This window comes from Nitrospirota bacterium, from assembly GCA_030684575.1.
GTDB lineage: Bacteria > Nitrospirota > Nitrospiria > Nitrospirales > Nitrospiraceae > Palsa-1315.
In genome coordinates, this window is record JAUXVD010000011.1 from 57,407 (window position 1) to 115,077 (window position 57,671).

The window sequence follows — 57,671 nt, forward strand, 5'->3', positions numbered from 1 at the left end:
GCGTCGTTTTATCGCCAGATCGGAAGAACGATACGAGCAGAACATGTCCAAGATCGTCAATCTCCTGTAAACTGGGCCATGCCCACATTCCGCCGCCAGGCCCAACGTGCATCCGCTCCTCGTACCGTTCGCACCACGTCCTATCGGAACCCCGATAAGAAGATCCCAGTGCCACGAACCTTTTCAAAGACGGCTCCCAGCGCTCCCATGCCTGCACCTCCGTCACCGCAACCAACGACGAGCCATAATGCGATCATGCTCACACTCCCTGTGCCTCCCAGCATCAATCATCAATATGCCACGGTAAACGGCCGACGATTGCTCTCCTCAGTCGGTCGCGCCTACAAGGCCCAAGTCGGGCAACTCGTCTGGCTGAAGTTGGCGCAGTCTGCAGATCGAGCCTCCTTGCTCTCACGATTCCAGTCTGAGTGGCTCGCCCTATCCATCCGGTTCTATTTCACCTCAGCCTTGCGTCGAGACGTCGATGGTGGACTCAAGATTGCGCAGGATGCTCTCTGTGAGGGACTCGGGATCAACGACAATCGCATCGTTGAAACGCACCTCTATAAACACATCGATAGAGACAACCCTCGCATCGAAGTATCCCTGGCCCCTGCCTGCAACTCCTAGCACCATTCGATCCTTCCAGACCCACAGAACTCCTCGTTTTCACAAGAAAATACGACCCCCACTCTGCCTCCCTGAATTCAAGATTCATGCATGGCGAACCGATAAAGAGCTGTTGGATTTTGTCCAATACCTCTCTTTCATGGATAGATACGGCATGCGCAAGCAGATTCCTCTTCGTCAACTTCGGGTTGGAATGTATGTGGCAGGTATCGACTGTTCCTGGTTCCGGAGCCCATTCCTGACACACCGGTTTCTGGTTCAAACGGTCGAACAGATCGAGCGCTTGCGGCGATCCAAGATCCAGTCCGTGGACATCGACACCTCAAAAGGGCTCGACGTCACGTCCCTACCGATTGAGGAAGCAACCCTTCACACGATTGGCCTGCTGACCTCCACCCAAGCACCCCCAAGCCACGACACACCCCGCTCAGTGAGTTCACTGAACCAGGAACTGACGATGGCTCGAGAGGCGCACCAGAAACTGGCTCAATCGGTTAAAACCGTCTTCGACGACATCAGCAAAGCAGGCACCGCAAACCCAGGACTGATCAACGACGCGATTCAGGAAATCACCATCGTCGCACGGACCCTCAGCACCCACGCTGCATTTATGGCGATGAGCCAGGGGCGACAGCTCGATGCCTCTTTCAACAACCATAGTCTCGCCGTCTGCACCCTGTCGATGATACTCGGCCAATCACTGGGCTATGACCTGATGCAACTCCACGAGTTGGCGACCGGCGCACTCATCCATGACATCGGTCTGTTACAACTTCCCCGACACCTATTCCAAACCTCTGCGCCCCTTTCCGGTGAGGACCTCGCAACCTTTCGTCATCATCCAAGACTCGGCGCCATTGCCATCGAGGCACAACGCGGGTTTTCCCAGACCGTTCGCCAAATAGCGGCCGAACACCATGTCGCCCCGGATGGGCACGGCTATCCCTCCGAAGCTTCGGCTGGCTCCACGGCAGAAGCGAGTCGCATCGTGATGATTACAGATCGATACGATGAACTACTGACCGGATTCGGAGGCCTCCGACCGCTGCCGTCCCACGCAGCAGTTCAACAGCTATTCCAAGAAGGAGAATTCGGACGCCTCGACCTGAGGCTTGTATCCGTCTTCATCAAGTTAGTTGGCATCTACCCCGTCTACAGTTTTGTGGAACTCAATACGAAAGAACAGGGAATGATCACCACCGTTAATCCTGCCAGGCTCCATCAACCGATCGTCGCGTTAACCTACGACCAGACGGGCAGCCCCTACCGAAGTCCGATCACGGTTGACCTCTCCAGTCAGGAGCAGTTCCCTCTACGCTCTATTACACGTGTGGTGACATCAGAGTCGAGCGAGACAAGTCGCGCGGCCTAGTGCTGCAGGGCAGGAATCACCGGACTCCAAGCCCCTGCATGACTATTCATACCGAAGCGCTTCGATGGGGTTGAGACGAGCAGCCTTATTCGCAGGGTACAGGCCGAAGAAAAGACCGACCACGAGTGAAAAGAAGAACGAAATCACGATGACGTTACCCGAGATAATGGTTGGCCAGCCGGCGATCAGCGTCGTCAACTTCGCCCCGGCAACCCCGAGTACGATGCCCAACACCCCGCCGACCAGGCTCAACGTCATGGCCTCGATCAGGAACTGCATCACGATGTGATACCGTTTGGCGCCAACCGCCATACGGACCCCGATCTCTCTCGTTCGTTCCGTCACGGATACGAGCAAAATATTCATGATGCCGATCCCCCCGACCAAGAGAGACACGGAGGCAATCGCGAAGAGCATCATCGTCAAGGTCTCACTGGTCCCTTCCTGCACCTTTCCGATATCGACCTGCGTCCTGATCGTGAAATCGTCGAGTTGCTCCGCCTGAAGGCGATGCCGCGCGCGCAAGACCTCTCGAATTTGCGCAGCTGCCATCGGCAAATCATCGACTTGATCGGTCGAGCCGAACATCGCCGCGACAGACCCGATAAACGACGTGCCGAACACCTTACGCTCCGCCGTGCTGAAGGGGATGAAAATCACATCGTCTTGGTCGGAGCCTTGCGATGATTGGCCTTTGGGCGCAAGCACGCCGATGACACGAAACGGGACGTTCTTGATGCGGATCATCGCACCCACCGGCTCTTCGCCTGGGTCAAACAGATTCTCCACAATCGTTTGGCCAACGAGCGCAACGCGGGCGGCACTATCTAAATCCGTCTGGGTAAAGGGGCCGCCGCTCGTAAAGGACCAGTCTCGAATGGTGAGATAGCTGGGAGAGACGCCGTTAATCGTTCCGTTCCAGTTTCGGTTTCCGTACACGATTTGCATGACATCCCGCCTGGACCATCCGGTATCGACCAGCAGCGGGATGCGTTTTTTCAGCTCCAGGGCGTCGGACACGGTAAGCGTGATGGCGCTCCCCTGGCCTCCCCGGACTCCACTCGCAGAGGTGACCCCGGGGAAAATGATAATCACATTCGTCCCCATCGTCGCGATTTGCGCCTGCACGGCCCGCTTGGCTCCCTCACCGATGCTCACCATCGCAATGACCGCCGCCACGCCGATGACAATCCCCAGCATCGTGAGACCGGCACGCATCCGATTTCGGCCCAGGATGCGCAAGGCCGTCATGATCGTGAGCCACACAAATACCGCCATCTAGCCCCCCACCGAGCTGGATATTGGACCGGCCTTCGTTTTACGGTCGCTCAAGATTTGCCCGTCTTTGATCACGATCTCGCGCGCAGCATAGGCGGCGACATCCACTTCATGCGTCACTAGGATAATCGTAATCCCCTCATCCCGGTTGAGTGTTTCCAGGATTCGCATAATCTCCTGACTCGACTGGGTATCGAGATTACCCGTCGGCTCATCGGCCAGAAGCAATGAAGGCGACGTGACCAACGCCCGGGCAATAGCCACACGCTGCTGCTGTCCTCCCGACAACTGCGTCGGGTAATGGTCTTCCCTGCCATGCAGCCCTACCCGTGCCAATGCCTCCGCCGCCTTCGCCCGTTGCTCCTTGAGCGAGAGCCCTCGATAGAACAACGGAAGCTGCGCGTTTTCGAGCGCGCTGGTTCGAGGAATGAGGTTGAAGCTCTGAAAAACGAACCCAATCTGTTGATTGCGAATTCCGGCCAGTTGATCAGCCGTAAGCTGGCCGACCTCGATCCCGTTCAGCCGATAGCACCCCTTCGTGGGTTGGTCGAGGCAACCCAGCATGTTCATCAAGGTCGACTTACCGGAGCCGGACGACCCCATGATGGCCACGAACTCCCCCTGCTCAATCGTGAGGCTCAGACCGCGCAAGGCCTGGACATCCACGTCGCCGACTCGATAGATCTTCCACACATCGTCGCATTCGATCAGCGAGGCCATCAGCGTTTCCCGTGGAGCGTGAAACGTGAAACGGGCGAGAAAAACAAAATATTCATCACGAAGGATGCGGCTGGAAGTGCGAGTTCCTGTAACGAACGACGCTTCACGAGATACGCTTCACGCATCTTACATCCCTCTGGTACGAGAGGAGCCCTTCTGTCCGCCGCTCCCGAATCCAGGAGGTAAATCGCTACCACCCTTTTCGCCTTTAGACCGCTCGATCCCGACAATGACCTGCGTGCTTTCAGCCAACACCTCCGACATGATCTCCGTGGCCACCCCGTCAGAAATACCGGTCTGCACGACAATGGATTCGAGCTCCCCCGCAGGCCCCTGCGTCCACACCTTGCGAGTCGGCGGCATCCCCCCTCTGCCGGCTCCGACTGAGAACTCTGCGCCTTTCGCCTTCGCAGGCTTACCCCCCTGCCCTGGACGATCTGCCTGGCCCACAGTCGGAGGGGTGAATCTCAACGCGGCATTAGGCACTTTGAGCACAGAGTCTCTTTGTGCGACCACGATGGAGACATTCGCAGTCATCCCCGGTTTCAGACGGAGATCTTGATTGTCCACCGCCACGACCACGTTGTAGGTCACGACATTCTGCACATTGATCGGGGCAAGGCGAACCTGACGAATCGTGCCGGAAAATTGATACCCCGGATAGGCATCGACCGTGAAAGTCGCCTCTTTCCCTTCGGCAATCCCTCCGATATCCGACTCGCTGACGTTGGTATCGACTTGCATCTTCGTGAGGTCCAGCGCGATTAAGAACAGATTGGGTGTAGCAAAACTCGCCGCAATCGTTTGACCGACTTCCACATTTCTGGCCACCACGATCCCGTTTACCGGCGACCGGATCACGGTATATTTCAATTCCAACTCAGCTGAATTCAGCACCGCCTCAGCCTGTTTTACTTGCGCCCCTGCCACATTGACCTGCGCTTCAGCCCCCTGGAAATTTGTTGCCGCAACGTCGACGTCGTTCTCAGAGACGAACTGTTGTGCCACCAAAGATTTCACCCGATCGAGTTCTCGCTTGCGTTGCGCCAAATCGGTCTTAGCTCTTGCGACATTCGCTTTCGACATCTCAAGATTGCTAGAGGCCTGATCGCGACGGGCTCTGAAGGGCTCCGGATCGATCAGTGCGACGATGTCGCCCGCTTTGACCACCGAATTGAAGTCGGCATGCAGGCTCTTGATCATGCCGGAGACCTGCGTCCCGACCTGAACAGAGACGACCGGATTGATCGTTCCCGTTGCGGTTACCAGGGAAATCACCGGTCCTCGCTCAACCATGGCGGTCCGGTAGCGAACCGGGACTTTGCGCTCCCCGTTGAAGAAGACATACCCTCCGATGACTAAGCCGATAGCCAGAACCCCAATAATCAGTACAGCACGACGCATCGACTTCTTCTCCAATTCCCTCACCTATGTAGATGGCATTGTATCAACAAGACGAGGGGGAATCACCTGCCAGAACGGTCCCTCTCCGTGCAGAAAAAGAAACAGGCCGTCCACCAATGAGGCGGACGGCCTGGCAATTTGAGTCGCAAGGACTCCGATTAAGGACTGACGCTGATGCGATCCTTGATCATATCGAACGTTTCCTTGGGCATGACGTTTTTCGCGACTAACTCACCCTTCACCCGATACGGACGATTCGTCACAATCCTGTCCGCCACATCTTTGGAGAGACCAAGTACAAGCACCATGTCGCCGACAGATGCCTTATTGACGTTCATGGAAGAAGCCATGGCCTGCGGCGCGTTCACCGCCGGGGGAACAGGGGAGGCTACGGAAGGGGCGCTCGGGGACGGCACGGCATGCGAGAGGCCTCCCGCCACAGAACGGGACTGATCTTTGAGCTCTTTCTGATAGCGGGCCACCAGAGCCTTGAGCGTATCGTTGTGCCGCTTCACATCCTCGTATTCATGACGCACCGCCTTGTTCTGCAAGGCCAGTTGCTTCGCGCGATCTTCAAGTTCTTTGGTCCGGCCCTCGACACTTCCACGCTCCTTGTCACGGCCATGCTGAATTCGCTCAAGCTCATCATGCGCAACCTGCGCTTCGTTCCCGAACTTCACATTGAGATCCTTGAGCGTCTTGACCTGCTGTTCCAACGCATTCTTCTGCGACCTAGTCCGCTCCAACTCCGACTTCGCCGTATCAACATCGACCATCGCCTCTTCATATTTCTTTTGACTGACACAGCCGACCATTGCGACTGCGCCGACCATCACCACCACCGTCATCCATCCTGACTTCATACGAACCTCCCCTTCCACTGAGCATGGTATCGATAACAGATGTCGGCCAGCGCGCCTTATCCCTCAGACCTGTGGCATATGCAGCGCGCGATGCCTCAACTACGTACAATGTCTGTGTATGCCAAGCCTCTCACTTTGTCAACAGATTAACGGATCCACCGTCACGGCACCTCATCGAGAACCATCTGCGACGATTCATCGACCTGCTTGACGGACCGGCGCCACTTTGTGAATATGCCTAAGGTTCACCGTCAATCCCGTAACCTGTCTCAGAAAGACGATTCATGAACGAATGGGGTCCTGGGCTCGCGACGATTTTGGGTATCGTGGAAGGGCTGACTGAGTTTCTACCCGTCTCTTCGACCGGCCACTTAATTCTTGTCGGCCATGTCCTTGGCTTTGAGGGAGATCTCGCGTCCAGCGCCGAGATCTCGATCCAACTTGGCGCCATCCTGGCCGTCATCGCCTACGAACGACACAAACTCGCCTCCATGGTCGGACAGGCCGGCCGGGAGCAACAAGATGCCGCCGCCATGATCCGAACGCGTGGTACAACTCCGTGGACAACCGTACTGAAGAAATCCTGGGAGGTTCACCGGAATCTCTGGTTTCTGCTTGGACTCGGCCTCGCCTTCTTACCGGCAGCCGCCATCGGCTTCCTGACCCATAGCTGGATCAAGAGCCATCTCTTTACCCCTCAAACCGTGGCGGCCTCCTCCATCGTTGGAGGGCTGATCATTCTCGCCGTCGAAGCGCGCCGCAGCCACATACGGGTTCAACAGCTCGAACAGGTCGATCTGCCGTCGGCATTCTGGATCGGTGTGGCGCAGTGCGCCTCATTGCTCCCTGGCATGTCCCGATCGGGATCCACGATCATTGGAGGACTCTTGGTGGGACTGGACCGGAAAGTCGCCACGGAATATTCGTTCTTTCTCGCGCTTCCGACCCTGATCGCCGCAACCTGCTATCAAATGTGGAAATCGCGGGACATCTTCCGGCAGGAAGACTATCTGGCACTCGGGGTCGGGATGTTCGTGTCGTTCATCGTCGCCTGGGTTGTGATCGCAGCCTTCCTCACCTTCGTGAAGCGCCATACCCTCCGACCGTTTGCCTACTACCGTATTTTGATGGGCATTGCCGTCTTCTACATCTTCGGGTTCTAGCCGGCTGCTGAAAAAGTCCGCCAGCTTCGTTCTCGGCTTATCGAAATCCTCAACGTACCCCTGAGGGTACGCTTCCGGTTTCGACTCGCCTGCGGCCTTGCTGGACGGACTTTTTGAGCAGCCTACCCGCCACAATGCGCAGACGATCGAACGACCATTCCATTTAATGTGATTTTCCCGAAAAGCGTCTGTCTAGGAAGCAGGAGGGAGCTGTTGTGGCAACAACGGCGCGTCTTGCTTCTCGAAAGCAAAGTGGATGATCAAGAAGACGACTCCCACGCTGATCGCCGAATCGGCGACATTGAACGCCGGCCAATGGTAGGAGCCCACATAGACATCGAGAAAATCGATCACCTCGCCATACCGTAATCGGTCGATCAGGTTCCCGATTGCCCCGCCAAGAATCCCGGCAATACTCAGCTGCCCCATCCAATCCTTCTCCGGCAACCGGTAGAGGATCGTTCCCAGGAGGCCCAGTGCGAAGAGCGACGTGACCCCGAAAAAAACCATACGAAACGCATTGCTACTGCCGGCCAGTAACCCGAACGCCGCACCGGGATTGCGAATATAGGTCAGGCTGAAAAAGTCAGGAACGATCGGAATGGATTCATGCAGCCGCATCGACTCGACGATGGAAAGCTTCGTCGCCTGATCGGTCACGATAATTGTGCCGGCGAGCAAGGCCAGGAGGAGATAACGAAGGGGCCGCGACATTACTGTACCGCCTCCACACAACGTTCACACAGGGTTGGGTGGCTCAGGTCTTTACCCACCGCATCGCGATAATTCCAGCACCGTTCGCATTTTCCGAAAGAGGACTTCGTCGCGGTAATCGCCAGCGAGCCTTTGGCCTCCCCGCCGGAGATCAATTTGACCTGCGAGACAATGAAGACCGTGGTCAAATCATTGTGATAGGACTGAAGAAACTCGTAGGCGTCAGCATCGGCTCGAAGCTCCACCGCTGCCTCTAGTGAAGAGCCAATCACTTTATCCCGCCGACTTCCCTCCAGCACGCCCTGCACCTGCGTACGATAGCCCAACAGCCGCTCCCATCGCTGGGCCAACTCGGCATCCTGCCAGTGAGGCTGAACCTCCGGGAATGTACTCAAATGGACACTGCTCACTCCAACAGGGCTTCCCTGCTGCGTGGCCAACGTCCGCCAGATTTCTTCTGCCGTAAAGCTCAACACCGGCGCCATCAGCTTCGTCATGGCGATGAGGATCTCGAACAGTACCGTCTGCGATCCTCGACGCAAAGGCGAATCTGCCCGGAACGTATACAGACGATCTTTCAGAATATCGAGATAGACAGAACTCAGATCCACCGAGCAGAAGTTGTTGAGCGCATGGAAGATCGTATGAAACTCGAAATCGTCATAGGATTTCCGGACACGCGGGATCAGCTCACTGAGCCGATGCAGGGCCCAACGATCCAACTCTGGCAACTGCTCGTAGGGGATGCGGTCCTTCTCCGGATCGAAGTCGTACAGATTGCTCAATAGAAAGCGGCAGGTATTTCTGATCTTTCGATAGGCCTCGACCATATGGGTCAGGATTTCTGGAGAAATCCGGAGATCGTCTCGATAATCCTGCGCCGACACCCACAGACGCAGGATCTCTGCGCCCGATTGCTTGATCACATCCTGCGGCGCGACGACGTTGCCCGCCGACTTGGACATCTTCTTACCCTGCCCATCTAGGACAAATCCGTGGGTCAGAACAGCCTTGTAGGGCGCGCGACGATCGGTGACGACCCCGGCCAGCAAGGCGCTGTGGAACCAGCCCCGATGCTGATCCGATCCTTCGAGATAGAGATCGGCCGGCCACCACTTGCGTGGTTTCAAGACCGCGGCGTAACTGACGCCAGACTCGAACCAGACGTCGAGGATATCCCGTTCCTTCTCAAAATCCGCCCCGCCGCACTTCGGACAGGCCGTGCCCTTGGGCAATAGATCGGCCGCCGATTGTTCGAACCAGACATCGGCCCCTTTGGATTCCATCAAGGTCGCCAGATGCTCGATCACGGTCGGATCGGCCAGCACAAACCGGCAGCCTGTACAGGTAAAACCGGGAATCGGCACGCCCCAGACCCGCTGCCGCGACAAACACCAATCGGGACGGTTCTGAATCATCCCGTTGATTCGATCGCGGCCGTAAGCTGGAATCCAACGGACCCGCTCAATCTCCGCCAACGTCTCCTTCCGAAGGTCGTTCGTCTCCATCGACACGAACCACTGTTCGGTGGCGCGAAAGATGACGGGATTTTTGCAACGCCAACAATGCGGATAGGAATGGTTCAACGTCCCATGGCCCAGCAACCGCCCGTTGGCCTGGAGAAATTCCACAATCTTCGGATTGGCCTTCAACACATGCTGGCCGGCAAATTCCTTCACGATCTCGGTAAAGCGCCCGCCATTGTCGACCGGCGCCAGGATCTCTAACTTTTCCCCCGCTGACGCCTTGGCATTGTGTTCCAGGACGAGGATGTAGTCTTCCATGCCGTGGCCGGGCGCAATATGGACGCAACCGGTCCCCTGATCGAGCGTCACGAAGTCGCCGAGCAGAATCGGTGAAAGACCAGTCGTCAGGGGCCGTTGCGTCTCAAGACCTTCGAACCCCTCTTTCCCCTTCTTCACCCCGAAGACTCGTACCCCTTCGAGCTTGCAGCCCTTCGCCATACTTTCAACAAGCTTCTCCGCCACGATCAGCACTTCGTCGCCGACCTGGACGAAGGCATAGTCGATATCGCCATGGAGGCAGACCGCTTGATTGGCTGGAAGGGTCCAGGGGGTGGTCGTCCAGATGACGACGGAGACGAGCTTGATGCCGGCGGGGAAAGAGATATCGGGGAACGTCTTGCTGAGGGCCGTGGGCGACGTGACCACAGGAAACTTCACATAGATCGAGGAAGACGTATGGTCTTCGTATTCCACTTCCGCCTCGGCCAAGGCAGTTTGGTCCGCCGTGCACCAGAGCACCGGCTTCAGTCCCTTGTAGACGCCGCCCCGCTCCACGAATTTTCCGAACTCACGAATGATCGTGGCCTCATAGCCGGAATTCATCGTCAAATAAGGACGCTGCCAATCACCCAAGATCCCGAGCCGCTGAAACTCCTCACGCTGAATCGTATAAAACTTCTCCGCATATTCACGGCAAAGCTTACGAATGGCCGGCGTATCGAGCGTCTTTTTCTTATCCCCGAGTTCCTTGAGGACCTGATGTTCGATCGGCAGGCCATGACAGTCCCAGCCCGGTACATACGGCACTTGATAGCCGGCCATCGTCTTCGATTTGATAATGATATCTTTGAGGATCTTGTTCAGCGCGTGACCGATATGAATCCGGCCATTGGCGTACGGTGGTCCATCGTGCAAGACATACAGCGGCCGGCCTTTCCCCGCCTCCTGAATCTGTTCATACAGACGTTCCTGTTCCCACGAAGCCAACAACTCAGGCTCCCGCTGCGGCAGGTTCGCCTTCATAGGGAAATCGGTCTTAGGGAGATTGAGCGTTGCTTTGTAATCCATAACCTATTCTATTCTCTCTCGAAAATCTTAGGCGCGGGTGGAGTCAGGGGTAGGAATATACCGGAATGGCGACCGGGGCACCAGCCCATAGCTGTGATGCGGGAGCGTCAAAAACGTCTTCCAGCAAGGCCGCAGCGAGCGAACATGCGAGGCGTACCCTTGCGGTACGTTGAGCCTGTGAGCGATGCGAGAACGACGCTGGAGGCGTTTTTCACGCTCCCGCTAGCTAGCTGACGGCCATCATCCGGTCTAGCGCAATCTTCGCCCAATGCTTCTCATCATCCGGCACCACAATATGGTTTACCACGTGGCCCTCGGCAAGGTTCTCCATCGCCCAGCAGAGATGCGCGCCATCGATCCGGAACATCGTCGCGCATTGACAGACCGTGGAGGAGAGAAAGAACACCTTCTTATCGGTCAGGTCGCGCTTCAATCGATTGACCAGGTTCAATTCGGTTCCCACCGCCCAGGCCGTCCCGGCAGGCGCATCCGTCACCGTGCGGATAATCAATTCCGTGGACCCGGACAGGTCCGCTTTATTAACCACATCCTCGTGACATTCCGGATGGACGATCACCTTTCCATCCGGATACTGTTTGCGGAAATTGTCGATGTGCACAGGCTGAAACATCTGGTGCACGCTGCAATGGCCTTTCCAGAGAATCAGCTTGGCTCGCTTGATCGCCTCGCGTGTGTTGCCCCCGTTAGGTTGAAAGGGATCCCAGACGATCATCTCTTCTCGCGGCAGCCCCATTTTGTTGGCCGTGTTGCGGCCTAGATGCTCGTCCGGGAAAAAGAGAATCTTCTCACGCCTGGCCCAGGACCATTCCATCACCGCCCTCGCGTTAGAGGAGGTACAGGTAATCCCGCCATGTTCGCCGCAAAAAGCTTTCAGGACGGCAGCAGAGTTCACATAGACCGCCGGCATGACCATCTCTTCCACAGAAAGAATTCGTCCCAGCTCCTCCCAACATTGATCGACCTGTTCGATGGCCGCCATATCCGCCATGGAACAGCCTGCTGCCATGTCAGGAAGGATCACGGTTTGTTTGGAACGGCTCAGGATGTCAGCGGTCTCGGCCATGAAGTGCACGCCGCAGAAAACGATATAGGGCCGCTCGGACCGCTCGGCTGACAGCTTTGACAATAACAGCGAATCCCCGCGAAAGTCGGCATGCTCGATGACTTCGTCCCGTTGATAATTATGGCCCAGGATCATGACCCGGTCACCGAGCACACGTTTCGCCTCAACCGTCCGGCGGAACAGTTCCTCCGCAGACAATTGCTGATACTCTGTGATCGGCCTGGGAATCGTTGATAATGTTGGCATAGTTTCCTCAGCTCAAGAACGTGGAGAATGATTCTACGTTAGGGCTCCCCCACAATCAATGAACCAGCCATTGCGAGGAAGTCCTAGGCCCTCAATGGTCCACTCGGTTGGGCCACGGTAGGCCTAATACCCCGTTGACAACGAAGGGGGCCGGCGATACGATTCTCCTTCGAAGCTAGGGGAGCCATACGGCTGAGAGTCCGCCCGAACGGACGACCCTCAGAACCTGAACTGGGTAATACCAGCGTAGGGAAGCGAGAACAACCTGGTATCGTTGATCTCTGCCGCACCCCTTAGCCTCAGGTGCGGTTTTTTTATTTTTGACCATCGAACACAGTTCACGTTTTGGAGAAAGGATCTCCGCATGAGCAACCAACCAATCGGCAATGGATCGGCAAAGAACAACGAACACACGTCTACCGGATCAGCCTTGACGACCACGCCATTCCCTGCCTCGCGCAAAGTCTACGTGCAGGGAACACAGGCCGGCGTAAAGGTCCCGATGAGAGAGATCAGCCTGACCCCCACCAAGGCGATGAACGGGGGCCTGCCCATCGCCAATGAACCGATCACGATCTACGATACCTCCGGCCCCTATACGGACCCGAACGTCACCATCGATGCAAAGGCAGGTTTGGCGCCGTACCGCAGAAACTGGGTACTCGGCCGGAACGATGTGGACGAGCTCCCGGATATCTCCTCACAGTATGGCCGCCTGCGGGCTGCCGATCCCAAGCTGGACGAACTCCGGTTTCAGCATATTCGCAAGCCGTTGAAAGCCAAACCCGGCATGAACGTGACCCAAATCCACTACGCCAGAAAAGGCATCATCACACCGGAAATGGAGTTCATTGCGATCCGGGAGAACCAATCCCGCGAAGTGGCACGTGAGCTCGCCTCACGAAACGGGCACGGCGGCGGGGTCACCCAGCACCCGGGCCAATCATGGGGCGCCAGTATTCCCTCTGCCATTACTCCGGAATTTGTCCGCGATGAAATCGCCCGTGGCCGCGCGATCATCCCGGCCAATATCAACCATCCGGAAAGCGAACCGATGATCATCGGCCGCAACTTCCTGGTGAAAATCAATTCCAACATTGGCAACTCTGCGGTCGCCTCCTCCATCGAAGAAGAAGTCGAAAAGATGATCTGGTCCATTCGATGGGGCGCCGACACGGTGATGGACCTTTCTACCGGCAAGAACATCCACGAAACCCGCGAATGGATCATTCGCAATTCACCGGTCCCCATCGGCACCGTGCCGATCTATCAAGCGCTCGAAAAAGTCGGCGGCAAAGCCGAAGACCTGACCTGGGAACTGTTTCGCGACACCTTGATCGAACAGGCGGAACAAGGCGTCGACTACTTCACCATCCATGCTGGCGTGCGCTTGGCCTACGTGCCGATGACAGCCAAACGCATGACCGGCATCGTCTCACGCGGTGGAGCGATCCACGCGAAGTGGTGCCTCGCGCATCACGAGGAAAACTTCACGTATACCCACTTCGAAGAAATCTGCGAGATCATGAAGGCCTACGACGTCTCGTTCAGCTTAGGCGACGGGTTGCGCCCCGGCTCCATTGCGGATGCCAACGACGACGCACAATTCGCCGAGCTGGAGACCTTGGGAGAATTGACCAAGATTGCCTGGAAGCATGATGTCCAAGTCATGATCGAAGGCCCTGGCCATGTGCCCATGCACATGATTCAGGTCAACATGGAAAAACAACTGAAGGCCTGCCAGGAAGCGCCCTTCTATACGCTGGGACCGCTCACGACCGACATTGCCCCGGGCTACGACCACATCACCTCCGGCATCGGGGCCGCCATGATCGGCTGGTTCGGCTGTGCCATGCTCTGTTATGTGACGCCCAAAGAACACCTGGGTCTCCCGGACCGCGAGGATGTGAAGACCGGCGTCATCACGTATAAGATTGCCGCCCATGCAGCGGATCTGGCCAAGGGCCATCCAGGCGCGCAGATCAGAGATAACGCGCTCTCCAAGGCCCGCTTCGAATTCCGCTGGGAAGACCAGTTCAATCTGTCGCTCGATCCGGATACGGCCAAACTCTTCCACGACGAAACCTTGCCGGACAATGCCGCAAAGGTCTCGCACTTCTGCTCGATGTGCGGACCGCATTTCTGCTCGATGAAGATCACGCAGGATGTCCGGGACTATGCCGCGCAACTGCAAGTCGATGAGCACAAAGCGATTCAAATCGGCATGAAAGAAAAAGCAGAAGAATTTAAAAAAACCGGCTCCGAGATTTATCGATAGAACAAGCGAGGATGCTCAAAACGGTCATCCAACGAGGCCCGAGGTGATTCGAAACCGGAGGCGTACCCTCAAGGTACGTTGAGGATTTCGATGAGCCGAGAACGAAGTTGGTGATCGTTTTCAGCATCCGTTGAACGGAGAACACAGAATGGCAAAGCCCCCAACACCAGCCCCACTGCGCGAACGAGACATCACGCGCCAAATCGCGCGTGAGTACTACAAAGAGTTCGATCAGCTCATCGAAAGCGATGTGATCATCGTCGGCGCCGGCCCTTCCGGCTTGATCTGCGCCCATGACCTGGCCGAAATGGGATTCAAGACCGTCATCGTCGAGCAGAGCCTCGCCCTGGGAGGCGGTTTTTGGTCCGGTGGATATCTGATGAACAAAGCCACCATCTGCGAACCGGCCAATAAAATCCTCGAAGAAATCGGCGTGCCTTGCAAGAAGATCACGGAATGCGAAGGCATGTACATGGTCGATCCCCCGCATGCCACCGGCGCGCTGATCGCCGCAGCCTACAGGGGCGGGGCCAAGATCATGAACCTCACGCGAGTGGTCGACCTGATTATTCGGCGCGATGCGGTCCTGGAAGGGGTGGTGGTCAATAGCACGACGGCAGAAATGGCCGGCCATGACATCATCCACGTAGACCCCATCGCCCTCGAAAGCAAGATCGTCGTGGATGCCACAGGCCACGATGCCATCGTCGTGGAGCTCCTGCACAAGCGGAACCTTCACAAGGCCATCCCCGGCAACGGGGCCATGTGGGTCGCGCAGTCTGAGCAAGAAATCATGGACCGCACCGGCGAAGTCTATCCCAACTGTTTCGTCATCGGATTGGCCGTGGCAGCCGTATACGGGACACCCCGCATGGGCCCGGCATTCGGCTCGATGTTGCTCTCAGGTCGCTATGGCGCAGAGTTGATTAAGAAGAAGCTAAAGAACGAATAGTCAAACCCGTCTCCCGCGGCTTCTCAAAAAGGTCTCCAGCAAGGCCGCAGGGAGTGAAATCGACGAGGCGTACTATTTCAGTACGCCGAGTTGATTGAACGATCGAGAACGCAGCTGGAGGCGTTTTTCAGAAGCCGCACTATGGATGTACAAGACTTTTTAATACAAGGCGAAGGCCACGAAGAAGATAAACGCGAAGCCTGGCAGCTGTTTCAGCAGGCCTATGAACGCCAGATGAAGGGCGAACTGGAAGAGGCTGTCACGCTCTATAAAAAATCGATTCAGACCCATCCCACGGCCGAGGCCTATACCTTTCTCGGCTGGACGTACAGCTTCATGGGGCGGCTCGATGATGCGATCGAGGAATGTCACCACGCGATCGCGCAGGACCCTGAATTCGGCAACCCCTACAATGACATCGGGGCGTACCTGATCGAAAAGGGTGAACTGACCGAAGCGATCGCCTGGTTCCAGAAAGCCTTACAGGCCAGACGGTATGAGAGCCCCGCCTTCCCCCATCTCAACCTGGGTCGCGTCTACGAGAAGAAGGGCCAATGGACCGAGGCCATCGACTCCTACAAGAAAGCCCTGGCCCTCAATCCTAATTATGCGTTGGCCAAGAAAGCGCTGGGGCGGTTGATCAGTTCATTGAACTGAACGGACTTGTTTGGTTTATTGCATGTAGCTGGTTTCTCTCGACTCGGACTATGCAGTTGAACCGTATGCCTCCCCTCTTCAACCCAAGAAACTAGAAAAACCAAACAAACCACATGGACCAGACAAACCCAAAAGCCATCCTCGTCGGCGTCACCGACATCTTCTTTTACACCAAAGTCCGTGACGCCTTGATGGCGAAAGGCTACAAGATCGAACGGGCTCGAACGCAGCAGGACATCGCCGACAAGGCTTCGGCCATGGCCCCGGTCGCCTTCATCTTGAACATGAATGACGAAACGTTGAACGCCTTCCAAGCCTTGGAGACGCTCAAAGCCGATGCGAGTTTGAAGTCCATTCCCATCCTGGCCTTCGCCAATCACGAAGAAGTCGATACGTTCAACCGGGCCAGAACGTTGGGCGTGACCAAGATTGTCTCGCGCAATGAGTTCTCCGCTCGATTGAAAGACTTGGTTGAGGAAGTCACAGGGAGTCACGCATGAAACAGTCACGCATCCACGATCTCCACGTAAAGCTTGGCGCCACCTTTGAAGAGGTCGCCGGGTGGGACATGCCTGCTCATTATGGGGCATGGACTGCCGAGTATCAGGCGGTCCGTCAGGCCGTCGGACTCTCCGATCTCTCCCACCGGGGCAAGATCCGCGTCACCGGCGACGACCGCGTGAAATGGCTGCAGGGACTCATCAGCAACGACATTCTTCCGCTCCAGCCTGGCCAGGGCCGCTATTCGAGCTTCCTCACACACAAGGGCAAGATGCTCGGCTACTTTCGAGTCTATGCAACGGCTGACAGCCTCTGGGTGGAGGATGTCGGAGAGGTCGGCGAGGCCACCATTCTCGCGCTCAAAAAATTTCTGCTCTACGGTATCAAAGCGAAGATGGAGAATTGTGCAGAATCCTGGGGGCTCTTGCTGGTCAGCGGGCCCAAGGCCTGTGCAACCGTCAGCGCCGCGTTCGGTGTCGAGATGAGCGATCTCAAGCCGGTCAGCGCCGTCGCAGCCCAGATCGGCGGCCAGGCCTCGTTCGTCCTACGGACAGAAGAGACGGGAGAGACGGACCTCGAAATATTACTGCCCGTTGAGGCCCTCAGCACGGCCTGGGAGCGACTCATGGAAGCAGGCGCGACCTACGGAATCAAAGCCGTTGGCGGCCAGGCTCGTGAAGCGCTCCGGATCGAAGCGGGCCTGCCCAAAGCGGGGCCGGACCTCAATGAAGAAATCGTTCCGCCAGAAGCGAACCTGGAAGGAAAAGCGTTCAGTTTGAGCAAGGGCTGCTATCCTGGGCAGGAAGTCGTTGCGCGGATGGATACCTATGGAAACGTCCGGCGGCACTTAGTCGGGTTGGTCATGAAAGGATCGATCATCCCGCCAAAGGGAGCCAAGCTCTTCATTGGAGACCGGGAAATCGGTTGGGTCAGCAGCGCGACACAATCCCCACAGCTCAAGGCCCCGATCGCCCTGGCCTTCCCACTCCGGGACTTTTCAGCCCCCGACACCACCATCGCGGTTGAAATCGAAGGCGTTCGGCACGACGCGACGGTTCAGACACTCCCCTTCTACCGTCACGCATAGTTCCGCAGGATAGCCAATCTCGCTCGGCTATCCTGCGGATGGATCGCTACTTTTCTGGGTTTCTGACTGCCGCCACCGCGCTGGCAAAGGCCAACAAGCTCGTTCGCTCGTCATCTTCCAGCGCCAACAAGAGGTGGGCCTCTTCAGCATGCATCAGGCGGAGGCTCAGGAACGGCTCTTCCTTGCGCTTTTCCTTGTTGTCCCACATCGCATCGATGACCTGGACCTTGTCCAACTGCCCGACCGACACGACATCGTAACGAAAGTACGAATCCCCGATGACCATGTCGAAGACGACATTGCCGGCGGTGAGGAGCAACAAGTTGAATCGCCCCTGATCTTCGTAGCCCTCCGGCAAAAACTTGTTGATATGGCAGCGCGCCACTTTGCGATCGCCCAAGGCCGCACGGATTTTTTCTTTGAGTGCCGGGTAATCGATCTGCATGGCCTTTTCATCGGGGTTCGTGGCCGCCGCCGCTGCATTTTGCGCCTTCTCGAAAATTTCATCCGCTGACATCAATCCCGCCATCTGTATAGTCCTTTCATTCGAACCCTGTTAATTCGTAGTACGCCTGGCCTTGACGGCCCTGACGACACCGACCAATCCAAGGCCGGCCCACGCAAACTCTAAGAAAATGAATCCCACCCGCTGATCCGCAATCGCAACAATCCCTAAAAGCAGCGACCCGACGATGTTCAACGCCAGATAGCCTGCGTCCAGCTCACGCCAGACACCACCCTGAATCAGACCATAGGCCGACAGCACCATCAGGGCACCCAGCATAGAAATCAGCTGCAACAGCACCAATCACCTCATCAAACCTCAAACCGGCACGCAAGAGAACATGTACCGTAACTGGCAACCTGCCCCCATTTCAAGAGGATTTTCGCAGAAGACAGCGGTTACTTGGTCGCTAGATGGTGGGAAAACCGCATGGCGCCGGCCTCGTCAAGGATCGTGACGTCGAAGAAGGACCGGGTGACCCGAATGAGACCGAAATTCATGTACCCGGTTTCGTTAATCAAAGTCGTCGGCCGTAATCCCACCGTAGGTGGCATCAGCCAGCCGGGCGCAGCAGACAATGGACCTGCGACAAATTCATGGAAGTCGGGAACCCCATCCCCGTTCGGATCGTACGCATTCGCCTGCACCAAATGGACATCGCCGGACAGAAACACCACGTTCTTCATCTGTTGTCCGAGAATGGCCTCCACGATCACCTGCCGTTCCCGCTCAAACCCTGAACCGCCAGGCCCCCCGGCCCAGCCATCGTACCCCGAGGCACCTCCGCCTCTGCTCTTCGGAACCGAGAGAGGCACGCTGGACACAATCACTTTCCATGTCGCGGTCGACTCGGTCAGCCCCTTCAGCAACCACTGAAGCTGAGGCGCGCCCAGCATTGTCTTCGCCGGACCGTCCTGATCGGCGTTGCGGCTCCGATACTGCCGCGTATCCAGGATAAACAGTTCAAGATCCGCCCCGACAGGCACCCTGCGATAGAAGCGATGAGGATCGTCGGCTGCAACAGGCATCGGCCAATATTCGCGTAAAGCCTGACGCCCGGCCTCCATCTGGCTATCGAAGGGCCCGGCAAAGTCGTTCCGTACTTCATGATCGTCCCAGATGACAAACACGGGAACATTCGCAAGAAACCGCCGTAGCGCCTCCGCACTCCGCTGATCGCGATGGCGGGCACGGTACTCGGCCAGGTTCGTCGCCCGAAAGTCGGCTCCAGGTTCATTCGGGGGAGAGGGACAGAGATCGTCCCCGTATATCGTATCGCCGAGGAACAAAAAGAAATCGAGCGGCTGCTTCCGCAACCTATCGAAGATGGGATAGCCAGCAGCGCCCCGCCGACAATGTCCTTGACCGCCCAAATCCCCGCTCCAGGCAAAGGTCACAGGCGCATGACTCTTCACATCGGGAAGCGTCGTAAATTCACCTTGCAACGCCGTACGGGCCTCCGTCGGTGTTCCCTCGCGCCCCTTGCTGCCGGCAACGACGTAGAATCGATACCTGGTGGCCGGAGTCAATCCCTCAATGGGAATCGCCAGAGTGAAATCCGCATCAGGGCCGGTCGTGAACAGCGGCGAGCGCGCGACGGGAGCGACGGCTGTCGCCATCTTCGATACGGTATCCCAGGCCGCCACCGGAGCCCACTCGACTTGCACCGTCATCGAGCCATCGGTCCGCAGCCAGAGCAGAGCCGACCGGCTCGTCACATCTCCCACTGCAATCCCCTGAGGTAAGAGATTCGTCGCAGCCGTCTCGGCAAAGGGACTCCCGGGAGGAAGCCCTTCACGTGATGCCGACACACAGCCGGGAAGAACAATGAGCGAGGCCAGGAGGAGGGCGAGGATATTCAGCGAGCCAATCATAGCCATGGCCTTACCGGAACGGAGGTTGATGCGTCAAGCTGAGCCTGGTTGATAATCAATCCGTCCGTCCTGCATACTATGCACTCTAATTCGGAGGATGGAATGCACGACCTGACCTGTCTAATTAAGGGCTGCCAAACGAGAGTCTACGCCCCAGCCGGCACCCACAGCATCTGCCGGGAACACTTTCTTGCCTATCTCACCTGGCGCCGCCGCAAAGGTCCGCAGATGTTTATGAAGTATGCCGGGATGACGATGGAAGAACGAGACCCCCTCGTCGCCGAATGGGCCAACACCATCCGAGTAGAAGAAGCTCCAGAAGCATCATTGCCAAAGTCCTGACATCCTTCGTCATCCCATCGGAACACCGTTTCTGCCGACAAGTTCCCGCAAGCTAGAGTCCGCCCTCTGCAGGCGCGGACGACCGACGAAAACGTCGGATACAATAGTCCTCCCCATTATCCTCTCTTGAATTTGCTATACTTTTTCCTGACATGCCACCTGATGCACCGACTTCACAGCCGTCCGCAAAAGACCGTCGCGCGTATTTTCGCATCACCGTCGTCTTGCCCATCAGCATTCAGGCCGAAACGGACAGAACAGAGGGTGCGCTCATAGAGAAGTCGGTCAACATTAGCGGCGGGGGTCTTGGCGTGACCGTGAACGAGGTCTACAAGCCGGACGAAATTCTGTCACTCACGCTGATTCTGCCAGATAAAGTCATCTTCAAAGCCTACGCAGAAGTGTTGCGGCTAGAGCCCCTCCCCTATCAGGCCGATACCTACCGCCTACATACCCGCTTCGTCAGAATGACCACACAGGACCAGGAATTACTGATCAGACACATCATGCGCTTCCAACGCGACCACCTAGAACAACACTATTCCGCATAATACGGACAACGCCCACGCTCATTCAGACAGGGCAACACCATCCGCATTGGAGAAGATCCAACCGCTTCAGCGCCAAAAGCCTAGCGCCCCGCGCATCACGGAGGAGCACGACTCCTGCTACGTTATTCCTACCTATCCCCGTTATCATCCCTAACGTGTTGGTATGCGGCGGGCCAGCACGGCCAATTGCAATGCAGGACGCTGGCGACCTGTCCACACCACCTGTGGTGAGCCCACATCATGGTGCAACGCCCCCAAGTGCCCAAGCCGTGAATGCAAAAGCAGTGGGAAAACAAGGCACTAAAAGTACGACACAGATGGCGACCGTCACGGCCACACGTTTGAAAGTTCTGGCCGGATGAAGTATCAGCAATAGCGGCCAGACGAGCCACGCCCAAAACATTAGCAGCCACCAACTTCCTGGGATGAAGTCTAAGTCGGCATAGAAAACGCCGAGCCATAACAACAGGACAATAAGCGCGTGCACGATTGCTGCGACGGCTAGTACACGGAATTGGTGGAGCACTGGGTCAAAAACGGCTACGGCGTTCATTTCTTGATGTGGCCTAACGTTTGACATGAGTCGCAGGCGGCAGGCACAACCCGTTGACTGTCCGCTTGATTGAAAGGCTACCCCCTTCGAGCGATCCTTCCCATTCCCCCACTCCATAAATGGGGCAGAGAGGGTTGTCACTCAACTGCGCCCGTCCACCTCGCACATTCTGATGTGGGGGGTGCGGGAGCAAGAGGGACACCCCCTCTACCCCATGACCGCACTTCCATGATGATGGATCAGCAACCACTCATCCCCGATCCGCTCGAAGAGATTCGTGGCCAAGACCTGCGCCTGCTGCGGTTCATCAGCTTGATGAGTGGTGATGTTCTCCACGCAAACGACCCAGGCCATATCGCCCGCCACCTGGACCGTCACGTCGGTCAGCTCGAACGTCATGGAAAACGTATTATTGAAGATCAGGACCCATGAGTCGCGCACGGCAGGCCAGTCCGACCGCAATGACCAGCCCGGATGGATGCAGGTCACATATTCCTGATGCGCCCACACCTTATCCATCTCGGCAATGTCGAGATTGCCGAACGCGGCATAGAAGGCATGGTTCGCTTTATTCACTTCATCGATGCGTTGCTCCAGCATGCAGGGCTCCTTAGCTGAAAAATGAGCCGTATCATACTGCAATCACCGTGAGAAGGGCGAGAGGGGCGGAACGGGCCCAATCTGAGCAGGCTGCTCAAAAAGGCCGTCAGCAAGGCCGCAGCGAGCGAAGGCCCGAGGCGTACCCTTTAGGGTACGTTGAGGGCCTGAACGATGCGAGAACGAAGCTGGCGGGATTTTTCAGCAGCCGACTAAGTGGTAAGCCGGGAGGTTTGCCGATCGACCACCCACACCCCAGCCAAAATCAGCGCGATGCCGAGGATTTCACTTGTTCCCACGGATTCTTTTAAGAACACCGCAGAGAGAATGATAGCGGCCACAGGAGTCAGGTTGCCCAGGACTGAAGCGCGAGATGGCCCGATGCCCTTCACACCAAACAGCCAGGCCTGTTGTGCGATGGCCGTGGCAAACAGGACCAGATAGGCCAGCGCCATCCAATCCGCCTCTGTCACGGACCCGAGCCCCGCATCCAGCATCTTACGATCCGTCCACAAGAGAGGAAGTTGGAGCACGGTGGCGACGAGGAGCGTCGTCCAATTGACGGTGAGAGCCGAGTGGCGCTCCATGAGCTGTCGGCTGCCGATACTATAGAGGGCCCAGCTCACCACACCGAGAAAGACCAGCAGACTGCCGAGCAGCGGCTGATCGCCCGCGGCCTGGAACCCTGCCACAGAAACCAACCCCACACCCGCGAAGGACAGGAGACCGCCCGCCCAGACGGCGCGTAGAGGAACATCCTGAATCAACAGAGCCGAGAGCAGCGCAGTCACCACCGGACTCGATCCGATGATCACCCCACCCACGGCCCCGCTCACATAGTTGAGCCCCATGAGAATGAAGAGGTGGTTACCCAACACACCGAGCCCGAGCCATCCCAATAGACGTAGATCCGCCTTGGTCAACTTGGCCAGGGTCCCTTCCTGCCACCACCAGATCGTCAGGAGAATGGCCAAACCACCGATATCGCGCAGGACCGAGGCCTCGACGGCAGAGAACGACCCGAGAGCCATCTTCTGCGCCACAATCGAACCGCCCCAGAGCGCCGCCGCGAGAAGGACCGACCCATAGGCCAAGCTGGTGGAGGAGGCGTTAGGGGATTTCACGATCGATCACAACATTGATCCCATTCACCCCGGGCTTGACCGGCTGACTCATGCCCTGCAAATCGCCGCTCTTCGCCATGGCCTCGCCGGACTTCGAGAGACGGGCCACAATCACCACCTTGCCAACATCGGATAGCTTTCTGGACGGCATGGGGCTCGTTGAATCGTCGAGCCGGAAGGTGAAGGGTAAATCTTTTCTCATGACGCGTACGATCGAGACCGGCATAGGCGGACCTTCCACCGCCTTCGCAAACACAAACAGGGTATCGGTGGGCGATCCTTTACCGGCCAACTGCGGTGCGAGGGTGACCGTTCCGGCGATTGCAAGCTCCTGCCCTGTTTGTTTGGCGAGAGCGGCCGGTCCTGCTGGCGCAACCTTCACGGTTGCCGCCGTTCCTTTCTCTCCCGCGAGGCCCTTCGCTTCATCAATGGCAGAGGCTAACTCTTGAAGCACCTCCGGCTCCGCATCGGGCGGCAAGTTCGCACGTGCCTGGACCCAATACCTCGCCGCATCCGCATACTGTTTTCGATCGAAGGCCACGGTGCCGACCATCATCAGCGCTTTCACATTCTGTGGATCGCGTTTCAGTGCTTGCTGAATCAGCAACTCCGGCTTCCCCTCCAATGAACGGCCCTGGACGACGCCCAACGCGTCGGCATAGTCGGCCAGTAACTGGGCATCGTCAGGAATCAGGCTGACGGCTTTCTCGTATGTCGTCACGGCCTCGCTATACCGCCCCATGCTCACATAGGAGCGGGCGAGCAACGCCCATCCCACTCCGTCCTTGGGATTTTGCTCGAGCTTTTTCTTGAGACGTTCCAACAGGGACTCGATCCCCTCAGCACTCATGCGGTCGGAGTCCGAGTTGCCCTGCGCCGAAAATGCCGATCCGGATGGATGCGTGATCGCAAGCGGATTCCCGATCGTCCAGTACAGGGCCACACTCGCCAGAGGAACGACGATGGCGACGACTGCTGCGACCAGACGGCTATTGACCTGCCATCGTGCTGCTGTCGGCGCCGTATCGGCGCTCCCGGTTTCATCGAGCAGCCGACGCTCGAGCTCAGACCGAGCCTGCAGGTAGAGCTCATCGGTCAACACCCCATTCTTCCGGTCCTGTTCGAGTTCGACAAACTGCTGCCGGTAGACCGCCAACCTGTTCTCGCGTTCGCCCATCGCGACCGCAGTGGTTCGCCTGAGCAACGGCCACAGGAGGAGCGCGATCACACCGAGGGTCATAGCCGACACGATGAGCCAGAACATGAGTGTCATGAGCGTTTGGTTCCTTCCGAGAGCATTTGCGCGACCGCTCGATGGTCCTCATCGGAGAGCGCGGGATCGGGCACCGTCTTCGCCCGGCGCCGTAACGCGAGGGCTAATGTGACCCCTCCTACCACGAGCAAGAGAAACGGGCCCAGCCAGAGAAACGTCGTCGCGGCCTTGAGCGGAGGCCGGTATAACACGAAGTCGCCATACCGTTGGACCAGGAAGTCGCGGATCTCCTGATCGCTCATATTTTTCGCGATCATCTCGCGGACTTCACGGCGCAAATCTTCGGCCAATGGCGCGGTCGAGTCTGCCAGCGTTTGGTTCTGACAGACCAGACAGCGCAACTCCAGAGCAAGGGTCTTCAGACGCGCCTCGGCCTGCGGGTTCTCCGCCAGCGGTTTCGCTTCCTCTGCCGACACGAGGCAGGGAATCAAGAGCAACACCAGTAACCAGCGTTTCATTGTTGTTGTAACTCCCGCACCAGGGGCATAATTTTCTTGTCCAAAATACTCTCATCCAGCGGACCAATCTGCTTGTAGCGGATCACCCCCGCCTTATCGATCACGTACGTTTCAGGAACGCCATAGACTCCATAGTTGATGCCCACACGCCCCGATTCATCAACCGCAATGACCGAATAGGGATTCCCCCATCGTTGCAGCCAGGCAATCCCCTCGTCCCGCCGGTCCTTGTAGTCCATGCCGTAGATCGGAACTTCGCCGGTTTTCGCGAGCTGCATCAGCACCGGATGCTCTTCCTTGCAGCCACCGCACCACGAAGCCCAGAAGTTCAGCAGCCAGACTTTGCCGCGCAAATCCTGCAGCGACAACATCTGCTGAGGCTCGTGTAATTGCGGCAGGGCAAACTCCGGCGCCGGTTTACCCACTAACGGCGATGGCACTTCGCGTGGATTCAAGGTCAGTCCAACACCTAGAAACCCGACGACCACCACAAAGATCGCAAGAGGAAGGAGGAACCGTTTCATGAGACCTCTGGTCCCACCGGCTGCGGCAGGTCTGACACCGGCGATTCTTCACGTCGCCCGGCTAAGCGATAACGACGATCGGTCATCGCAAGGACTCCACCCAACGCCATAATCAAACAACCGCCCCAGATCCAGTCGATGAAGGGCTTGTGGTACAACCGCACGCTCCAGGCTCCCCCAGGCAGCGGTTCCCCGAGCGATACATAGAGGTCGCGCAGCAGTCCCGTATCGATCGCGGCTTCGGTCATCGCCTGATTCTGAACCGGATAATGCCGCTTTTCAGGGAACATATCGGTAACGTCATGTCCTCCCTGGCTCACGTGAAACATCCCGCGTGCCGCCGTATAGTTCGGCCCCTTGATGTTTTGCACGCCATCGAACCGGAAGGTATAACCTCCGATAGTGGAGGTCTCACCGACATTCATGCGCAGATCTTGTTCAACCTCGAACCCTTTGACCATGGTGACGCCGACGATAAACACCGCAATGCCGCAATGGGCGACCACCATGCCCCAATAGGCCCGCGGAAGCGTGGCCAAACCACTCATGACACCGGTGCCGACGAGGCGGCTCACTCGCTCCCACACATTCACCGCTGCCGTCGTCACAATCCAGGATGCCAACAGCAGCCCCAAGCTGAGGAGCGGCGTCCACTTGCCCAGCACGAACGGGAGTAGCAACGCGGTGACGACGCTCGCGCCGAAGGCCCAACGCAGGCGCAACGCCAAGTCCGGCAAGCTTGCTTTCTTCCACTGCGCTAATGGGCCGATTCCCATGAGGAAAATGGCCGGTGTCATGAGCGGGACAAACACCGTATCGAAATAGGGCGGGCCGACTGAAATCTTCCCGAGACCCATCGCGTCGAGAAACAACGGGTAGAGCGTACCCAGGAAGACCGATCCCAAGGCCGCGATCAGCAACACATTGTTCCCCAGCAGCATCGCCTCACGCGAGACCATGTCGAAGCCGCCCCCTAACCCCACACGCGGGGCACGCCAGGCATAGAGGACCAACGACCCGCCAATGACGATTGCGAGAAAGACCAGTATAAACAAGCCGCGTTTGGGATCGGTCGCGAAGGCATGGACCGAAGTCAAAACACCGGATCGGACCAAGAAGGTCCCGACCAAACTCAATGAGAAGGCAAGAATCGCGAGCAGCACTGTCCAGACTTTGAAACCGCCACGTTTATCCGTCACGGCCAGCGAGTGGATCAGCGCGGTCCCTGCCAGCCACGGCATGAAGGAGGCGTTTTCCACCGGGTCCCAGAACCACCAACCGCCCCAGCCGAGTTCGTAATAGGCCCAGCCGCTGCCTAACGCGATTCCCACGGTGAGAAAACACCAGGCGGCGGTCGTCCAGGGGCGCGACCAGCGGGCCCAGGCTGCGTCCAGGTTGCCTCCCAACAGGGCCGCAATTGCAAAGGCGAACGCCACGGAAAATCCCACGTACCCCATATAGAGCATCGGCGGGTGCATGACCATGCCGGGGTCCTGCAGCAAGGGATTGAGATCTCGCCCATCGGCTGCGGCCGGGATCAACCGTTCGAATGGATTCGACACGGTCAACATAAATAAGATAAATCCCAGGCTGACCAACCCCATGACACCGAGAATACGGGCCCGCATCACCGCCGGCAGATGTTCGGAGAAGAACGTCACGGCAAGCATCCAGAGGGTGAGAATGAACGTCCAGAGGAGCAACGACCCCTCATGTGCGCCCCAGATGGCCGCGAGACGATAATGCAGGGGGAGCTGAGAGTTCGACGTGGCCGCGACGTACAGAACGGAGAAGTCTTTGACGGCGAACGCATAACCCAGGCAACAGAAGGCCAACAGGACCAGGACAAACTGCCCGCGCGCCGCCGGTTTCGCGACCGACATCAAGGCCGCGTTCCCGACTGCGGCCCCATAAATGGGCAGGCTCCCCTGCACGACCGCGACGCAGAGCGCAAGAATCAACGCAAAATGACCGATTTCTGGAATCATACAGGTGGTGTCCTACTGCGGTTGTACGACCAACGTGCTGCTGCTCTGTGCGCCTTTCGCCTTGGCTTTAGCCAACGCCTCAGCGACTTCCGGCGGCATATAGTTCTCATCGTGCTTGGCCAGCACCTCGCTGGCAATAAACGTCCCATCGGCCCCGAGTTGCCCCTGCGCCACGGCGCCCTTCCCCTCCTTGAAGAGGTCAGGAAGAATCCCTTTGAACCTCACGGGAACGCGCTTCGCCATGTCGGTCACGATGAAATGAACGGTGAGGCCGTCGCCCTCACGCGTCAGACTTCCAGTTTCAACCATCCCGCCGATGCGGAAGCTGTGGCCCTGCGGCACCTCGCCATTGGCGACTTGTGTCGGCGTAAAAAAGAACACGAGGTTACTTTGGAATGCATTGAGCACCAACACCGCCGCGACGGCCAACGCCACGAGACCGAGCCCGATGAGCACAAAACGTTTCTGTCTGGGTTTCATCGTCGTTCCATTCACTGGTCATGAAATAATTGACGGGCGCCCTCACGCGCCGCCGCATGTCGCCGCCGCAAAGCGAATACTTCCCACAGCATACCGAACGCCGTGACGCCAAACGACGTCCACACGTAGAAGCCGTACCCGCCCATATCCACAAACTCTGACACACTGCCCCACTGCATCAGCGCACCTCCAACGCGTCTGGCTGCGATGAACGGGTGTCCCAAGAGGCTTGCCGCGCACGTTCGAGGATCACACAACGCATCCGTGCCAGCGTGACGGCGAGACTGTACATCCAGAACCCCAGCGTCATGACTAACATTGCCGTGAGCATCGTCGCCGCCATTTTTGGCGCAGCCGTCATGCTCACCGAGGCACCCTGGTGGAGCGTATTCCACCAACGCACGGAAAAATAAATAATGGGCACGTTGACGACCCCGACTAGCGCGAAGACGGCGCTGGCACGATCGGCACGTCGGGAATCATCGATCGACGTGCGGAGCAGCATCACCCCACCGTACAGAAACAAGAGAATCAATTCGGATGTCAACCGGGCATCCCAGACCCACCAGGCGCCCCAAGTCGGCTTGCCCCACATAGCGCCGGTCACCAGCGCAAGGAAGGTAAAGAGCGCACCGGTCGGAGCAATCGCTTGGGCCATCATGAACGAGGGGCGCGCATTGAGGCCCAATCCAAGCCCGGCCCAGATGGCCATGACCACATAGAGGAACATCGACATCCAGGCAGCCGGGACATGGACGAAAATAATGCGATAGGACTGTCCTTGCTGGAAATCGGTCGGCGCGACAAAGAATCCAAGGTAGAGACCCACCCCGATCAACAGAATCGCTGCGGCAGCACACCAAGGCATCAGCCATCCGGCCAGGGGATAGAACGCCTGCGGCGACGAATACTTGAACCAATTGATGCGAGCGAAACCCATCATAGTCGTGGTTACTCCAGCGCGATCCGAAGCGATGTGGCCGTGGCCCAGGGCGCCAGTGCGAGGGCCAGTAACAGACCCGCGCCCAAGAGCGAGAGATGCGCCCCGGCGCCGATACCCGATGCACTGCTCGACACGGCGCCGGCGCCGAAAATCAGGACCGGAATAAACAATGGCAACACGAGGAGCGCAATCAGCACACTACTGCCACGTACCCCCAGGGTCAACGCGGCACCGATCGCCCCGATGAAGCTCAACGTCGGCGTGCCCAGCAAGAGCGAGAGGGTCAGGACCCCCAACGCCTCCCCGGTCAGACCGAATTGCAGGCCAAGGAGCGGCGAAAGGAGCACCACCGGCAACCCGGAAATCAGCCAATGCGCCGTCACCTTCCCGATGACCAACAGGGACAATGGTTGGGGGATCAGCAGCATCTGTTCCAATACTCCGTCGGCATAGTCCGCCGTAAACAGACGCCCTAGCGACAGCAAGCACGAAAGCAGCGCAGCGACCCACAAGACTCCCGGTGCGATCGTCCGCAGCACCGCTGGTTCCGGGCCGACGCCCAAAGGGAAGAGGCTCCCGACCAGGATGAAAAATAGCACCGTCGTCAGGACATCCGAACGGCGTCTCAGCGCCAACAAGAGATCCCGCCGAATGATTTCACGCAGGGCTGCGAACATGCCAAGCTGATTCATCCAACGAGCCTCAGCTGATCGAGGCGATCGGCTCCGACATCGATCTCTTGATGAGTTGCCGCAATGACGATCCCACCGTTACTGAGATGCGCCCGCAGCTGCTGCATCAGCAAACCGGTCGACGTCACATCGAGCGCCGCGAACGGTTCGTCCAAAATCCAGAGCGGCTGCTGTGAGACCCACAAGCGCGCCAGTGAGACCCGGCGCTTCTGTCCCTGTGACAGTACCCTCGTCGGCAACCGGTGAATGGCCCGTGCAAGGCCAACCGCGTCCAAGGCCTCACAGGTTTTCCCTTCCGAGATCTCCTCACCGGCCAAGCGCGCTGAGGTGGTCACATTTTCGACAGGCGTCAGGTCATCTTTCAAGCTGTTCAAATGACCGATATAGATGAGGCCGGCCAGGTACCGTTCCCTGCATGCACGGACGTCTTCCCCATCCCACAGCACACGTCCCTGCTCCGCCGACAGCAGGCCGCACAACATACGCAAGAGGCTGGTTTTTCCGCTCCCGTTCGCGCCCGTCACCGCGAGGAGCCTGCCCCGCTCTACCGTAAAGCTCAGCGCCGTAATGAGCCGTCGTTCTCCACGAACACAACTTACGTTGTCTGCCTTCAACATGCTAGGAAAAGTCCCACCGCTCGAATACAGAATCGTTCAGACGAGCCATGCCCCTCGACTTGCGAACTCGAAATATTACCGGCATTCACCGCGAGAACCGTACTCTCAAACGGAGGCTGCATCTCGACCTCGCAAATCGTACGAGGATCAGATATTGCCAGTCCGAGGCAACCGCTTGCAAGGAAGCAGGAGGCGTGAAAAAGTCTCCCCTACCGTTTATCGTTCAGCCTCACCACCAGGACTCCGTCCCGGATCGTGACGAGCACGGCAGACACACGTGGATCGTTCGACACTGTTCGATTCAGCTCTTGAATGGCCGCCGTCTTCTCATCAGGCGGAGGCTGCTTGAGGACATCGCCGTCCCAGAGGACGTTATCGATGAGGATGACGCCGGTCGGCGAGAGCAGATCCAAGGCCCGCCGGTAGTAATTGAGATAGTTCACCTTGTCGGCATCGATAAAGATCAGATCGAACGGTCCCGTGAGCTCGCGCATCGTATCGAGTGCGGGCCCCATGCGAATCTCGATCTTCTTGCCAACGGGCGAGCGCGTGAAATACTGGCGCGCGAGGGCGGCGGACGCTTCATCGACTTCGCAGGTGATCACGGCCCCATCTGCCGGTAACGCTTCCGCAAAACAGAGGGCGCTATAGCCGGTGAACATGCCGATCTCCAGCACCCTCCTGGCCCCTACCAGCTGCGTCATCATTTTAAGAAAGGCCCCTTCAAGCGGCCCCACGATCATCTGCGGAGACTCCATGCGCCGCTGCGTCTCGTCTCGCAAGGCGCGACAGAGGTCCGACTCCGGCATGGAATGGGCCTGGGCATAGGCGTCGATGTCGGCAGAAACGAGCGTCTTCATTTCTCGGTCGCACTCCTGGTTTGAAAACGGATAGATCGTTGCGTACACTGCGTAGCTGAACGATGCAACTGCGCGCGATCATACCATGACGATTCCTGGAGGAGACACCCTACCGTGAAGACCCTGAAAACCGTGGAAGCTTTGACGACCAGACTCTTGGAGATCCAGCGCATTAACAGCGCGGCCTCACTTCTCTCATGGGATCAAGAGACCTATATGCCGGCCGGCGGAGGCGAAGCCCGTGCCGAACAGATTTCGACGCTCCAAGGCATTGCACACCAGAAGCTCGTCTCACCGAACATTGAACGCTTGCTCTCCGCCTGGATCGATCCACAAACCGGCGCCATCCAGGACAGCCCAGGGGATGCCTGGGACGAACCCTCTCGCTCCTTGCTCCGCGAAGTCTGGCGTGACTATAGTCGCGCCAAAAAACTCCCCTCCGATTTTGTGGTGACACTCAGCCGGGAATGTTCACTGGCGCAACAAGTATGGGTCGAAGCGAAAAAGGCGAGCAACTTCGCCATGTTTCTGCCAAACCTGCGCACCATCCTGTCGCTCAAACGGCAGGAAGCCCAGTATCTCGGCTACAAGGACTCACCCTACGATGCGTTACTGGATGTATATGAACCGGGCTCAACGATTGCCGCGCTCCGCCCGCTGTTCGCACAGGTGAAGGCACGGCTCGTTCCGCTATTGCAGAAGATTCAAAACAGTTCAGTGCAAGTCGACGATGCCGCGCTCTTCCGCAGCTTCGACGTGACCCGACAGATGGAATTCGGCCGACTGGTCTTGACTGCCATGGGTTACGACTTCGAGCGGGGACGCCTCGATCTGTCGGCCCATCCCTTCACGACCTCCTTTCACCCGACGGACGTGCGCGTCACGACGCGTATCTTCGAACATGACCTGCAATCCTGCTTATTCAGCTGTATCCATGAAGGGGGCCATGGCCTGTACGACCAGGGACTCGACACACGCTACTACGGAACGCCGCTCGGCGATTCCGTCTCGCTGGGCATTCACGAAAGCCAGTCGCGTATGTGGGAGAACTGCGTGGGCCGCTCGCGATCGTTCTGGCGCTTCTTTTATCCCCTGCTGCAACAGACGTTTCCTCAGCAACTGGGTGCGCTCGATGGGGAACAATTCTATGCCGCCATCAATCGCGTCAAACCGTCGATGATTCGAGTCGAAGCCGATGAGCTCACCTACAATCTCCACATCATGCTACGGTTTGAAATCGAACAGGACCTCATCGAAGGACGGACGAACCCTGAGGATCTGCCGGGTATCTGGAACCGGAAGATGGAAGAGTATCTGGGCATCGTCCCCGCGAACGATGCGGAAGGAGTACTGCAAGACGTGCATTGGTCCTTCGGCGCCTTCGGCTACTTTCCAACCTACACGCTCGGAAACCTGTACTCCGTTCAATTCTACGAACAGGCCCAGCGGGAAATTCCACGGCTGGAGGAAAAAATTACGACGGGGCAACTCATCGAGCTACGACGCTGGCTCGAGCAGAAGATTCACCGCTGGGGCCGGATGTTCACGCCGGACCACCTGGCTCAACGCGTGACAGGGAAAAGCCTCGATCCTGAACCGTTCTTATCGTATGTCGAGAAAAAGTATGGCGAGATCTACCGGCTCACGGGATCGTAGCCCATCGCCTGATTCAGCTTGGCGAGCACCGGCGCAGGCAGCAAAAACTCCGCCTGCACCTCGATCCTGGACGGCACCAGAAGCGTCGTATGGAAGACAATATCGCGAATCGAGATCTTAAACTCAGGATCCTGCGGCGTACTGAGTTCAACTGACTCGACCGACTGGGTAATGGCGCCGCTATCTTGCGGGCCGTACACCGTGACGACCGCCTTCAAAATCTCCACGACCTTCTCGTTCGTCTCAACTCCCTCAATCCCCTTCTCCAACAAGGGAATGGCCTCTTCCCGTGCCTGGTCAGACAGCGTGAAATTCTCTACCCGCTCTTTCCGGCGCAATGAGGTAAGATCGTTGTCGAGATCCTTGCTGAACGCCCCGTAGGCAAACCGAAAGAATTCGAAGTGAAAGCCCTTGAATCCCTTGCCGAACATTTGCAGTTCGCATAAGAAGCAGAGTTGCTGCAGCTTCACATCGCTGAGCAGCCCATGCGGTTCCGCCAGATGCAGGACATAGAGCAGAAGGGCCCGGTCGACCGTAATTTGATTAGGTTTTCGCATTCGTTGATGCCTCGCTCGTGCCGTGAGTGGAACGGCGCACTATAAACAGCGCCGGAGTTCTCCGTCAATTCTTCTACTCCGGCTCCCGACACAATGCCCCTTGACCGGCTGGGCGGTTTCGTCTTTAATGAGGCCCCATCGGAGGCCCGTCATGGCAGCGAAGCATGTGAAAGAAATGGAGGCGCTGAAGGAGCACCTCGGCAAACATCAGCTCAAACTCACGCGCCAACGTGAATTGATTCTGAGTGCCTTCCTCCGGCAAGAGCACATTACCGCGGAAGCCATGTACCACCAACTGGCCAAGTCCGATCCCCATCTCGGGCTCGCCACCATCTATCGAACACTCAATCTGTTCTGCGATGCCGGCCTTGCACAAGCCCGCCACTTCGGCTCTCAGACGCAGTACGACAACATCGCGCACAAGGGCCACCACGATCACCTGATCTGCACCGGCTGCGATAAGATTGTAGAGTTTGAAAACTGCGACATTGAGCGTCTTCAGGAAGAAGTGGCGGCCCAGAACGGATTTATCATCAAAACTCATCGACTTGAACTCTACGGCCTCTGCTCCCGCTGCCGCCATTGACGAAACCGCTTTTTTTTAGTATCATTTTGATACAGCTTATCAATTTCAATTCCATAAGGATCCCCATGGCATTTGTATGCGCTCACCCAACATGGCGACGGACCCTGCTCTCCTCTCTCATGCTGCTCGTGGTCGCCGGGATCTTCGCACCCTCCGCCCCGGCCGCCGATAAAATCACCATCTACTCCGGCCGCTCGGAACGGCTCATCAAGCCGGTGCTCGATGCCTTTACGGCAAGTACCGGGATCCAGGTCGAACTGTTGTCCTCCGGCACGACGGAATTGGTCAACCGCCTGAAGGCGGAAGGTGAGCGCACATCGGCCGACCTCCTGATCACCAACGACGCCGGCAGTTTGGAGTTGGCACGGACCGCCGGCCTCCTCCGCCCCCTGAACATGCGGGAAATCGAACGAGCGATTCCAGCACAGTTTCGCGCACCGGACAATGCATGGGTGGGTCTCTCCGGACGATTCTGGATCGTGGTCTACAACACCACGATGGTCAAGCCGGACCAAGTGAAGTCGCTCCTCGACCTCGCCGATCCAAAGTGGAAAGATAAGATTGCGATTCCGAATTCGGGCAGTGAATATCTGCAAGCCGGCGTCTCGGTCATACGCGCCACGCATGGCGAAGAGAAGACCAAGCAATTCCTGCAAGGCCTCAAGACCAATGCGGATAACCAGGTCTACCAAAAAAGCTCACAGATCGTGGATGCCGTCGCCAAGGGGCAGGTCGCATTGGGCATCGTGAATCACTACTACGTCTATCGTCATCTTGCCGCGCAACCCACCGCGCCGATCGCCGTGGTGATGCCGGACCAGCAGGAAGGCGGCATGGGGGCGATCATGAATGTCGCCGGCGTCGGCATCGTCAAGTCGACTAAACATCTCGACAGCGCAAAGCTGCTCGTGGAATTCCTGGTCGCTCAAGCGGGACAGAAGTTGTTTGCCGACCTCGACAAGGAGTACCCCCTCCATGCAGATGTGAAAGCAGATCCGGCCCTCGTGGACCGAAAGAGTTTCCGGGCCGCGCAGGTCCCCCTCACCAAGTTGGCTGAATTGCGCGAACCGACCCTCACATTGATCGAACAAGTGGGTCTCCGGTAATCGAAGGACCCACCGTGAACATGCTTCGCCGCCACCTGACGTCGCCACTCCAACTCTTCGCCTTAGCCACGGCCGGCATCATCCTGCTCCCGCTCGGGTACGTCACCTCACAAGCCCTCTCGGCCGATCCTGCCGTCTGGAGCCGATTGTGGGCAACCCGGATCCCCGAGCTCCTGTTCAACACCGTCTCACTCGCCGCCAGCGTGGCAGTCATCACCTTGTTCCTCGGCGTGTCGACCGCCTGGCTGGTCACTCGTGTGGAATTTCCCGGACGAAGACTATGGGAGGGGGCTCTGATCCTTCCATTGGCGATGCCGACCTATGTGCTGGCCTACGTCTATTCCTACATCCTTGGGTTCGGCGGTCCCGTCGAACATGTCTGGCAACTCCTGGCAGGGCCTCAAGCCAGGATTTTTTCTCCCCATAGTTATTGGGGTGCGACGCTGGTGATGGCGCTGGATACATTTCCCTTCGTCTATCTGCTCAGCCGGAGTGCGCTCCTCAGCATGAACGTGTCGTTCGAAGAGGTGGCGAGAGCCAGCGGCGTCTCCCGCCTCTCAACCCTCTGGCGCGTCACCCTGCCGCTGATGCGCCCCTCGATTGCCGCCGGTGTCGCGCTCGTCATTTTGTATGTCGTGTCGGACTTCGGCGCGGTGTCGTTGCTGCGCTACCAGACCCTCACCTATGCCGTATTCCAGCAGATGACCGGTCGGTCCGACAATACCGCGGCGAGCATCTTGAGCCTCTTATTGGTCGGGCTGGCGCTGATCTTCCTAATCACGGAACGCTGGTTCCGGCAGAAGAGCCGGTTCTACCAGACCACCGGGCGCTACCGGGCACCGCAACGGCAGCGTTATGGATGGCTCGGTACGCTTGCCGTCACCGGCTATCTCGGACTGATCGTCGGCGCAGCCTTCGCAATCCCAGCCGCACTCTTGATTCAATGGAGCCTGTCGCCGGAGGCACAGGCCACTCTCGACAGCCGCTTCTTCGGGTTCGTCTGGAACAGCGGAATCCTCGCGGCCAGCGCTGCCACCGGCGGCGTCTTAATCGGCTTGCCACTCGCCTATCTGGCGAGCCGCCGTCCGACCTTCCTGAACCTAAGCTGCCTCCAGGCTGCCTATGCCGGCTATGTGCTGCCTGGGCCGGTTGCAGCCCTAGCCGTCCTCGTCCTCTTTACCAAACTAGCCCCGGTGTTCTATGGCTCCGTCCTGATCCTGATCGTGGCCTACGTGATTCACTTTCTCCCGGCCGGCCTTCAGTCGCTAGAGCCGGCTCTCCAGCAAATTACGCCAAATTTGGAAGAAGTCGCACGCACACTCGGCCTTGGCATGCATGGGACCTGGCGCCGAGTCACCCTGCCGCTCGTCCGGAACGGATTCGTCGTCGCCTGGGTCTTGATGTTCCTGCAAACGATGAAGGAGTTGCCCGCAACCCTCTTGTTGCGGCCGGTGGGATTCGACACCCTGGCTATTCGCGTCTGGATGGAAGCGAGCGAGGAATATTTTCAGCTCGCGGCCCCTTCGGCACTCTTGATTGTCGTACTGAGTCTTCCGGCATTGGCCTTGCTGGTTTCAAAAGATTGGCGCGCAGCCTAATTAGGAAGGATTGTGACTTCGTGATCTCAGACCATTCCACCGCACCAAGTCCATCCGGGGAGGGCATCGTCCAGGGCAACCTCTTTACACCGGCCTCCTCGGTCTTGGAACTGCGCCATGTGTCCTGTTCCTATGAAACCGGTCGCCCCGCAGTTCAGGAGATCTCCTTCGCGGCCAGGGAGGGAGAAATTCTCTGTTTGCTCGGCCCCTCCGGCTGTGGCAAAACCACAATTCTGCGCGCGATTGCAGGCTTTGAACCGGTTCGTTCAGGCCAGATCTTTTTGTCCGGCCAACTCATGTCGTCGCCGGACGTGATGACTCCCACAGAAAACCGCCGGGTTGGCATGGTCTTTCAAGAATACGCACTATTTCCCCACTTGCGAGTGCAAGACAACATCGCCTTTGGACTCCAACAGCTCACTCGAAACATACGTGCCGAGCGGGTCCAGGAGATGTTGAGGCTCACGGGGCTGGAAGGATTCGAGCAGCGTTACCCGCACGAATTATCGGGAGGCCAGCAACAGCGGGTTGCCCTGGCGCGCGCGCTGGTTCAAAGCCCAGTCGTGCTGCTGCTCGATGAGCCCTTTAGCAACCTAGACCCGGACATGGCCGGGCGCATGCGCCAGGAATTGCACGAACTGCTGCGCCGGACAAAGACAACGACCGTGCTCGTCACACATGACCATGACGAGGCATTTGCCATGGCCGATCGAATCGCCGTGCTCAACCAAGGTCGCCTGGAGCAATTCGACACCCCGGAAATGATCTACCACATGCCGGCGACGCCGTTCGTGGCCGATTTTGTCGGCCAAGCGGACTTCATTCCCGGAACCGTATCCCACGGCATGGTCCAGACCGAACTGGGAGAGTTTCCCGACACGATCGGGTGCACAGACGACACCGCCGTCGTCGTCATGATCAGGCCGGACGACATTCATCTCGTACCTACGGAAGGCGCCCGCGCTCGCGTCCTCTCCCGTCAATTCCGCGGATCTGAAAATCTCTACACGGTCAGCCTCCCCTCCGGTCAAATCGTCCATAGCAGTCAAAGCTCTACGAGCGTATATCAAGCAGGTACAAGCGTAGAACTTCGTGTCTTGGCGACCCATACGGTGCTCTTCAGGCAAGAAAAATCCGCGAGCTAGCAGGATGCTGAATACGTCCGCCAGCGTCGTTCCCTGCCTTCGCCGATGCGGCTTCGCGCAGGCAGGCCTTCACTCGCTGCGGCCTTTCCGGACGGCATTTTTGAGCATCCTGCGAGAGGCCATTCCTCTTGCCTCAGGCATGGAGACCATCAAAATTCTTACTCGCAAAAATAGCTTGTCCGAAGCCTGCGAAAGGTCCATCAGTCCGACCGGCCACACGAGAGCATTGACAGGCTTTTTCACGATCTGGCATTGATAGATCCTCACGACAGGTCCAACCTCACCGGGCCGTGAATCACACAGAGAAAGTGAGACCTCGCGTATGAATGCGTTACACAACCTGGTCGATTATGGAATCATCGGCCTCTTACTGGCACTCAGCCTCTGGACCGTCGCCGTTGCGGTGGAGCGGTGGCTCTTTTACCGCCGTGTCGATCTCGCGCAATACCCCACCAACCTGGGGCTGGAAATGGCGCTCACCAAACATCTGGTCATCATCGGCACGGTGGCCGCGAACGCCCCCTACATCGGCTTGCTGGGGACCGTGCTCGGCATCATGCTCACCTTCCATACGATGGGAACCTCCGGCACCATGGCGGTCAATGCCATCATGATCGGACTCAGCCTTGCGCTCAAAGCCACGGCGGTCGGACTGCTGGTCGCCATTCCCTGTGTCGTCATGAACAACGTACTCAGACGGAAGGTGACCGAACTCCTCGCCCAACACAAGGAGCAGCATGCAACGAGACATTGACCAGATCAACGTCATCCCCCTCGTGGATGTGATGCTGGTCCTGCTGGTCATCGTCCTGACCACCGCCACCTTCATCAGCAGCGGACAAATTCCCGTCAATTTGGCCAAGGCGAAAGAAGTCGGCGATCGTAAAGAAACCCCGGTCGTGATCACCCTCACTGCCGACGGGGCGCTTTTTCTCAACGACCATGCCATTCCTGAGGGAGGGCTTCCCAATGCCCTGGCCACGGAACCTCGAGAGTCGGCTGTCGTCGTACGGGCAGACAAGGTCACCTTGCTCGAACGATTCGTGTCTGTGGTGGATGAAGTGCGGGGCCTGGGGTTTCAACAGGTCAGTCTGGAGGTCATTCGTCTGTGATCGCTGCCGGACCACCTCGATCAGGGCTCCAAAAAGAGGCGCACAGCCTGGGCTGGCTTGTCTCCGTCCTCTTACATGGTGCCGTGGCACTCTTCGCGATCGTACTGGTGACGCAGATTCAAGACTCGCCTCAAGACGAATCTTTCAAGTGGAACGTCGCCATGGTGTCGCCGACACAACCGGTCACACCCACTGCATCGCCACCCCATCAATCCACAGCTCCATCAGTTTCACCTCCACCCCAGACTCCTGCCTCTCCCCTGCAGCAGAATGCGCCGACACAGCTCCTCGCAGCACCTCAGCCCCTTGCGCAACAAACGACTCCCTCGATTGCTGAGCGAACGCCCGTCACTCCAATGGTCGCTGAGCCTCCCACACCAACGCCACTCGAACCAGTGCCGCCCTTACAATCAGCAGCTCCTACGGCACGACCAGCCGAGCCCTTCAGACATGAGGCTGTGGCACCGAGAGCTCCCGAAGCCACACCGATTCAGAAACCAGCCGAGGAACCGCCAATCGTACCAGTGCCATCTGATGCACATACGGCGCCATCGACCCCATCCGCCGCTCCCGCTTCACCACCGATCCAGACGGCCACCCTTTCCCCGACACCAACGCCCCTGACCGACGCAGCGCCCGCGCAAAATGCCGCCATCGCTCGGGCACCAGCGAACACACCGATGAAGCGCGACTATGGCTGGCTCTCAGAAGCAATTTTACGGCGAGTAGAAGAGCTGAAGCGTTATCCGGCCTCGGCCCGGGCGGAACGAGCTGAAGGGAAAGTTGTGGTGAAAGCCGTGATCAGCGAGGACGGAAGTATCAGCGAGATGGAAGTGTTTCAAAGCTCCGGGCATCCCGGTCTCGACAAGGCCGCGATGGACACCATGAAACAGGCAGCTCCCTTTCACTTGCCTCATCCATTAGGCCAGCCACGTATGACGATCAAGATTCCAATGAGTTATCGCTTGGATCGATAGACCGAACGTGGAACGGAACACGTCCAGCTAATTTCGGCAATCCAGCTGCTGCCAGTCTCTCAATGTCCCTTCGCGATCGAATGTCAGCACATAGGCGCGGCAAAAGGATGAACGGGCCGTACCAGCGTAGCCGGAGTTGGCGCTCCCTCGGTCAAAGTACGTCCAGACTACGTGACGGTCCAGACGCTCCTCAACCTTATGGGGCGAGCCATAACGCTTCGCCACCCGTTCGGCCGTGGCCTCATTGACGCGATCTTTGAAGTAGTGGGTGTCGATCTCCGAACAGGCGCCGACGACCCCTACGGCACAGAGAAGCAGAAATTGCTGAACGGTCCGCATCATTGCCCCTGCCCTCTGCCATCCGACTGCCCTGGAAACCGAACCCGGTCCTGTAACCCTGAAGAAAGAAACAGGCGGCCATCAGCACCGACGATAATCGCTTCAACATCCGGCAGCCGTTCAATGAGCTCTATGCCCTGCTCCGGCCCCATCACAAAGATACCCGTGTCAAGTCCATCCGCCCAGACCCCTTCTTTGGCGATCACCGTCACACTCTGGCAGCCCCGGGCCGGCTGAAGGGTTTGTGGATCAAGGATATGATGATACCGAACCCCGTCACGCTCGAAAAATCGTTCATAATCACCTGCTGTTGAAATGGCTTCATCTTCCAAGTCGATATAGACAAGAACTGCGCCCTCTTTGCGGGGATGTTGAATACCGACGGGAAACGTTCTTCCACCCGGTAGCTGTCCGAATGTTTTGATATCACCGGAGAGCGCCACCACTCCAGCCAAAGCCCCCGCCTTCTTCATCGCCATCACGGCATGATCTGCGGCAAAGCCCTTTCCGATTCCTCCGACATCGATCCGCATGCCCGTCTTTTCCAGATAGAGCGTCTGCTCGTGCAGATCGGTCCGAACTGCCTGCAAATTCACCAAGGGACGAAGAGCCGCTAACTCAGCCTCTGTCGGTATCCTTTGGCCTTCCGTGACATGCCAGAGATCGACGGCCGGACCGATGGCAATATTGAATCCACCACCGGTTAATTCCGCAGCCTGCTTCGCACGCTGAACAACCGTCCAGGTCTCAAGGCTCACAGGGACAGGCTTGATTCCGGCCGCCGCATTCACGCGAGAAAGCTCGCTGCTTGGGATCCAGGTGCTCAGGAGTTGCTCAAGCCGTTTCACTTCATGAAAGCCGGCATTGATCGCACTGTGCGCGGCCTGATCGGTTGGCGCCACAGCCGTAATGGACACCAACGTTCCCATGTGCATCTGCGCTCGTTTCACCACCACGGATGGAGAGCCAGGTGACAGCCCGACACATCCGGATTGCATCACCAGAACGAGGCAGAGACAGCATGAGGATGCCATTGTTCGAACCATAGACATGAACTGCCTCCTACCTGACATAACCGTGAAAAATGCAAGGAGAGCCATGACTACGACTTCCGCATCACTAAATCCTGAGCCAGCCAACGAGCTCCGAGAGCTCCGATTCACCTGATCAATCACAAGGATTACTGAGCCATCCTGGCAGAATTATAGGCAATATCCTGCAGGAAAGCATGCGCTTCCTCCTCCCAAAAACATGTACAAGGCCCCCCTTGACAATCGAGCCACCATCAGGATATTAATAATCGTTCTCAATTTCATTTAGATCGATTGGCGCTCACAATGGTCACAACAAATGCTCCTACATCACATGCCCATCACAGCGACGAAACACGTTGCGAGTGCGGACAGCTCATCGCCAAGGTACGAGGGCAAGGCCTCGAGTTGAAATGCAAACGTTGCAAACGGATTGTTGTCATCCCCTTCACCGCCATAGAGGGCTGGACAGATCTCCCGTCCAGCACCGCCTCATGAAAGGAGGATTTCGCTCATCGTCTCGTGCGAGCAGTCACGATGGAACGTCAACACGACCAGAGACCGCCGAGTCCCGAGTCGGACCACAACCCTACTCACCGTGGAGGATACCGATGAAGATCCGGTCAATCCTCGGGGCTCTTATTATCGCCAGTTTGCCGGTCATGCCGGCGTTGGCAGAGAACATGACCCCGGAGGACATTAAGAAGCTCGTCGACGAAGCCGTCAACAAACGAATGCAGGAACATGAACGCCACGATAGTCCCATGGAACGAGCCATGGAAAAGAAGGAGGGTCAGCCTGGTGCCGTCCAATACCCCACCGCGACCGGACCCATGACCGATATCAGGGTCGAGCGGAAGGGAGAAGAAAAGGTTGCCTTAGGCTTCGGTTCAACCGGGTCAGGAAAACTGATCTATGCCAAACCATTCTTGAGCGCCCCGAAGGCTACGGTTGGCGGTTATGCGGATGTCATGTACAACAACCTGTCGCGTCAGAACCTGGACAATCCCAGCCGCCATAGCTTCGGACAACAGCGAATGGTGCCCTTCATCTATGCAGACATCACCGACCACATCAAGTTCGCCACGGAAATCGAGATCGAACGCGGAGGGCAGAACGCGCCCCAAAGCGGCGACGGCTCGATGCAGATCGAGTTTGCGCAAATCGACTACCTAGTACACGAGGCCGTCAACCTCCGTGCCGGTATCCTCCTGATGCCGGTTGGCAAGTTCAACTTGCTGCACGATTCACCTTTGAACGATCTCGTAGATCGTCCCATGGTCTCTAGAATCATCATCCCCAGCACCTGGTTTGAATCGGGTGCCGGCATCTACGGCACCCTCTACCCGTCATCCCAGTCCAAGCTGGACTATGAAGTCTATGCGGTCAACGGCATGAGTCAGACTGCAGGCTCAATTACTGATGCGGGAGTGCGAGGTGCACGAGGCAGCGTCTCTCGTGATCGTGACGACAACAAGGCTGTCGTCGGCCGCCTTGCCTTCAGCCCGATGCTCGGGATTGAAGTGGCAGGGTCCGGTTATCATGGTGCCTACAAACCCTCTTCCGGGGCCATCGGAACCGGACGCATCAGCATCTTCGCACTCGACTGGACTCTCCAGAAAGGGCCATTCGAAGTGATTGGAGAATCCGCCTGGACCAGAATCAGTAATAACAACGCGACTGGTACCCCTGGGAGCGGGATCGGACCAGCCGGCATGCAGGGTTACTACATCCAGGGGAACTATCACTTCATGCCTGACGTCCTGAAAAAATGGGCTCCCAGCCACTTCTCAGATGCCTCGACCTTCACAGCGGTTGTGCGTTGGGAACATGTCGATACCGACACGGACAATCGCACGCGGAATGCGCCCAATACTTTAGGAAATCGGCGGGAGTTGGAGCGGTTGACGCTCGGTCTGAACTTCAGGCCGATCGAAGACACCGTGTTCAAGTTTGACTGGCAGTTCAACACACAGAAAAATGCAACTGGCCTGGTCAATGCTGGAGACCTGGGCACGTCGAACAGCCCGATGAATGGGAACGGATTCCTAATTCAAGCAGCGACATACTTCTAACTGACCAGGCAGGGGCTTCCCGCTGTAGCGGGAAGCCCCTGCCAAGGATTGAGTCGATTCATGGATCTAACAAAAGTCAGCCTCCTCATCATGACCGGCCTCCTGACAGCCTGCGCCTCCATGAGCGACATGCAGCAGCGATTTGCCGTCTGCAGCTATGACCATGCCTGGGAAGCGGCCCTTGAGGCCGTGAAAGATCGGGCGATCAACACGAAGGATAAGAATGGCGGGCTGATCGTGACCGGCTGGCTGGAAATCCCGATGCCGGGACGGACCTTTGGTGCCCTCCAACGCGACGTGGGGGACAGCAGAGATCGGTCCCGTATTACCCTCACGGTGAAACGACTCGACGACGTGACAAAGATCAGTTTCGTAGAAGAGCGGCAACGGTGGGCGTTCCGAGGCGGCTCTCGTCTCTTTGGCTGGGCCTCCACGGACCCATCGGACGATGTCATGCGCGATGTCCAGAGCCGACTGGACACCAAACTCAAGGAGCACAAATGTTCGCTCTCGTAACACTCTCAGCTCTTCTGTTCTCGACGGGGTTGATACTCACCGCCGAGGCATCTGCCGCCGAACGCGTCTGGGACAGTGAACTGCGCCGCTACGTCACAGAAGACGACTTTAAATACGAAGAGTTCATGACAGAAGAAGACGCGCTGAAAACCGTGCTGCCAAAATCTCAACAGGTTCGCAAGGAACTGATCCGGCTCACCGCAGAAAAAAAAGAGCTGATCGAGCAGCGGATCGGATGGAAATTTCCGGAGGATTCGTTCGAACTCTACATCGGTCAAACCGGCGACAAGATCGACGGCTATGCCATGATTCACAATACTATCGGCAAGTATAAACCCATGACTTACATGGTCGGAGTCGATGCCAAGGGCACCTGCACCGATGTCGAGCTCCTCGTCTTTCGAGATGCCAAAGGCAGTGAAGTCAGGACAAAGCGTTTCAACGCTCAGTACGACGGAAAAACAGTGACGGATCCAATTCGGATCAACAAGGACATTATCAACATCAGTGGCGCAACGATGTCCGTCCGTTCCATGAGCGCCGGCGTCAAGCGGGTCCTTGTCCTCGTGGATGAGTTTTATTTGAAACCGGCAGGATTGGGCAGCGATACGGTCGCATCCCGCAAGAGTGACAAGGGATTTTTCACATCGATTTTCGGCAACTAGAAGAAGAGGACCGTGCGTCCCACTATGAAAAATTTCAATCAGCGATTCAAACTTCGCGACTCCGATCGCCACATCAGAATGCTCTATACGCAGTTCTTACTGCTGATGTTGATCGGATTTTTATTTTCATTCTTTTGGGCCCATAGCATGACAAGCTTATCCCCTCAGGGCATTGCCGACCATTACCGCGGATCGGATGCGACCTTCGGCGAACCCATGTCGTTCCGTGAATTGGCCGAGATCACGCATTTCCATTTGTTTACCATGCCGGTGGTATTCATGATTCTCGTCCATGTCCTGTTTCTGACCAACGCCAGCCCCGCCATGAAAGTGTGGCTCTCATGGCTCTCCTTCGCCGGAGTGGGGCTCGATCTCCTGTCTCCGTGGCTCATCAGTTACGTCTCTCCTATCTTCGTCTTGACCATGCTGACCGGCGATACGCTCATGATGGTGACCTTTCTCATCATGATGTGGATTCCCCTGTATGAAATGTGGATTTTGAAACAACCGCTCATGTCCGGGAAACGCCCAGACCCGACATAATCTCGCAGCAGTGATTCGCACAACTTAGCCCGGCCAGAGGTTTTTCACCCAGAGCCCAAGATCACAAGAGTGGTCTTGGGCTTTTCATTTATTGCCCCAATGTTCATCATGAAAATATTGGAGGAGTAAACGCATCAAGATCGTTCGATCAACGAGAGACCAGAGGCCTCAGAGTCCCGAGTCAATACCCATCTCTAAACCATATTGGAGGATATCCGTGAAGACGGCATTACGACTCGGGGTACTCATCATCGCCTTGTGGCCTGGCATTTCAGCATTCGCCGAAGATACATCGCTTGAGGGTCGCATCAAACAGATCGAAGAAGAACTACGGCAGCAACGAGAAATGGTCAGGCAATATCAGGAGCATGACCGCCAGGGAAGCGCCGGTGAGCGGCGGGAGGGACCTGCAGGACAGCCCCAGGAACCAGGGATAGGGTCGCTCCCAGAGGTAGGACGGGAACGACGTATGGATCAGCAGCCGGCCCTCTCATTCGGGTCAACCGGATCTGGTCGATTGGTGTATGCCAAGCCATTCGTCACTGCGCCAAAAGCAATTGTTGGGGGATATGCAGATGCCTCCTTCCGTTCTCAACGGAAGGGGACGATCGAAAACGGTTATTCAACCATACGAAATGGCCAAGGCATCACCAATAATTTCGACCAACAACGTTTTGTCCCCTTCATCTATGGAGATATTACAGAACACCTTAAGTTTGCTGCCGAAATAGAAATTGAGCATGGGATCCGTGAGGAGGGTGGACCTGATCGTGAAATCGAATTCGGGCTTGAATTTGCGCATTTCGACTACCTGATCAAGGAGGCCATCAATTTCAGGGCAGGCATCCTGCTCTTACCTATCGGGAAGTTCAACCTGTTGCACGATTCCCCCTTGAACGATTTGACGGATCGCCCCCTCGTCAGCCAGCTTATTATCCCCACCACTGTGTCGGAAACTGGAGCCGGATTCTACGGAACATTCTACCCAGGCACCACGGACAAAGTAGATTACGAGCTCTACGTGAGCACCGGGCCCTGCGGACATGAATCGGATGGAACTCCAACGATCAACGAGGAAAATGGGACCAGAGGAGCCCGCCAGCGGAAATGCGGCGCCAGCGATGGCTTCGACATCAATAACGGTAAAGCGGTTACCGGCCGGCTCGCTTACAGCCCGTTTCTCGGCGTTGAAATTGCCGGGTCTGGATACTACGGCAATGCCTCGCCCAGCAGCTACAACCCCCTGAGCATTACCGCACTCGATTGGACGCTCCAACGAGGACCATTTGAAATCCTCGGCGAAGCGGCATGGGCCTATGCCAGAGGTAATTCCAAAGCCATCCCGAATAATCAATTAGGATTCGCACCAGGATCGCTCCTGACTAGCCTCGGCGGCAACAGCCTCGGCATCGCCCCTCAACGCATGGACGGTCTCTATCTGCAAGGCAACTATCATTTCATGCCTGAATGGCTGTCGAAGCTATCCCCTAAACGATTCGGACCAGGCTCAACATTCACCGCCGTCTTTCGCTACGACCGGGTGAATACAAACCAGGACAATAAGCAGGGAGGGTTTGGGGAACTTGAGCAATATTCTTTCGGGATTAATTATCGCCCCCTCGAAGATGCCGTCATTAAAGCAAGCTGGCAATATCAACCCAAGGCCTTTGACCCGAACTCTACGTCGAGAATTCATAACAATGCCTTGGTGCTCTCTGTCGCCACATACTTCTAGTACAAGGGCCATCAAGGGTCATCGGAGGCCACCAGCCATATGAACCACGGGCATCGGAAACCTTGACGGCCATGGATACAGCGACAATGCCACCTCCGCTCGCCAGCATCTTATTCATGCTGGATAAGATTGATCGTCTTCGCATACCCGCGTCCACTGGCCGGGAGGTCGAATGTATCCTCGTACGGCAAGTGAGCAGGGAGTTGGATCGTGGGCTCCCGTGGCAAGAAGGTCACGGGCGCCGCACGGCTGCGACCTCGTTACTGATCGGAGAAGCACTCGGTCTCGCTCCTGCCCAGTTGCACGACCTCACGCTCGCCGCGTTGCTGCATGACATCGGACTGTTGATGCTCCCGTCCCATCTTGCTGAACGCACGGACTCCCTCAATCACGAATGCTATCTCGCCATTCAGAACCATTCACGACTTGGCGCGACGCTCCTTGAGCCATTTCTGTTCTTGAAGGAAGCGGCAATCCTTATTGCCCATCACCACGAACGCTGGGACGGGTCCGGCTATCCCTACGGAATCAGAGGCGCCTTTGTCCCCCTCGGAGCAAGAATTTTGGCCATTGCCGACGCGTACGACGCGATCAAAGTGCCGGACTCAAGTTCTTCTATCAGAAATCTGGTTGCGCTCAGGATTCTCCAGGTGTCATCAGGGACCCAATTCGATCCGGCTTTGGTGCAAGTCCTTTTTCGGATTATGAACGCCCTACCAGAGCATGACCGCACGAATTTCCCACTTACGACCAACACTTTACTAACACAGTAGAAATAGGAGCACCTCAATGGTTGCCTTATCCGCTCGGCTCATCCCCCACGCAGTCTCAGCCATTCTTGGCTCTCTGTTCCTCGTTGCATGCGGATCTGGCGGAAATACGGGAGCCGCTCCGGCTTCTGTTGCTGCGACAGGGACTCCCGGCGCAGAAGAAGCCGTCGGTGAACGACTGTTTCTTGAAACCAGGTTCGCGCAAGCCTTCAAAGTATTCTTGGATAATAACGGCAACGTGAACGATCCGAACGCCGACGACGCCGTCGTCAGAACCGTCGAAACCACCATGCCTGGATCGCCGATACCAGGATCAATCAGCCCGGGCCCCTTCAACGGTCTCTCCATGAATTGCCGCGCCTGCCATATGGTAGATGAGGTGCCGACAGCGGCGGGGGGAGGTATGCGGACCTATGCCGACTTCGCGCGCCGGAGCCCAATTCCAGCGCGTGCCGACGGCAAGACGCATGCACCGCGTAATTCTCCTGCGCTGGTCAATTCTACGCTGGATCGAACCGGTGGGGGCCTGTTCCATTTCGATGCGGAATTCAACTCGATGGAAGATTTAGTCGCGGCCACATTCACAGGCAGGAACTACGGATGGCTCCCCGGTGAACGAACGCAAGCCATTGCCCACCTCGCACGAGTGGTGCGAGGCGACAATGGATCGTTCAACCTCGCAGATCCATCCAGCGGTTTGTCCTACCGCATTCTGTTCACCGGAACGAATGCCGCCATCCCAGACGATCTCCGCCTTCCGCCACAGTTCCGTGCCTTTGTGGGATCGGGCACCGATCAGGAGATATTCGACGCCGTCGTAAAAGTCGTCGCCGCCTATGTCAACGGCCTCCTCTTCTCGCAAACCGACGACAATGGCACCCCGATTCGCTCGCCCTTCGATGTGTTCCTGGAGATCAATGGCCTGCCTCAGCAGCCGAACACCAATGAGTCGCCGCTCGACTACAGCCGACGGCTGCGGGCCCTTCTCAACGCGCCAGGGTTCAGCCCGCAATTCGTGACGTCCAACCCGAACCGACCGGATGGCCAGTTTCAGTTCCATCCCTCGCAGAACTTCGAATTCGGAGCGGCTGAGTTGGCAGGGCTAAAGATATTTTTAGCAGAGCCGGCAGCGCTGCCCGCTTCACCGGGTGAATTGACTGCGGGAAGGATCGGTAACTGCATCAGCTGTCATGCTGCGCCGAACTTTACGGACTTCAAACTGCACAATACGGGCACGACCCAACAAGAGTTCGACGACGTGGCGGTCGGCGCCGGCCATGCCCCTGGATCGTTTATGGCGCTCTCCATCCCCACCCTAGCCGCACGAACAGCCAACGATCTTCCTGCGACCGAACAACATCCCACCGCGAGCGACCGGTTCCGATCGATCCCTTCAGCGGGAACCACGTTGACAGATTTAGGGGTCTGGAATGTCTTTGCCAATCCCGACATGCCTGGCCCTCAAGCTAAGATCAGAGCCATCTTATGCGATGACCAACAGCCCTGCCCGCTAGGAGAGAGCACTCTGCTCGATCGGGCTATCGCCCGATTCAAAACTCCAGGCCTTCGGGACCTGAGCCACTCTGCTCCCTATATGCATACGGGACAGTTCGACACATTGGACGACATCATCGGGTTCTATCGCGGAGTCTCCGCGCAAGCGCGCGCGGGATCACTGCGAAATGGCGCAGCCCAACTCCAGGGCATCGCGTTGACCGCCGGCGATCTCGCGTCGCTGGTCGCATTTTTACAATCGCTGAACGAGGACTACCAATAGGAGCAGTCGAAAGCGCTTTGACCGTGCAGCCGGTGCCCGACACACCGGCCACGAAGTGGGAGTGCCATCCCACTTCGAGTGGCGGGGGCCCTCACGTCCTCCTGAGGCCCCCCGCCCTCTCATACATGCAGGAGCATAGAGCTGTGCTGGATCGTGCAGGGCGAAGAGGGAACAGCAGCTACTTCTTGATGTGCTCGGCGAGGTACCGGTCGAGTCCCACTTGATCGATCGTTCTGAGCTGGGTCTCAAACCAATCGACATGCTCCTCCGAGTCCACCACCATGTCTTCCATCAAGTGGCGGGTGGTGAAATCTCCAACCTTCACGCAATGGACAATGGCTTTGCGGAGAGACTCGACATCTTCACGTTCAAATCCAAGATCAGCCGTGAACAGGTCTTGTACCGTGCGGCCCGCCATCACCTGATCGAGATGCGAGACATCCGGAGTCCCGTCCAGATAGAGAATGTGATCGATCAGACCTGAAGAATGACTGACTTCCTCTTGCGCCAGATGGCTGAAATGTTCATGCAGCCGCTCATAACCCCAATTCTTACACATGGCCGCATGCAGCAGGTATTGATGTACGGCTGTCAGCTCCGACTTCAACACCTGATTGAGGAACTCGACGACGCCTTCTTTGGCTTTCATGGTCTCCCTCAGCTCTCTTTCTTGATCTGTTCGGCGAGATAGTTCTCCAGGCCGACTTGCTTGATCGTTTCCATCTGCGTTTCGATCCAGTCGATATGCACATCGACATCCTTCGCCATATCTTCGAACATGTGGCGGGTCGTGAAGTCCAGAACCTTCGTGCAATGGACGATGCCTTCGTTCAGCAATGTCAGCATTTCATGCTCAGCCTTGAGGTCGAGCTTGAGCTGCTCAGGAACCGTTTCCCCCACCTGAACGGTATTCATGCGTTGCACGTTCGGCACACCCTCCAGATAGAGGATGTGCCCAATGAGTTCATCGGCATCCTTCATCTCGTCGATGCTGCGTTCCCGAACTTTATGCTGGAGCCGCTCATAGCCCCAGTTCTCACACATCTTGGCATGGACGAAGTATTGATTGATCGCGGTCAGATCTGCAGTCAGCACCTTATTCAGGACGTTGACGACACCCTCTTTAGCTTTCATGGTTTCTCCCCTTTCTTACATTGGATTGGCCCTCATCGTCAGGGGCGCACAGGTGGGTCATCCGAACCGAAGGCTCAGGTAGAACACATACGTCCATTATCGGCACCTGCCAGCCATTCGTCAACCGAGCGGCAGGAGATAAGGCCGTTCATCAGCCGGCACCGATGACATGATTGCTCATTGTCGATTCAATCGAGAAGGCGAGGAAAGGAAAGAGACAATAGCCGTGGCTCGAAATGGCGTGAACGATGTTTACCCGGCCTCGCGATAGCCACAGGCTTCGTCGCGGCATTGGACGCTTCGTCCAACTTGTTTAGTCACTTTTTCTATGAGAAACGGGGCGCTGCAGGTCGGGCAGGCCTTGTTAATCGGACGATCCCACATGGCATATTCGCATGCCGGATATTTGCTGCAGGCGAAAAATGCCCGCGCGCCCTTCTTGGTGCGTTTCTGAACGAGATCGCCTCCACAGTCTGGCTGTGGACATTTCACACCCAGCGCAAGCGGCTTGGTCGTCTTACATTCCGGGTACGCGGAGCAGGCAATGAACTTGCCAAATCGCCCGGTCTTCACCACCATCGGACTACTGCATTTCTCGCACTTCTCATCCGTCGTCAGCTCAATCTTCGGGACGATCTTAATGGTGCCGTCCGCAAGCTTTTCGAAGTTCTGCGTGTTCTTGCAAGGCGGCTTATCCTTATACGCAGGACAGGCGAGAAACTTTCCATTCCGTCCCCATTTAATCTCCATCATCTTGCCGCACTTCTCGCAGGGAAGATCCGTCGGTGGCTCGACGATGTCCTTGGGGCCTGGAATAGTTTTGGCCTTCTCCAGATCTGTGGTGAAGGTCCCGTAAAACTCACGCACGGCCGTCACCCAGGGCTTATTGCCTTCTTCGACTGCGTCCAACTCCTCTTCCATGTGCGAGGTGAAGTCGACATTGATCAGGTCAGGAAATCCCTTCAGCAGGAAGTCGTTGACGGTCCTCCCGGTTTCGGTGGGGCCGAACCGCCCATCCACCTTCTCGGCATATTTCCGATCCTGAATCGTCGAAATGATGCTCGCGTACGTGGATGGCCGACCGATGCCTTTTTCTTCCAATTCTTTAATCAACAATGCTTCGTTATACCGGGGAGGCGGTTGGGTGAAATGCTGCTTCGAAAGTACGCCAGGAACCGTCTGCCCCTCCAACGACACAAGCTGTAACGTCTCTCCCTCGTTCAACATCGGCAACTGACGTTCCGCCTCGTCCTCAACCTCCTGTTCGCCTTTTTGCTTCTGTGCGAACAACTCCTTATCGACTCCCTCCATATAGACGATCGTATGGCCTGGAAACTTCACGACGGTGCCGGTCGAGCGAAAGAGAAACTTCTCCTTCGTCTTGACAGGGCTCGAGTCTACGCGAGTCACGTCGAAGATCGCGGGGACCATCTGTGAGGCAATAAATCGATTCCAGATCAACTGGTACAGCCGATAGACATCCAGCTCTAAGTACTGCTTGATCGATTCCGGGTCACGGGACGCCGACGTGGGGCGAATCGCTTCATGTGCTTCTTGCGCCGCTTTCTGCGTTTTATAGAGGTTCGGCGTGGCAGGCAAATATTCTGCCCCGAACCGCTCCTGAATCACCTGCCGCGCTTCGTTCATCGCCTCGGTCGAGATACGGGGAGAGTCTGTTCTCATGTAGGTGATGAGACCGGTCTGGCCCTCCGCCCCTATTTCGATGCCTTCATAGAGCTTCTGCGCCAACGTCATCGTTTTCTTCGACGAGAAATGCAGCTTACGCGCCGCTTCCTGTTGCAGCCGGCTGGTGATGAAGGGGGCGACCGGATTCCGTTTCTTTTCTTTTCGCTCAATCGAATCGACGACGAACGCCTTCCCCTGGATGGCATCGACGACGCGCTGCGCGTCGGTCGCGGTCTCAATCGACGCGTCCTGTCCATTGATCTTCATCAGCTTGGCGTCGAACGACGGAGGGTTGGTCCCGGACAACAACACGGCAATCGACCAGTACTCTTCCGCCCGAAACGCTTCTCGTTCCTGTTCCCGTTCGCAAATCAATCGCATCGCCACGGACTGAACCCGACCCATACTGAGTCCTCGCCGCACTTTGGTCCAGAGCAATTGGCTGCCTTGATACCCGACGATCCGATCCAGCACCCGGCGGGCCTGCTGCGCATTTACCAGTTTCATATCGACTTGCCCGGGCGACTGCAGGGCGCGCTTAATAGCCGATTCCGTGATTTCATTGAAGAGGACCCGGAACACCTTACCCTCTGGTTGACCCTTCGATTTCAACTTGGATTTGGACTTCGATTTTGTTTTGGGCTTTTCGAGCAATTCCTGTTCGAGATGCCAGGCGATGGCTTCGCCTTCTCGATCGGGGTCCGACGCAAGATATACCTTGTCGGCCTCTTCCGCCTTTTTCTTAATGTCCGCCAAGACCTTCGTCTTCCCCTTGATCGTCACATATTGGGGCTCAAAATCGTGCTCCAAATCGACCCCAAGCTTGCTGGTGGGAAGATCCTTAATATGTCCGACCGAGGCCATGACGGTATACCCACGCCCCAGGTACTTGCTAATGGTGCGCGCTTTCGTCGGGGACTCGACAATGATGAGTGACTTGGCCATGAAGACTCCGATTCGCTACGAGGGTGACCCTCTCATCCGTACCAAATAATACACGTCCGTGCAACTGTTCGATAATTATGTTCGAAGATACCGCTGTCCCGGCAGCTGTGCGACTTGCTGTCGAAGCTCCAAGGACAAGAGCGCGGCCATCACGGTGGGCACCGGCATCCCTGTGGCAACAATCACGTCGTCCACGGTGAGCGGATCGTACGACAAGACATCATACACCAGCTGTTCTTCTTTACCCAACTGATCGCTGCCCCCTTTCTTCGTCTGAGAAGGCCGCAGGCGCAGGCGTAACGCCGGCTCCAGTTGCGGCAACACCACATCGATGACGTCCTGTGCATGCTCGATCAAGGCCGCACCATCTTTGAGCAAGGCGTTCGTCCCGCGACTGGTGTCTTGCTTCACAAAACCAGGAACGGCAAAGACCTCCCGGCCTTGCTCAGCAGCCAGTCTCGCGGTAATCAACGATCCGCTGTTGATCGCCGCCTCTGTGACGATCACCCCCAGAGACAGACCGCTGATGATACGATTTCGCCTGGGGAAATGGTGGCTATGGGGAGGCGCGCCCACCGGCGCCTCAGATAGGATGGCCCCGCGCTCCTCAATCTGTCGGCGTAATCGGTCATGTTCCGGCGGATAGGTTCGATCGATTCCGCATCCAAGGACGGCAATGGTTCGACCCTGCGCGGCCAGCGCGCCTCGGTGGGCAGCCGCGTCAATACCGCGTGCAAGTCCACTCACCATCGTCATACCTGCTGCCGCCAAATTGTAACTGAGCTCCTCGGTCATGATACGCCCGGCCGCCGTCGCCCGCCTGGCGCCTACGATGGCGATCGCCAGCTCATCCTGCTCAGTCAATGTGCCGGTGATATACAAGAGAGGTGGAGGGTCCGCAATCATCTTCAGCCGGGCGGGATAGGTGGGGTCCAGCACGCTCCGGATTTCAATGCGCCCATGCTCGATCGCCCGGATCTCCCGCTCAAGAGTCCGGCAGGCAGAATCATCAGGTCCTCGCCTGATCGCGTCTGCCAACTCCAAACTGCACCCGCGCTGGATCAATTCATCACGGGAGGCGCCCAGAACGGCTTCTGGTGAGTGCCAAGCCCGAACGAGTCGCAGAACCGTCAGGTCCCCCACTCCATCGATCGCTTGCAGGCGGAGCCAGGACTCTAACCGCGCCCTGGTCATCGGCTGACCAAAGGAAGGCTGGGGCACCTCAAAAGAAGAGTCCTCACGTACAGGCTGGCTAGAAGGCTGCATAGGCCTCGTCGCACGGGAAACTGCAATCGTTACAGCACTGCGAGATCGTACTGTTCCAGATGCAAATGTTCGTCCGGCATGACAATGATTTTTGCGGCGCACTCGCGTTCCACGGCCTCAAGGCCTGGCCGCTCTTCATCTTGCATCAGCCCGACGACTGAGGGATGGGCACCGACAACGATCCGTTGCGGCTCGGGACCGCTGCCGATCCGGCGGACATCGCGGAAGATCTCATAGACCACTGTGGTCGGAGACTTCGTATAACCCCGCCCTTCGCAATAGTGGCAGGGCTCGGAGAGGGAACGCAGAAGATCCTCCCGCACCCGTTCACGAGAAATCTCGATCAACCCCAAGTCGGAAATCCTGGACACTCTAGTGCGAGCCTTGTCGGTGGACATCGCATCGAGCAACGCGTGATAGACCTTGTCGCGATTTTTCTCCCGTTCCATGTCGATGAAGTCGACGATGATGATCCCGCCGATTCCGCGCAACTTCATCTGATAGGCCACTTCTTTCGCGGCCTCCAGATTGTTCCGAAGAATGGTCTCCTCCTGATCGCGCTTCCCCACGAACCGGCCGGTATTGACGTCGATGACGGTCATCGCTTCCGTATGGTCGATTACGAGATGCCCGCCGGACTTGAGCCAGACTTTGCGGCTAAGCGCCCGCGCCATTTCCTGCTCCACGCCCAGATGATCGAACAGGCTTTCGTCTTTGTCGTAGAAGTGAATGCGCGAGGTCTGTTCTGGCGAGAATCGCTGCACGAAATCACGGACGGCCTGATATTCTTCCCGCGAATCGATCCAGAGTCGATCGACTTTCTTGCCGAACAGATCGCGCACGACGCGGAAGCTCAAGCTCAGGTCGGCATGGAGCAACGCCGGGGCTCCCTTCTGCTCGCGCTTCGACAGAATGTCCTGCCAAAGCACATGCAAAAAGTCGACGTCGGATCGCAGTTCGTCTTCCTTGACCCCTTCGCTCACCGTACGGACAATGTAACCACAGCCGGGATGCCGGACGCGCTTCATAATGTCCTTGAGCCTGGCTCGCTCCTCATCGCGGGCGATGCGGCGGGACACGCCGATGTGCTCGACGTTGGGCATGAAGACGAGATACCGGCCTGGGAGCGACACATAGGTCGTGACCCGTGAGCCCTTGGTGCCGATCGGGCCCTTAGAGATCTGCACCATCAGCTCCTGCCCTTCACTCAGCAACTGCTCGATCGGCTTGGAGCTTTGACGGCGAGGACCCAGCATATCCCCATCTTTGTCGGCATCCTTGTCGTCCTCATCCGCATCGACAAGTGTGTCGCCCGGCTCGGAGTCCAACGACAGATCCGACACGTGCATGAAGGCCGCCTTCTCAAGGCCGATATCCACAAAGGCCGCCTGCATACCAGGCAACACCTTCGCGACTTTTCCTTTATAAATATTCCCGACGAAGTCCTTGTGTTTGGCGCGATCTCCGAAGAGATCCGTCACCACTCCGCCGTCCAAGACCGCCACGCGAGTTTCCTCGCGTGCGACTGTAATGGCAATTTCTACTCCCATACCCACCCCTTCCATTCAGAAGAACCGTCGAGCCGATGTACAAGACGAACGCGGGGAAATCCCCAGGTTCCGGCCTCCACTCGACACCTCATCGGCTGACGGTCCACACCGTACATAATATAATCTCTTGCCTCGATCTCGATTGATTCGAGACCACACAATCACCCGATCGCTAAAAAAAACTTAATCGACGACGTTTGACGTTCAAGAGCAGACCGAGCGACGCCATCGTCATAATCGTCGCGCTTCCGCCGTAACTCATGAGCGGAAGGGGAATGCCCACAATGGGAAACATCCCCGCCGTCATCCCGATATTGACCACCACACAAAAACACAACATGCAGATGACCCCGACCGCCAGCAACGCCCCGAGTTGATCCTTCGCGCGCGCGACAATTTCTAATGACAGCCAGATCAACGCCACAAACAGGATCAAAAGCGCCAACACTCCGAGAAATCCCCATTCTTCGGCAAAAACAGAAAAGACAAAGTCCGTATGCCCCTCGGGCAAAAACTTTAATTGGCTTTGGGTCCCTCCGTAGAGGCCCTTCCCTGTCAGCTCTCCCGCGCCAATAGCAATTCTCGATTGGAGCGCATGGTATCCCTTGCCTCCAGGATCGTAGGCCGGATCGACGAAGGCCATAATGCGCTGCCGCTGATAATCATGCAATGACCCCCACATCATCTCCCAGGCGAAGGGAAACAACATCAGCGAAAACAGGAGGATCACACCCAATGCCTTCGACCGCATCCCTACCATCAACAACATCGCGGCATAAACCGCCAAGAAGCTCAATCCGCTCCCAAGGTCAGGCTGCTTCAGGATCAGGAGTAGCCCCGGCAGGACCAATAACCCTGGGAGGACCACTCGCTGAAGCCAACCGACTCGTGGCGCCTTTGAATAATAGTGCGCCAAGGTCACAATGAGCACCAGCTTTGCGAACTCCGATGGCTGGAACGCGAAGGGCCCCATCGGGATCCACCGTTGCGCACCTCGGCTGCTTTTCCCCTCAAACAGCACGACCGCCAGCAGGACGAGGATGATGACATACGCAGGATACGCTAACCGGGCGATTCGATGATAGTCCGAGAGCCACATCACCAGAAATGCGACCGTACCGAGCGCAATCCACACAATCTGTTTGGCATAAAACGGGAACGCGACGCTTTGATCATGCGTCACGCTATAAATCGACAGGACGCCGACCCCCAGGATGACAAAGATCAGCCCGATAAAACGGAAGTCGAAATTGTCAAAACCCCGGCTATTGATCACCCGATCGATCATCTCGTTTCCTGTCCTCCGATATCCGCTTCCCGCGCCACGGTACCATCCGGCACCGCGGCAGGAGCGGGGAGATTCAATTTCACATAGGTCTCGATCAGCACTTTGGCGAGGGGGGCCGAGGCGGACCCTCCGTGGCCCATATGTTCACCCAACACTGCGACGGCGATCGTAGGCGCCTCGACCGGAGCGAAGGCCACAAACCAGGCATGATCGCGAAACTTCTTGGGAATATCCTTCTCCGCCCTCTTCTCTTTGCTCAACGCCGTCGTCTGAGCCGTACCGGTCTTTCCTGCAATGGTTATCAACGCCGACTTCGCCCGCGTAGCCGTACCCTCTGTCACCACCCCGGCCAACGCCTCTTTGATCAATGGCAGAATTTCAGGCCTCAGCTTCAAGGTGCGCTTGGGGACCACAGGTCTTTCTTCAAACACTCCAGTCGCCCGATCCATCACAGCCCTGACCAATCGCGGA

58 protein-coding genes and 1 riboswitch (2 of these 59 running past the window's edge) are annotated in these 57,671 nt (G+C 57.2%); of the genes, 26 read left to right on the plus strand and 32 right to left on the minus strand.

Annotated features, from left to right (window positions below):
- The 3 genes from Q8N00_08825 to Q8N00_08835 all read left to right on the plus strand — a co-directional run.
- On the plus strand, positions 1-70 hold the 3' end of the coding sequence (locus tag Q8N00_08825; protein MDP2382897.1) for a division/cell wall cluster transcriptional repressor MraZ. Its footprint begins 371 nt before the window's first position; the window shows 70 of its 441 coding nt (coding positions 372-441); its start codon lies off the left edge, out of view; its stop codon occupies positions 68-70.
- 185 nt (positions 71-255) lie between these two features.
- Positions 256-630 (plus strand): RusA family crossover junction endodeoxyribonuclease, encoded by a 375-nt coding sequence (locus Q8N00_08830; protein MDP2382898.1) that lies wholly within the window; start codon positions 256-258, stop codon positions 628-630.
- Positions 631-784: 154 nt separating this feature from the next.
- Complete coding sequence (locus tag Q8N00_08835) at positions 785-2,002, plus strand: DUF3391 domain-containing protein (protein ID MDP2382899.1); 1,218 nt, start codon at positions 785-787, stop codon at positions 2,000-2,002.
- Positions 2,003-2,044: 42 nt separating this feature from the next.
- Here Q8N00_08835 and Q8N00_08840 read toward each other — a convergent pair whose 3' ends face one another.
- The 4 genes from Q8N00_08840 to Q8N00_08855 all read right to left on the minus strand — a co-directional run bounded on the left by Q8N00_08840 (position 2,045) and on the right by Q8N00_08855 (position 6,267).
- Positions 2,045-3,280: an ABC transporter permease gene (locus Q8N00_08840; GenBank protein ID MDP2382900.1), complete on the minus strand. Its 1,236-nt coding sequence runs from the start codon at positions 3,278-3,280 to the stop codon at positions 2,045-2,047.
- Positions 3,281-4,000 (minus strand): ABC transporter ATP-binding protein, encoded by a 720-nt coding sequence (locus Q8N00_08845; GenBank protein ID MDP2382901.1) that lies wholly within the window; start codon positions 3,998-4,000, stop codon positions 3,281-3,283.
- A gap of 126 nt (positions 4,001-4,126) precedes the next feature.
- Positions 4,127-5,404: an efflux RND transporter periplasmic adaptor subunit gene (locus tag Q8N00_08850; protein ID MDP2382902.1), complete on the minus strand. Its 1,278-nt coding sequence runs from the start codon at positions 5,402-5,404 to the stop codon at positions 4,127-4,129.
- 158 nt (positions 5,405-5,562) lie between these two features.
- Positions 5,563-6,267, minus strand: a complete 705-nt coding sequence (locus tag Q8N00_08855) for a helix-hairpin-helix domain-containing protein (protein ID MDP2382903.1) — start codon at positions 6,265-6,267, stop codon at positions 5,563-5,565.
- A gap of 284 nt (positions 6,268-6,551) precedes the next feature.
- Between Q8N00_08855 and Q8N00_08860 the strand changes: the two genes are divergently transcribed.
- On the plus strand, positions 6,552-7,430 hold the full coding sequence (locus Q8N00_08860) for an undecaprenyl-diphosphate phosphatase (GenBank protein ID MDP2382904.1): 879 nt from the start codon (positions 6,552-6,554) through the stop codon (positions 7,428-7,430).
- 192 nt (positions 7,431-7,622) lie between these two features.
- Here Q8N00_08860 and lspA read toward each other — a convergent pair whose 3' ends face one another.
- The 3 genes from lspA to nadA all read right to left on the minus strand — a co-directional run bounded on the left by lspA (position 7,623) and on the right by nadA (position 12,287).
- Complete coding sequence (gene lspA / locus Q8N00_08865) at positions 7,623-8,144, minus strand: signal peptidase II (GenBank protein ID MDP2382905.1); 522 nt, start codon at positions 8,142-8,144, stop codon at positions 7,623-7,625.
- Positions 8,144-10,957 carry an isoleucine--tRNA ligase gene (gene ileS, locus Q8N00_08870; GenBank protein MDP2382906.1) on the minus strand — a complete coding sequence of 938 codons (2,814 nt, stop codon included), beginning with the start codon at positions 10,955-10,957 and terminating at the stop codon, positions 8,144-8,146. The genes lspA and ileS overlap by 1 nt, the downstream gene beginning before the upstream one ends.
- 226 nt (positions 10,958-11,183) lie before the next feature.
- Complete coding sequence (nadA, locus tag Q8N00_08875; GenBank protein MDP2382907.1) at positions 11,184-12,287, minus strand: quinolinate synthase NadA; 1,104 nt, start codon at positions 12,285-12,287, stop codon at positions 11,184-11,186.
- A 167-nt stretch (positions 12,288-12,454) separates the two neighbouring features.
- A riboswitch (TPP riboswitch) is annotated at positions 12,455-12,557 on the plus strand.
- 94 nt (positions 12,558-12,651) lie between these two features.
- Here nadA and thiC point away from each other — a divergent pair.
- The 5 genes from thiC (at position 12,652) to Q8N00_08900 (ending at position 17,762) form a co-directional block, all read left to right on the plus strand.
- The gene (thiC, locus tag Q8N00_08880) at positions 12,652-14,565 is read left to right on the plus strand and encodes a phosphomethylpyrimidine synthase ThiC (protein MDP2382908.1); all 1,914 of its coding nucleotides are present in this window, start codon (positions 12,652-12,654) and stop codon (positions 14,563-14,565) included.
- A gap of 148 nt (positions 14,566-14,713) precedes the next feature.
- Entirely contained in the window at positions 14,714-15,517 is an 804-nt protein-coding gene (locus Q8N00_08885; GenBank protein ID MDP2382909.1) for a sulfide-dependent adenosine diphosphate thiazole synthase, read from the plus strand.
- A 141-nt stretch (positions 15,518-15,658) separates the two neighbouring features.
- A complete protein-coding gene (locus tag Q8N00_08890) occupies positions 15,659-16,174 on the plus strand; it encodes a tetratricopeptide repeat protein (protein ID MDP2382910.1) in 516 nt (171 codons plus the stop codon).
- 113 nt (positions 16,175-16,287) lie between these two features.
- Complete coding sequence (locus tag Q8N00_08895) at positions 16,288-16,674, plus strand: histidine kinase (GenBank protein MDP2382911.1); 387 nt, start codon at positions 16,288-16,290, stop codon at positions 16,672-16,674.
- A complete protein-coding gene (locus Q8N00_08900; protein ID MDP2382912.1) occupies positions 16,671-17,762 on the plus strand; it encodes an aminomethyltransferase family protein in 1,092 nt (363 codons plus the stop codon). The genes Q8N00_08895 and Q8N00_08900 overlap by 4 nt, the downstream gene beginning before the upstream one ends.
- A gap of 46 nt (positions 17,763-17,808) precedes the next feature.
- Here the strand turns inward: Q8N00_08900 and Q8N00_08905 are convergent, their stop codons facing one another.
- The 3 genes from Q8N00_08905 to Q8N00_08915 all read right to left on the minus strand — a co-directional run bounded on the left by Q8N00_08905 (position 17,809) and on the right by Q8N00_08915 (position 20,147).
- Positions 17,809-18,291, minus strand: coding sequence for a hypothetical protein (locus Q8N00_08905; GenBank protein ID MDP2382913.1), 483 nt, complete (start codon positions 18,289-18,291; stop codon positions 17,809-17,811).
- A gap of 27 nt (positions 18,292-18,318) precedes the next feature.
- Positions 18,319-18,567, minus strand: a complete 249-nt coding sequence (locus Q8N00_08910) for a hypothetical protein (GenBank protein MDP2382914.1) — start codon at positions 18,565-18,567, stop codon at positions 18,319-18,321.
- 98 nt (positions 18,568-18,665) lie between these two features.
- The gene (locus Q8N00_08915; protein ID MDP2382915.1) at positions 18,666-20,147 is read right to left on the minus strand and encodes an alkaline phosphatase D family protein; all 1,482 of its coding nucleotides are present in this window, start codon (positions 20,145-20,147) and stop codon (positions 18,666-18,668) included.
- 96 nt (positions 20,148-20,243) lie between these two features.
- Between Q8N00_08915 and Q8N00_08920 the strand changes: the two genes are divergently transcribed.
- Positions 20,244-20,483 carry a hypothetical protein gene (locus Q8N00_08920; GenBank protein ID MDP2382916.1) on the plus strand — a complete coding sequence of 80 codons (240 nt, stop codon included), beginning with the start codon at positions 20,244-20,246 and terminating at the stop codon, positions 20,481-20,483.
- Positions 20,484-20,635: 152 nt separating this feature from the next.
- Positions 20,636-21,034 (plus strand): PilZ domain-containing protein, encoded by a 399-nt coding sequence (locus Q8N00_08925; protein MDP2382917.1) that lies wholly within the window; start codon positions 20,636-20,638, stop codon positions 21,032-21,034.
- A 760-nt stretch (positions 21,035-21,794) separates the two neighbouring features.
- Here Q8N00_08925 and Q8N00_08930 read toward each other — a convergent pair.
- From Q8N00_08930 to Q8N00_08985, 12 genes are all read right to left on the minus strand, one after another.
- The gene (locus Q8N00_08930) at positions 21,795-22,187 is read right to left on the minus strand and encodes a nuclear transport factor 2 family protein (protein MDP2382918.1); all 393 of its coding nucleotides are present in this window, start codon (positions 22,185-22,187) and stop codon (positions 21,795-21,797) included.
- Between the two features lie 209 nt (positions 22,188-22,396).
- Positions 22,397-23,308: a DMT family transporter gene (locus tag Q8N00_08935; protein MDP2382919.1), complete on the minus strand. Its 912-nt coding sequence runs from the start codon at positions 23,306-23,308 to the stop codon at positions 22,397-22,399.
- Positions 23,295-24,581, minus strand: a complete 1,287-nt coding sequence (gene ccmI, locus Q8N00_08940) for a c-type cytochrome biogenesis protein CcmI (GenBank protein ID MDP2382920.1) — start codon at positions 24,579-24,581, stop codon at positions 23,295-23,297. Before ccmI ends, Q8N00_08935 begins: the two co-directional genes overlap by 14 nt.
- A complete protein-coding gene (locus tag Q8N00_08945) occupies positions 24,578-25,039 on the minus strand; it encodes a cytochrome c-type biogenesis protein CcmH (protein MDP2382921.1) in 462 nt (153 codons plus the stop codon). Before Q8N00_08945 ends, ccmI begins: the two co-directional genes overlap by 4 nt.
- Complete coding sequence (locus tag Q8N00_08950; GenBank protein ID MDP2382922.1) at positions 25,036-25,563, minus strand: DsbE family thiol:disulfide interchange protein; 528 nt, start codon at positions 25,561-25,563, stop codon at positions 25,036-25,038. The genes Q8N00_08945 and Q8N00_08950 overlap by 4 nt, the downstream gene beginning before the upstream one ends.
- On the minus strand, positions 25,560-27,551 hold the full coding sequence (locus Q8N00_08955; protein MDP2382923.1) for a heme lyase CcmF/NrfE family subunit: 1,992 nt from the start codon (positions 27,549-27,551) through the stop codon (positions 25,560-25,562). The genes Q8N00_08950 and Q8N00_08955 overlap by 4 nt, the downstream gene beginning before the upstream one ends.
- Positions 27,552-27,563: 12 nt before the next feature.
- The gene (gene ccmE, locus Q8N00_08960; protein ID MDP2382924.1) at positions 27,564-28,031 is read right to left on the minus strand and encodes a cytochrome c maturation protein CcmE; all 468 of its coding nucleotides are present in this window, start codon (positions 28,029-28,031) and stop codon (positions 27,564-27,566) included.
- 11 nt (positions 28,032-28,042) lie between these two features.
- The gene (ccmD, locus tag Q8N00_08965; GenBank protein ID MDP2382925.1) at positions 28,043-28,210 is read right to left on the minus strand and encodes a heme exporter protein CcmD; all 168 of its coding nucleotides are present in this window, start codon (positions 28,208-28,210) and stop codon (positions 28,043-28,045) included.
- On the minus strand, positions 28,210-28,971 hold the full coding sequence (ccmC, locus tag Q8N00_08970; GenBank protein ID MDP2382926.1) for a heme ABC transporter permease CcmC: 762 nt from the start codon (positions 28,969-28,971) through the stop codon (positions 28,210-28,212). The genes ccmD and ccmC overlap by 1 nt, the downstream gene beginning before the upstream one ends.
- Before the next feature lie 11 nt (positions 28,972-28,982).
- Complete coding sequence (gene ccmB, locus Q8N00_08975) at positions 28,983-29,666, minus strand: heme exporter protein CcmB (GenBank protein MDP2382927.1); 684 nt, start codon at positions 29,664-29,666, stop codon at positions 28,983-28,985.
- Positions 29,663-30,283, minus strand: a complete 621-nt coding sequence (ccmA, locus tag Q8N00_08980) for a cytochrome c biogenesis heme-transporting ATPase CcmA (protein MDP2382928.1) — start codon at positions 30,281-30,283, stop codon at positions 29,663-29,665. The genes ccmB and ccmA overlap by 4 nt, the downstream gene beginning before the upstream one ends.
- Before the next feature lie 209 nt (positions 30,284-30,492).
- Entirely contained in the window at positions 30,493-31,143 is a 651-nt protein-coding gene (locus tag Q8N00_08985) for a class I SAM-dependent methyltransferase (protein ID MDP2382929.1), read from the minus strand.
- Between the two features lie 114 nt (positions 31,144-31,257).
- Between Q8N00_08985 and Q8N00_08990 the strand changes: the two genes are divergently transcribed.
- On the plus strand, positions 31,258-32,799 hold the full coding sequence (locus Q8N00_08990) for a carboxypeptidase M32 (GenBank protein ID MDP2382930.1): 1,542 nt from the start codon (positions 31,258-31,260) through the stop codon (positions 32,797-32,799).
- Here the strand turns inward: Q8N00_08990 and Q8N00_08995 are convergent.
- On the minus strand, positions 32,778-33,356 hold the full coding sequence (locus tag Q8N00_08995; GenBank protein MDP2382931.1) for a hypothetical protein: 579 nt from the start codon (positions 33,354-33,356) through the stop codon (positions 32,778-32,780). The two genes, Q8N00_08990 and Q8N00_08995, sit on opposite strands and share 22 nt — an antisense overlap.
- Before the next feature lie 151 nt (positions 33,357-33,507).
- Between Q8N00_08995 and Q8N00_09000 the strand changes: the two genes are divergently transcribed.
- The 7 genes from Q8N00_09000 to Q8N00_09030 all read left to right on the plus strand — a co-directional run bounded on the left by Q8N00_09000 (position 33,508) and on the right by Q8N00_09030 (position 39,880).
- Positions 33,508-33,942, plus strand: a complete 435-nt coding sequence (locus Q8N00_09000; GenBank protein ID MDP2382932.1) for a Fur family transcriptional regulator — start codon at positions 33,508-33,510, stop codon at positions 33,940-33,942.
- 65 nt (positions 33,943-34,007) lie between these two features.
- A complete protein-coding gene (locus Q8N00_09005) occupies positions 34,008-35,048 on the plus strand; it encodes an extracellular solute-binding protein (protein MDP2382933.1) in 1,041 nt (346 codons plus the stop codon).
- Positions 35,049-35,068: 20 nt separating this feature from the next.
- Entirely contained in the window at positions 35,069-36,646 is a 1,578-nt protein-coding gene (locus Q8N00_09010; protein MDP2382934.1) for an iron ABC transporter permease, read from the plus strand.
- 20 nt (positions 36,647-36,666) lie between these two features.
- Positions 36,667-37,791, plus strand: a complete 1,125-nt coding sequence (locus Q8N00_09015; protein ID MDP2382935.1) for an ABC transporter ATP-binding protein — start codon at positions 36,667-36,669, stop codon at positions 37,789-37,791.
- Positions 37,792-38,113: 322 nt separating this feature from the next.
- Positions 38,114-38,545 (plus strand): TonB-system energizer ExbB, encoded by a 432-nt coding sequence (exbB, locus tag Q8N00_09020; protein MDP2382936.1) that lies wholly within the window; start codon positions 38,114-38,116, stop codon positions 38,543-38,545.
- Positions 38,529-38,903 carry a biopolymer transporter ExbD gene (locus Q8N00_09025; protein ID MDP2382937.1) on the plus strand — a complete coding sequence of 125 codons (375 nt, stop codon included), beginning with the start codon at positions 38,529-38,531 and terminating at the stop codon, positions 38,901-38,903. The genes exbB and Q8N00_09025 overlap by 17 nt, the downstream gene beginning before the upstream one ends.
- The gene (locus Q8N00_09030) at positions 38,900-39,880 is read left to right on the plus strand and encodes a TonB family protein (GenBank protein MDP2382938.1); all 981 of its coding nucleotides are present in this window, start codon (positions 38,900-38,902) and stop codon (positions 39,878-39,880) included. The genes Q8N00_09025 and Q8N00_09030 overlap by 4 nt, the downstream gene beginning before the upstream one ends.
- A 27-nt stretch (positions 39,881-39,907) precedes the next feature.
- Here Q8N00_09030 and Q8N00_09035 read toward each other — a convergent pair whose 3' ends face one another.
- Both Q8N00_09035 and Q8N00_09040 read right to left on the minus strand, forming a co-directional pair.
- Positions 39,908-40,222 carry a hypothetical protein gene (locus Q8N00_09035; GenBank protein ID MDP2382939.1) on the minus strand — a complete coding sequence of 105 codons (315 nt, stop codon included), beginning with the start codon at positions 40,220-40,222 and terminating at the stop codon, positions 39,908-39,910.
- Positions 40,219-41,271: an FAD:protein FMN transferase gene (locus tag Q8N00_09040; protein ID MDP2382940.1), complete on the minus strand. Its 1,053-nt coding sequence runs from the start codon at positions 41,269-41,271 to the stop codon at positions 40,219-40,221. The genes Q8N00_09035 and Q8N00_09040 overlap by 4 nt, the downstream gene beginning before the upstream one ends.
- Positions 41,272-41,861: 590 nt before the next feature.
- Here Q8N00_09040 and Q8N00_09045 point away from each other — a divergent pair.
- From Q8N00_09045 to Q8N00_09075, 7 genes are all read left to right on the plus strand, one after another.
- Positions 41,862-43,325, plus strand: a complete 1,464-nt coding sequence (locus Q8N00_09045; GenBank protein MDP2382941.1) for a porin — start codon at positions 41,862-41,864, stop codon at positions 43,323-43,325.
- Between the two features lie 60 nt (positions 43,326-43,385).
- A complete protein-coding gene (locus tag Q8N00_09050; protein ID MDP2382942.1) occupies positions 43,386-43,841 on the plus strand; it encodes a hypothetical protein in 456 nt (151 codons plus the stop codon).
- Entirely contained in the window at positions 43,826-44,506 is a 681-nt protein-coding gene (locus tag Q8N00_09055) for an FMN-binding protein (GenBank protein MDP2382943.1), read from the plus strand. Before Q8N00_09050 ends, Q8N00_09055 begins: the two co-directional genes overlap by 16 nt.
- A 24-nt stretch (positions 44,507-44,530) precedes the next feature.
- Entirely contained in the window at positions 44,531-45,049 is a 519-nt protein-coding gene (locus tag Q8N00_09060; GenBank protein MDP2382944.1) for a hypothetical protein, read from the plus strand.
- 217 nt (positions 45,050-45,266) lie between these two features.
- Positions 45,267-46,784: a hypothetical protein gene (locus Q8N00_09065; GenBank protein ID MDP2382945.1), complete on the plus strand. Its 1,518-nt coding sequence runs from the start codon at positions 45,267-45,269 to the stop codon at positions 46,782-46,784.
- A gap of 86 nt (positions 46,785-46,870) precedes the next feature.
- Positions 46,871-47,557 (plus strand): HD domain-containing phosphohydrolase, encoded by a 687-nt coding sequence (locus tag Q8N00_09070; protein ID MDP2382946.1) that lies wholly within the window; start codon positions 46,871-46,873, stop codon positions 47,555-47,557.
- Positions 47,558-47,573: 16 nt separating this feature from the next.
- Positions 47,574-49,331: a hypothetical protein gene (locus Q8N00_09075; GenBank protein MDP2382947.1), complete on the plus strand. Its 1,758-nt coding sequence runs from the start codon at positions 47,574-47,576 to the stop codon at positions 49,329-49,331.
- Positions 49,332-49,509: 178 nt separating this feature from the next.
- Here the strand turns inward: Q8N00_09075 and bfr (Q8N00_09080) are convergent, their stop codons facing one another.
- The 7 genes from bfr (Q8N00_09080) to mrdA all read right to left on the minus strand — a co-directional run.
- The gene (bfr, locus tag Q8N00_09080) at positions 49,510-49,980 is read right to left on the minus strand and encodes a bacterioferritin (protein MDP2382948.1); all 471 of its coding nucleotides are present in this window, start codon (positions 49,978-49,980) and stop codon (positions 49,510-49,512) included.
- A gap of 8 nt (positions 49,981-49,988) precedes the next feature.
- The gene (gene bfr / locus Q8N00_09085) at positions 49,989-50,465 is read right to left on the minus strand and encodes a bacterioferritin (protein ID MDP2382949.1); all 477 of its coding nucleotides are present in this window, start codon (positions 50,463-50,465) and stop codon (positions 49,989-49,991) included.
- A 252-nt stretch (positions 50,466-50,717) separates the two neighbouring features.
- Positions 50,718-53,096 carry a type I DNA topoisomerase gene (topA, locus tag Q8N00_09090; GenBank protein MDP2382950.1) on the minus strand — a complete coding sequence of 793 codons (2,379 nt, stop codon included), beginning with the start codon at positions 53,094-53,096 and terminating at the stop codon, positions 50,718-50,720.
- A gap of 75 nt (positions 53,097-53,171) precedes the next feature.
- Entirely contained in the window at positions 53,172-54,317 is a 1,146-nt protein-coding gene (gene dprA / locus Q8N00_09095; GenBank protein ID MDP2382951.1) for a DNA-processing protein DprA, read from the minus strand.
- A gap of 74 nt (positions 54,318-54,391) precedes the next feature.
- A complete protein-coding gene (locus Q8N00_09100) occupies positions 54,392-55,912 on the minus strand; it encodes an Rne/Rng family ribonuclease (protein ID MDP2382952.1) in 1,521 nt (506 codons plus the stop codon).
- A 172-nt stretch (positions 55,913-56,084) separates the two neighbouring features.
- Positions 56,085-57,200: a rod shape-determining protein RodA gene (gene rodA, locus Q8N00_09105; protein MDP2382953.1), complete on the minus strand. Its 1,116-nt coding sequence runs from the start codon at positions 57,198-57,200 to the stop codon at positions 56,085-56,087.
- Positions 57,197-57,671: the 3' portion of a penicillin-binding protein 2 gene (mrdA, locus tag Q8N00_09110; GenBank protein ID MDP2382954.1), read on the minus strand. 1,406 nt of this gene lie beyond the right edge of the window; the window shows 475 of its 1,881 coding nt (coding positions 1,407-1,881); its start codon lies beyond the right edge, outside the window; it ends in the stop codon at positions 57,197-57,199. Before mrdA ends, rodA begins: the two co-directional genes overlap by 4 nt.

Bases quoted from the DNA above. Each gene is read 5' to 3' on its own strand.
- Q8N00_08830 (MDP2382898.1), top strand. From the start codon at position 256: ATGCTCACACTCCCTGTGCCTCCCAGCATCAATCATCAATATGCCACG.
- Q8N00_08835 (MDP2382899.1), top strand. From the start codon at position 785: ATGCGCAAGCAGATTCCTCTTCGTCAACTTCGGGTTGGAATGTATGTG.
- Q8N00_08840 (MDP2382900.1), bottom strand. From the start codon at position 3,280: ATGGCGGTATTTGTGTGGCTCACGATCATGACGGCCTTGCGCATCCTG.
- Q8N00_08845 (MDP2382901.1), bottom strand. From the start codon at position 4,000: ATGGCCTCGCTGATCGAATGCGACGATGTGTGGAAGATCTATCGAGTC.
- Q8N00_08850 (MDP2382902.1), bottom strand. From the start codon at position 5,404: ATGCGTCGTGCTGTACTGATTATTGGGGTTCTGGCTATCGGCTTAGTC.
- Q8N00_08855 (MDP2382903.1), bottom strand. From the start codon at position 6,267: ATGAAGTCAGGATGGATGACGGTGGTGGTGATGGTCGGCGCAGTCGCA.
- Q8N00_08860 (MDP2382904.1), top strand. From the start codon at position 6,552: ATGAACGAATGGGGTCCTGGGCTCGCGACGATTTTGGGTATCGTGGAA.
- lspA (MDP2382905.1), bottom strand. From the start codon at position 8,144: ATGTCGCGGCCCCTTCGTTATCTCCTCCTGGCCTTGCTCGCCGGCACA.
- ileS (MDP2382906.1), bottom strand. From the start codon at position 10,957: ATGGATTACAAAGCAACGCTCAATCTCCCTAAGACCGATTTCCCTATG.
- nadA (MDP2382907.1), bottom strand. From the start codon at position 12,287: ATGCCAACATTATCAACGATTCCCAGGCCGATCACAGAGTATCAGCAA.
- thiC (MDP2382908.1), top strand. From the start codon at position 12,652: ATGAGCAACCAACCAATCGGCAATGGATCGGCAAAGAACAACGAACAC.
- Q8N00_08885 (MDP2382909.1), top strand. From the start codon at position 14,714: ATGGCAAAGCCCCCAACACCAGCCCCACTGCGCGAACGAGACATCACG.
- Q8N00_08890 (MDP2382910.1), top strand. From the start codon at position 15,659: ATGGATGTACAAGACTTTTTAATACAAGGCGAAGGCCACGAAGAAGAT.
- Q8N00_08895 (MDP2382911.1), top strand. From the start codon at position 16,288: ATGGACCAGACAAACCCAAAAGCCATCCTCGTCGGCGTCACCGACATC.
- Q8N00_08900 (MDP2382912.1), top strand. From the start codon at position 16,671: ATGAAACAGTCACGCATCCACGATCTCCACGTAAAGCTTGGCGCCACC.
- Q8N00_08905 (MDP2382913.1), bottom strand. From the start codon at position 18,291: ATGGCGGGATTGATGTCAGCGGATGAAATTTTCGAGAAGGCGCAAAAT.
- Q8N00_08915 (MDP2382915.1), bottom strand. From the start codon at position 20,147: ATGGCTATGATTGGCTCGCTGAATATCCTCGCCCTCCTCCTGGCCTCG.
- Q8N00_08920 (MDP2382916.1), top strand. From the start codon at position 20,244: ATGCACGACCTGACCTGTCTAATTAAGGGCTGCCAAACGAGAGTCTAC.
- Q8N00_08925 (MDP2382917.1), top strand. From the start codon at position 20,636: ATGCCACCTGATGCACCGACTTCACAGCCGTCCGCAAAAGACCGTCGC.
- Q8N00_08930 (MDP2382918.1), bottom strand. From the start codon at position 22,187: ATGCTGGAGCAACGCATCGATGAAGTGAATAAAGCGAACCATGCCTTC.
- ccmI (MDP2382920.1), bottom strand. From the start codon at position 24,581: ATGACACTCATGTTCTGGCTCATCGTGTCGGCTATGACCCTCGGTGTG.
- Q8N00_08945 (MDP2382921.1), bottom strand. From the start codon at position 25,039: ATGAAACGCTGGTTACTGGTGTTGCTCTTGATTCCCTGCCTCGTGTCG.
- Q8N00_08950 (MDP2382922.1), bottom strand. From the start codon at position 25,563: ATGAAACGGTTCCTCCTTCCTCTTGCGATCTTTGTGGTGGTCGTCGGG.
- Q8N00_08955 (MDP2382923.1), bottom strand. From the start codon at position 27,551: ATGATTCCAGAAATCGGTCATTTTGCGTTGATTCTTGCGCTCTGCGTC.
- ccmE (MDP2382924.1), bottom strand. From the start codon at position 28,031: ATGAAACCCAGACAGAAACGTTTTGTGCTCATCGGGCTCGGTCTCGTG.
- ccmD (MDP2382925.1), bottom strand. From the start codon at position 28,210: ATGCAGTGGGGCAGTGTGTCAGAGTTTGTGGATATGGGCGGGTACGGC.
- ccmC (MDP2382926.1), bottom strand. From the start codon at position 28,971: ATGGGTTTCGCTCGCATCAATTGGTTCAAGTATTCGTCGCCGCAGGCG.
- ccmB (MDP2382927.1), bottom strand. From the start codon at position 29,666: ATGAATCAGCTTGGCATGTTCGCAGCCCTGCGTGAAATCATTCGGCGG.
- ccmA (MDP2382928.1), bottom strand. From the start codon at position 30,283: ATGTTGAAGGCAGACAACGTAAGTTGTGTTCGTGGAGAACGACGGCTC.
- Q8N00_08985 (MDP2382929.1), bottom strand. From the start codon at position 31,143: ATGAAGACGCTCGTTTCTGCCGACATCGACGCCTATGCCCAGGCCCAT.
- Q8N00_08995 (MDP2382931.1), bottom strand. From the start codon at position 33,356: ATGCGAAAACCTAATCAAATTACGGTCGACCGGGCCCTTCTGCTCTAT.
- Q8N00_09000 (MDP2382932.1), top strand. From the start codon at position 33,508: ATGGCAGCGAAGCATGTGAAAGAAATGGAGGCGCTGAAGGAGCACCTC.
- Q8N00_09005 (MDP2382933.1), top strand. From the start codon at position 34,008: ATGGCATTTGTATGCGCTCACCCAACATGGCGACGGACCCTGCTCTCC.
- Q8N00_09010 (MDP2382934.1), top strand. From the start codon at position 35,069: ATGCTTCGCCGCCACCTGACGTCGCCACTCCAACTCTTCGCCTTAGCC.
- exbB (MDP2382936.1), top strand. From the start codon at position 38,114: ATGAATGCGTTACACAACCTGGTCGATTATGGAATCATCGGCCTCTTA.
- Q8N00_09025 (MDP2382937.1), top strand. From the start codon at position 38,529: ATGCAACGAGACATTGACCAGATCAACGTCATCCCCCTCGTGGATGTG.
- Q8N00_09035 (MDP2382939.1), bottom strand. From the start codon at position 40,222: ATGATGCGGACCGTTCAGCAATTTCTGCTTCTCTGTGCCGTAGGGGTC.
- Q8N00_09040 (MDP2382940.1), bottom strand. From the start codon at position 41,271: ATGTCTATGGTTCGAACAATGGCATCCTCATGCTGTCTCTGCCTCGTT.
- Q8N00_09045 (MDP2382941.1), top strand. From the start codon at position 41,862: ATGAAGATCCGGTCAATCCTCGGGGCTCTTATTATCGCCAGTTTGCCG.
- Q8N00_09050 (MDP2382942.1), top strand. From the start codon at position 43,386: ATGGATCTAACAAAAGTCAGCCTCCTCATCATGACCGGCCTCCTGACA.
- Q8N00_09055 (MDP2382943.1), top strand. From the start codon at position 43,826: ATGTTCGCTCTCGTAACACTCTCAGCTCTTCTGTTCTCGACGGGGTTG.
- Q8N00_09060 (MDP2382944.1), top strand. From the start codon at position 44,531: ATGAAAAATTTCAATCAGCGATTCAAACTTCGCGACTCCGATCGCCAC.
- Q8N00_09070 (MDP2382946.1), top strand. From the start codon at position 46,871: ATGCCACCTCCGCTCGCCAGCATCTTATTCATGCTGGATAAGATTGAT.
- Q8N00_09075 (MDP2382947.1), top strand. From the start codon at position 47,574: ATGGTTGCCTTATCCGCTCGGCTCATCCCCCACGCAGTCTCAGCCATT.
- bfr (MDP2382948.1), bottom strand. From the start codon at position 49,980: ATGAAAGCCAAAGAAGGCGTCGTCGAGTTCCTCAATCAGGTGTTGAAG.
- bfr (MDP2382949.1), bottom strand. From the start codon at position 50,465: ATGAAAGCTAAAGAGGGTGTCGTCAACGTCCTGAATAAGGTGCTGACT.
- topA (MDP2382950.1), bottom strand. From the start codon at position 53,096: ATGGCCAAGTCACTCATCATTGTCGAGTCCCCGACGAAAGCGCGCACC.
- Q8N00_09100 (MDP2382952.1), bottom strand. From the start codon at position 55,912: ATGGGAGTAGAAATTGCCATTACAGTCGCACGCGAGGAAACTCGCGTG.
- rodA (MDP2382953.1), bottom strand. From the start codon at position 57,200: ATGATCGATCGGGTGATCAATAGCCGGGGTTTTGACAATTTCGACTTC.